This window comes from Pseudomonas sp. Irchel 3E13 (genome assembly GCF_900187455.1).
In the GTDB taxonomy this organism is placed as follows: domain Bacteria; phylum Pseudomonadota; class Gammaproteobacteria; order Pseudomonadales; family Pseudomonadaceae; genus Aquipseudomonas.
Map to the genome: position 1 here is coordinate 1 of NZ_FYDX01000017.1, position 56,169 is coordinate 56,169.

Below are 56,169 nucleotides of genomic sequence, written 5' to 3' on the forward strand. Positions count from 1 at the left end.
GTGATGCTGATAATCTTGCTGACTATCAGTCCAAATTCACAAGCACCCACACGAATTGCTTGATTCAATTGTTAAAGAGCGGTTGGTTAAGAGCTTTTCGTCTCAACCGAGGCGCGCATTCTACGCTTTCCTCTCAGCCTGTCAAGCGTTTATTTTGAAGTTTTTCAGAATTTCTCTTTCAACTTCAAACACTTGACTCGCTGCGATCTCTCGTCAGCGGGAGGCGAATTCTACAGCGTTACAACCTGCTGTCAACTGCCTTTTTTCACCGCTTTCGGTGGAGACCGAAACACTTCCTACGCTACCTGAAACTTCTAACTCATTGAATCTCAAGGAGTTTTCCGTTTCGACTGCGCCGGAAGTGGGGCGAATTATAGACAGATAAAACGGGGCGTCAAGAACTAATTTGAAATTGATCAAAATCAGCTTTTTAGGCCCCGTTTTATTGCTTCTATATATAGAAGCGCTGCCTTAAAGAACCCTGGCCTCGCGCAAACGCAGGATATCGTCCGCCCCCAGCCCCAATACGCTGCTCAGGACCTGCTCGGTATGTTCGCCCAACAGCGGCGGAGCATTGCGGTACTCCACCGGTGTCTCGGACAGTCGAATAGGACTGGCCACCTGCGGAACGCTGCCCCCCAACGAATGAGGGATATCGATGGCCAGACCTCGAGCCTTCACTTGCGGGTCCGCGAACATCTGCGCCAGGTCGTTGATCGGACCACAAGGGACACCTGCCTGCTCCAACTGACTAACCCACTCGGCCGTAGTCTTGAACACCGTGGCCTGGCGAATCAGCGGGATCAGCTCGGCGCGGTTGGCTACCCGCAGCTTGTTGGTAACGAAACGCGGATCGTCCGCCCACTGAGGCTGACCCGCAACCTCAGCGAACTTGCGGAATTGGCCGTCATTACCCACCGTCAGGATGAAGTCTCCATCTGCCGTGGGAAAGTCCTGATAAGGCACGATGTTCGGGTGTGCGTTACCCAGCCGCCGCGGAGGCGTACCCGTGGTGAGGTAGTTCATTGCCTGGTTGGCCAGACAAGCCACCTGCACATCCAGCAACGCCATATCGATGTGCTGCCCGCCGCCATGCTGATCGCGGTGGGCGAGGGCGGCCAGGATGGCGACCGTGGAATACAGCCCGGTGAGGATGTCCGTCAGCGCCACGCCGACCTTCACCGGGCCGGCGCCGTCTTCGCCCTCGGGGCGACCCGTCAGGCTCATCAGCCCGCCGAGCCCCTGAATCATGAAGTCGTAACCGGCGCGCTTGGCATACGGCCCGGTCTGGCCGAAGCCGGTGATCGAGCAATAGATAAGCTGCGGGTTCACCTGACGCAGGCTTTCATGATCCAGCCCATAGGCTTTCAGCCCGCCCACCTTGAAGTTCTCGATGACGATATCGGACTTCGCTGCCAGCTCGCGCACCAGGCGCTGACCCTCTGGCTGGGTGAAGTCGATGGTCACCGAGTGCTTGTTACGGTTGGCGGACAGGTAGTAAGCCGCTTCGCTGGTGTTCTCGCCGTTGACGTCCTTGAGGAAGGGCGGGCCCCAGGCCCGGGTGTCATCGCCCGCACCCGGACGCTCGACCTTTATTACCTCCGCCCCCAGGTCCGCGAGGATCTGGCCGGCCCATGGCCCGGCCAACACCCGGGACAGATCCAGCACCCGCAAATGAGAAAGCGCGCCCATGGGCTGGCTCCTTATTAATAGAAGGCCTGGATACCGGTTTGTGCGCGACCGAGGATCAGCGCGTGCACGTCATGGGTACCCTCGTAGGTGTTGACCACTTCGAGGTTGACCAGGTGACGGGCAACACCGAACTCGTCGGAGATGCCGTTGCCGCCCAGCATGTCCCGCGCCAGACGGGCAATCTCCAGCGCTTTGCCGCAGGAGTTGCGCTTCATGATCGAGGTAATCTCCACCGCAGCGGTACCTTCGTCTTTCATGCGGCCCAGACGCAGGCAGCCTTGCAGGCCCAGCGTGATTTCGGTCTGCATGTCGGCCAGCTTTTTCTGGATCAGTTGATTGGCCGCCAGCGGGCGACCGAACTGCTGACGATCCAGGGTGTATTGACGAGCCGTGTGCCAGCAAGCTTCGGCGGCACCCAGGGCGCCCCAGGAAATGCCGTAACGCGCCGAGTTCAGGCAGGTGAACGGACCTTTCAGGCCGCGCACGTCCGGGAAGATGTTCTCTTCCGGCACGAACACGTTGTCCATGACGATCTCACCGGTGATCGACGCCCGCAGGCCAACCTTGCCGTGAATCGCTGGCGCGCTCAGACCTTGCCAGCCTTTCTCCAGGACGAATCCACGGATATCGCCGGCATCGTCCTTCCCCCAGACCACGAACACGTCGGCGATCGGGCTGTTGGTGATCCACATTTTGCTGCCGCTCAGGCGATAGCCGCCGTCGACTTTCTTCGCCCGGGTAATCATCGAGCCTGGGTCGGAGCCGTGGTTCGGTTCGGTCAGGCCGAAGCAGCCAATCCATTCACCGCTGGCCAGCTTGGGCAGGTATTTCTGTTTCTGTGCTTCAGTACCGAACTCATTGATCGGCACCATCACCAGCGAGGACTGCACGCTCATCATCGAGCGGTAGCCGGAATCGATACGCTCCACTTCACGCGCGATCAGGCCGTAGCACACGTAGTTCAGGCCACTGCCGCCGTACTGCTCGGGGATGGTCGCGCCCAACAGGCCGACTTCGCCCATTTCGCGGAAGATCGCAGGATCGGTCTGTTCATGACGGAAGGCTTCCAGCACGCGTGGCGCCAGCTTGTCCTGGGCGAAGTGGAAAGCGCTTTCACGCACCATGCGCTCTTCTTCGGTGAGCTGCTGATCGAGCAGCAGCGGATCGATCCAGTTGAAGCTTGCTTTGCCGGCCATGAGGGAGTCCTCGAAGTAGGGAAGGGAGATGTTTTTGTCGTGCATTGATCCTAGGCCTGAACGGGCAGGGCGACAAACGAGGATTGCGCATACTCTTGTGATGTTTTCTCACTCCGTGGCAGGCTGAGAGGCCATTTCCACCGCTGATTAGTGAGGTTGACGTATATGCGGCGCAAGATCCCTAGCACTACGGCCCTCGTCTGCTTCGAGGCCGCGGCCCGCCACGAGAGCTTCACCAAGGCGGCGCAGGAACTGTCACTCACCCAAGGCGCCGTCTGCCGACAGATCGGTGGCCTGGAGGAGTTCCTCAATGTCGAACTGTTCCGCCGTTCGCGGCGCGGGGTGAAGCTCACTGAAGCGGGTTTGTCCTACAGCCGGCGAGTGGCGACACAACTGGATGCGGTGGAGCGCGACACCCTATCGGTGATGGGCCAGCAAGGTGCCAACGTGATCGAGCTGGCGGTCGTGCCGACCTTTGGCACGCAATGGTTGTTGCCGCGACTGAAGGACTTCCAGCAGCGCCACCCGGAGGTGACGGTCAACCTCACGAACCGGACGCGGCCCTTCCTGTTTGCCGACACCCATTTCGATGCCGCGATCTACTTTGGCGATGCCGACTGGTCCGGTACGCAATCCCACCGCCTCATGGGAGAAAACCCGGTGCCGGTGTGCAGTCCGTCGCTGCTCGGGCCGCATCCTCACCTGACGCCACAGACCATCGCGCAATTGCCCTTGCTGCAGCAGACCACTCGGCCCTACGCGTGGCGCCAGTGGTTCGACAGCGTGGACATGAATGTCGCCCGGGACATGACAGGCCCCCGCTATGAACTATTCTCGATGCTGGCCCAGGCGGCCATGCATGAGATGGGTGTGGCGCTGATTCCGCCCTTCCTGATCCAGCGCGAACTGGAAGAGGGCCGCCTGGTGATCGCCAACCCGCACGCGCTGTCCAGTATCAAGGCGTATTACCTGATGATCCCGGAAAGGAAGGTGGAATCGGCTTCCTTGCGTGCTTTTCGCGATTGGCTGGTGAGCGAGGCTCAGCGCTACGCCGCGGCCCACAAGGACGAAACAGGATTACTGACCCAGTAGTCAATAAACATGAAGCCCTACAGATGTATGGAAATGTCGCATAGGCGACAACTGTTTCAGTCACGTTCAAAACCCCGTCAAACCCCACTGTTTTCGGGGCTTTCCTGCCATTCAAACGACGTTTTTCGTGGCCCACATGAAAATTGTCAGAAAATTTTTAATTTTTCTTTTAATGTCGCTAAAGCCCGTATTTGACGGGCTGGAGCCGAATCGTTGCGACATACGGTCACAGGGTGACTTGTAGTTTGTTTGTCGTTTCCATTCAGAACCCATTGAAGCGATTAAGGATCGCTTGCAAAATGCCGCGCCCCGCCTCGTTCAGGCGGGATCGTGCTGATCGGCCGCCCAGACGCACCAACCGTAGTGCGCTGGTTCAACTACAAAAGATCACGCAGGAGAATACGACGTGCACATTGGTGTTCCTCTCGAAACGCAGACGGGCGAAACACGGGTCGCTGCCACTCCCGAAACCATCAAGAAACTGGTGGGACAGGGTCATCAGGTCACTGTGCAACGCGGAGCCGGCCTCAACGCCAGCATCCCGGACAGTGCCTATGAGGCTGCCGGCGCCGTCATGGGAAGCGCCGCCGATGCGTTTGGCGCGCAGCTTGTCCTGAAAGTTGTAGCGCCCGACGACAGCGAACTGGGCCAGATCAAGAGCGGTACCGTGCTCGCGGGCATGCTCAACCCGTTCAACAACGAACTCATCGCCAAGATGGCCGAATGCGGCATTACCGCCTTCGCCCTCGAAGCCGCGCCACGCACTTCCCGGGCCCAGAGCCTGGACGTGTTGTCCTCGCAGGCCAACATCGCCGGCTACAAGGCTGTGTTGCTCGCCGCTCACCACTATCCACGCTTCATGCCGATGCTGATGACCGCCGCCGGTACGGTGAAAGCCGCCCGCGTGCTGATTCTCGGTGCCGGTGTGGCCGGCCTGCAGGCCATTGCCACGGCCAAGCGCCTGGGTGCAGTGATCGAAGCCTCGGACGTGCGTCCGGCGGTGAAGGAGCAAATCGAATCGCTCGGTGCGAAGTTCCTCGATGTGCCGTATGAAACCGACGAAGAACGCGAATGCGCCGTAGGCGTCGGCGGCTATGCCCGACCAATGCCAGCCAGCTGGATGCAGCGTCAGGCGCAAGCCGTACACGAACGCGCGAAGCAGGCCGATATCGTCATCACCACCGCGCTGATCCCGGGCCGCAAGGCACCGACGCTGCTCAGCGCCGAGACCGTGGCGCAAATGAAGCCAGGCTCGGTGGTCATCGACCTCGCCGCAGCCCAGGGCGGCAACTGCCCGCTAACCGTTGCCGACCAGGTGGTACAGGTGAACGGCGTCACCATCGTCGGCCCGACCAACCTGCCCGCGCAGGTCGGTGCCGATGCTTCGGCGCTGTACGCCCGTAACCTGCTGGACTTCATGAAGCTGCTGTTCGACAAAGACGGCGCGCTGACGATCAACCTCGAAGACGACATCGTCGCCGCGTGCCTGATGTGCCGCGACGGCCAGGTCATCCGCAAGAACGGATAAGGAGCCAGACAATGGAAGACATGCTGATCTCTCACGGCGTCTATAACCTGATCATCTTCGTGCTGGCGATCTATGTCGGTTACCACGTGGTCTGGAACGTCACGCCCGCGCTGCACACCCCGCTGATGGCCGTCACCAACGCCATCTCCGCCATCGTCATCGTCGGCGCCATGCTCGCCGCCGCCCTGACCGTCACCCCGCTGGGCAAGGTCATGGGCACCCTCGCGGTCGCCCTGGCAGCGGTGAACGTATTCGGTGGATTCCTCGTCACCCGGCGCATGCTGGAGATGTTCAAGAAGAAGGCCGCAAAGGCTGAGGGGCAGAAGTAAAAATGAGCATGAACCTGGTAACTCTTCTCTACCTGGTCGCTTCGGTGTGCTTCATCCAGGCCCTGAAAGGCCTGTCGCACCCGACCACGTCCCGCCGCGGCAACCTGTTCGGCATGCTCGGCATGGCGCTGGCGGTGGTCACCACCGTCGGCCTGATCTACAAGCTTGGCGCCGAGCTGGCCACTGATGGCATCGCCTACGTACTGGTCGGCCTGCTGGTCGGCGGCAGCGCCGGCGCGATCATGGCCAAGCGCGTTGAAATGACCAAGATGCCGGAGCTGGTGGCGTTCATGCACAGCATGATCGGCCTGGCGGCGGTATTCATCGCCATCGCCGCGGTGGTCGAGCCGCAATCGCTGGGCATCGTCAGCAGCATCAGCGACCCGATCCCCGCCGGTAACCGCCTGGAGCTGTTCCTTGGCGCGGCCATCGGTGCGGTCACCTTCTCCGGTTCGGTCATCGCCTTCGGCAAGCTCTCGGGCAAGTACAAGTTCCGCCTGTTCCAGGGCGCACCGGTACAGTTCGCCGGCCAGCACAAGCTCAACCTGGTGCTGGGCCTGGCCACCATCGGCCTGGGCCTGGTGTTCACCTTCACCGGCAACCTCACTGCCTTCGCAGTCATGCTGGCCCTGGCGTTCGTCATGGGCGTGCTGATCATCATCCCGATCGGCGGCGCGGACATGCCGGTGGTGGTGTCGATGCTCAACAGCTATTCGGGCTGGGCGGCCGCCGGTATCGGCTTCTCGCTGAACAACTCGATGCTGATCATCGCAGGCTCCCTGGTGGGTTCGTCCGGTGCGATCCTCTCGTACATCATGTGCAAGGCGATGAACCGTTCCTTCTTTAATGTAATCCTCGGCGGTTTCGGTGGTGCAGCAGATGCCGGCGGCCCGGCGGGCGCGCAAGAGGCCCGTCCGGTGAAGTCCGGCTCGGCCGACGACGCGACCTTCCTGCTGAGCAACGCCGACACCGTGATCATCGTTCCCGGCTACGGCCTGGCGGTGGCCCGTGCCCAGCATGCGCTGAAGGAACTGACCGAGAAGCTGACCCACAACGGCGTGACCGTGAAGTACGCGATCCACCCGGTGGCGGGCCGTATGCCTGGCCATATGAACGTGCTGCTGGCGGAAGCCGAAGTGCCGTATGACCAGGTGTTCGAGATGGAGGACATCAACTCCGAGTTCGGCCAGGCCGACGTGGTGCTGGTGCTCGGCGCCAACGACGTGGTCAACCCGGCGGCGAAGAACGATCCGAAGTCGCCGATCGCCGGCATGCCGATCCTGGAAGCCTTCAAGGCCAAGACCATCATCGTCAACAAACGCTCGATGGCCAGCGGCTATGCCGGCCTGGACAACGAACTGTTCTACCTCGACAAGACCATGATGGTCTTTGGCGACGCCAAGAAGGTCATCGAGGACATGGTCAAAGCGGTGGAATAAGCCCCTCGCGGTACTGTGACAAAAAGCCCCAGCGCGGTAACGCCTGGGGCTTTTTCGTCCCCGGCCCGCCGACGGAAGGCTCTATTTCCGGGCTTCGCCTACGACCTTGGTCGCGCGACGAACATTTGCGAAATCACTAGACTGCGCATCTAGCTTCAGTAGCCCGAGATAACAATCCATGTACCGTGATCGCATTCGCTTGTCCTCGCTGCACAGTAAAGTCATGAGCGCGGAAGACGCCGCCGCCCTGATCCAGGACGGCATGACCGTCGGCATGAGCGGTTTCACCCGTGCCGGTGAAGCCAAGGCCGTTCCCCACGCACTGGCCGAACGGGCCAAGCAGTCACCGCTGAAAATCAGCCTGATGACCGGCGCCAGCCTTGGCAACGACCTGGACAAGCAACTGACCGAAGCCGGTGTGCTCGCTCGCCGCATGCCATTCCAGGTCGACAGCACCCTGCGCAAGGCCATCAACGAAGGCAAGGTGATGTTCATCGACCAGCACCTGTCGGAAACCGTCGAGCAACTGCGCAACGCCCAGCTCAAGCTGCCGGACATCGCCGTCATCGAAGCCGTGGCGATCACCGAGCAAGGCCACATCGTGCCGACCACTTCCGTGGGCAACTCGGCCAGCTTCGCGATCTTCGCCAAGCACGTGATCATCGAGATCAACATGGCGCACAACGCCAACCTCGAAGGCCTGCACGACATCTATATCCCGACCTACCGCCCGACCCGCACGCCAATCCCGCTGGTCAAGGTCGACGACCGCATCGGCAGCACCGCGATCCCGATCGACCCGGCGAAGATTGTCGGCATCGTCATCACCAACCAGTCCGACTCGCCGTCCACCGTGCTGCCGCCGGATGAAGAAACCCAGGGTATCGCCAACCACCTGATCAACTTCCTCAAACAGGAAGTCGATGCTGGCCGCATGACCAACAAGCTCGGCCCGCTGCAGGCCGGTATCGGCAACATCGCCAACGCGGTGATGTGCGGCCTGATCGAATCGCCGTTCGAAGACCTGAACATGTACTCCGAAGTGCTGCAGGACTCGACCTTCGACCTGATCGACGCCGGCAAGCTGAGCTTCGCCTCGGGCAGTTCGATCACCCTGTCGAGCCGCCGCAACGCCGACGTATTCGGCAACCTGGAGCGCTACAAGGACAAGCTGGTACTGCGTCCGCAGGAAATCTCCAACCACCCTGAAGTGGTCCGTCGCCTGGGCATCATCGGCATCAACACCGCGCTGGAGTTCGACCTGTACGGCAACGTCAACTCCACCCACGTCTGCGGCACGCGGATGATGAACGGCATTGGCGGCTCGGGCGACTTCGCCCGCAACGCGCACCTGGCCATCTTCGTCACCAAGTCGATCGCCAAGGGCGGCGCGATTTCCAGCGTCGTTCCGATGGTCAGCCATGTGGACCATACCGAGCATGACGTCGACATCCTGGTGACCGAGCAGGGTCTGGCCGACCTGCGCGGCCTGGCGCCACGCGAACGCGCCCGGGTGATCATCGACAACTGCGTGCACCCGGATTACCGCGAGGCGCTGAACGACTACTTCATCCGCGCCTGCGAGCGTGGCGGTCATACCCCGCACATCTTGCGCGAGGCCTTGGCTTGGCACGAAAACCTGGAAGAAACCGGGCGCATGCTCGCCGGTTGATCCATGACAGTTGGCAGCCGGTGACGTGCAATGCGCACCGGCTGTACAGTTGCCTCATTCAAATTCACAAAAACTGTTCTACTGTACCGGTAATATCCCACATCTTTTCCACCTCACGACCCTCCCCTTGACTATAAATGCACCAAAAGTGCGCAGACCAGTACAGTTGCGCGTATTTTGAGTGCAACAGCACCCTTAAACAGTTAACTGGACCCTCACAATCAAGGTGAACTGTATCTACTGTTATGGACGGCGGAGGAGGATCATTGGCATCAGTTAAACCACTAGCCAATGCCGCCATAAGCGGAAGGAAGACATCATGGAACGTACCCTCAGTTCCGATCTGATTTTCGAAAACAACGCTCAACAATCCCAAGCCGCTCTGCCTCTGCGCCTGCTGGCTAACCTGATGCTGTGGCAGCGCCGCATCTCCAGCCGCCATCAACTGGCCCGTCTGGATGCCCGCCTGCTGGCCGACGCCGGTATCAGCGAAGCACAGCGCTACGAAGAGCTGAGCAAGCCTTTCTGGCGTTAAGCCAGGAGCGCCGGCCAAGGCCGGCACCGAATTCCGAGAAACCCGTCGCAGGTAACTGCTGACGGGTTTTTTCGTTCTGGAAGGTGCGAAATAGAGCGCCCAGCTTCAGAAGCAGTACAATTTCCACAAAGCAAAAAAAGACCATAACAGTTACATCCGACGCCGTTTCGCTTACCCCGTGTTACGCTTGCTTCACGCAGCTTGACTCACCCGTAGCGCAATAAGCTGAGCGCGCGTCTGACATTCAGATGACCAAAGCCCTACTCAGGAGATCGACCATGTTCCGTACCCGCTTGCTGGGCGCCGCCGTCTTGCTGGCCCTGGCCTCGACTGCCCAGGCCACCAGCTTCGTTGTCACCACCGACGCCGTCGTAGGTGCCGTGGCCGCTTCCACCGATGCCACTTCCGATGTGTCCTCCTCGTTCCGTGACGACAAGATCGTCCGCGCCGCGCGTGACGACGCCGCAAGCTTCGTTGCCAGCAACGGCGACATCCGTGGCGCGAAGCTGGAAAGCGCCTTCATCCACATCCGCCAGCAACAGCCAATGCTGCAGGCCAGCGACGCACAACTGGCCCAAGCGATTCTGGCGATCTGATCCGACACGGGTCGTCCGCCCTCGAAACACCAGGCAAAACACCCGGGCCGACCGCTCTGGCCCGGACTTGCGCATTGGGATAGCCTTTGCCGCCTCGACTCCGAAGGCACTGTTTCCCCATGCGTTATTTGCCATTGCTGCTTGTGCTGTTCGGGCCCGGCACCGCCCTGGCCTTCGATATGACCACTGCCACACTCGTCGTCAGCGGCTACGCCACCAGCCAAGTGACCACCGCTCCGTTCGATCGCAAGTGGGTTCTGGCCGCCCGCGATGACGCCGCGGCCTTCATTGCCAGCGACGGCCAGTTGCGCGGCGCGCAGTTGGAGGCGGTCATCCAGCGATTGCGCCATGAAAACCCCGAACTTCATGCTCCCGACCTTGAACTGGCGCAGGCAATTCTCGTCCAATGACCACACCTGTTTTTCCCGGAGATGTTCCATGCGTAATCCGCTGATTGCCGCCACCCTCGGCTTCCTGCTGCTGGCCGACGTAGCCCAGGCACACACCGTGGTCGCCACCAGCAACATCATCGTTCGCGCCTTTGGCCGCTCGATCGATTTCACGTCCGACACCACCACCTCGATCCGCGACTCGAAAGTCGTCCGCGAAGCCCGCGACGATGCCGCCAGCTTCGTCGCCAGCAACGGCGACATCCGTGGCGCGCAACTGGAAGCCGCTTTCGACACCCTGCGCCAACGCGTCCCGGAAGCGCGCCAGGCCAGTGATCAGGTCCTGGCCGAAGCTATCCTGGCCCTGTGAAATCCCTGCGTAACTGGCTGCTGAGCGGTGCACTGGCACTGTTCAGCGTCCCCGCGTTGGCCGACCTGCAACTGGTGTTGCAGGACGACAGCCTGACTTCATCCCAGCGCCAGGCCACCCAGGCGCTGCTGGATGAAGCGATGGAGAAACTTCCGCCCAGCTTCAAGACCCGCCTCGACCGCACCATCACGGTCAGTTGGGACGCGCGCATGCCCGAAGACGCCTACGGCCAGGCCTCGCTGGTGTCCACACTGGCGCTCAATCGCCGCCTGCTGCCCAGCCTCACCGACGGCAGTGCCGTCACACAGAATACCGGTCGCCCCCATGGCACCGTGCGCCAGGAATTGCTGGCCACCGTCCTCCACGAAACCACCCATATCTACGACCGTGCCCGGCTTTGGCCCGACGACGAGCGGCGGCTGATCTTCCAGTGCAAACGCCAGAACGACAGCCAGGGCAAGGTGGGGCTGCGTGATGAATGCCGCGGCCAGCCCGAACGCCGCTTCACCCTCAGCGATGATCCGCGCCTGCTCGACCTTGCCGGCTGGCCGCAATACGTTGGCCGTCGCGGCGAACGCGAGCAGCACAATCGCCAGATCGCCCGCAGCCCGGACAGCTATGAGCTGAGCAGCCCCAAGGAATTCATCGCGGTCAACATGGAGTACTTTCTCCTCGACCCGAGCTATGCCTGCCGCCGCCCGGCCTTGCAGGCTTACCTGAGCAAGCACTTCGGCTGGGCGCCGGCGCATTCGGCCTGCGAGCCGGCACTGCCGTTCCTCAATGCCGGCAACGATTTCGCCAAGCAACCGCTGGGGCAGATCGACCCCGAGCGCGTCTATGCGGTCGATTACCTGCTGGCCGAAGCCAACCAGAACTGGGTCAGCCGCTGGGGCCACAGCATGCTGCGCCTGGTGATCTGCGCCCCTGGCCGGCCACGCGGGCCGGACTGCCGCCTGGACCTGGACCAACACCTGGTGCTGTCGTACCGGGCGTTCGTCAACGATGTGCAACTGTCCAGTTGGGATGGCCTGGTCGGTGCCTACCCGTCGCGACTGTTCGTACTGCCGCTGGGCCAGGTCATCGATGAATACACCAAGACCGAGCTGCGCAGCCTCGCGTCGATCCCGCTGAAGCTGTCCCGCGAGGAGCTCGAGGCCCTGGTGCGTCAGGCACTGGAGATGCACTGGAGCTACGACGGCAACTACTTCTTCCTGTCCAACAACTGCGCGGTGGAAACCCTCAAGTTGCTGCGCAGCGGCACCGCCAACCCGCGCCTGACCAGCCTCGACAACATCATGCCCAACGGCCTGCTGGAAGTGCTCAAGGGCCGCGGTCTGGCCGATACCAGCGTGCTGGACGATCCGCGCGAGGCGCTGCGCCTGGGCTATCGCTTTGATTCCTACCGTGATCGCTACCAGGCGATGTTCCAGATTCTCAAGAAGCAGTTGCCGGTCCCCGCCGACAGCGTCGAAAGTTGGCTGGAACAGAGCGCCGAACAGCGTCGCCCGTGGTTCGACCGCGCCGACCTGCGCACCAGCGCCGCCTTGCTGCTGCTGGAACAGGCCGGACTGCGCCGGCAGTTGCTGCTGGCCCAGGACGAGGTCAAGCAGCGCTACCTGACCGGGCGCGCGCTGGAGGACGGCAGCGTGGCCAAGGCCAACAACACCTTGCAGCAGATCCTTGCCAACAGTGGCTTCCTGAGCAAACCGGCGGAATTGCTGGGGGAGGGCGGCTATGGCCTGCCGCAGCCCGCCGAGCGCCAGCAACTGGAGCAGAGCAGCAGCCAGCGCCAGCAACAGTTGCAGGCGTTGAGCGTGGACCTGGACACGGAAGTGCGCGCCTTGCTCGGGCCGGAGCGCGCGGCGCAGATCAAAGCGGTGGAAGCCAATATCAAACAGCTCGGCGAGCACCTGCGGGCCTTGCACAAGGCCGCGGGCGGGCTAGAACTGCCTTAGGCCTCAGAGTGATTCGTGCCGCTCGCTGGGCAACTGTTCGTCCAGGTGCAGCCAGGGCAAGCGGCTCTCGGTCCAGATATGCCGGTTTGGCGGCACGGATTCCGGATCATCCAGCGTGGTGACGGTGATATCGATGGTTTCCGGGCTCAGGTCGGTGGTCAGGGCCAGATGCGCGCCACAACGGCTGCAGAAATAACGCACGCAACTGGCGGACGAGTCGTAGCGCTGCGGGGTTCCGGTCAACCACTGGAAGCCACCGCAGGGCACGGTGACCCAGGTGACCAGCAAACCGCCGGTGACCCGTCGGCAGATCGAGCAATGACAGTGGGCGACATCGGTGAGCGGGCCTTCGGCCCGGTAGCGCAGGGCGCCGCAGTGGCAGCCGCCCTCGTGGAATTGAGTCATTTGTTCAGCACTCCTTGTTGATGCAGATTCAGCCGTGGTTCTTGGGGCCTCATCGCGAGCGAGCTCGCTCCTACAGGGTAACCATTGCCTGTAGGCGCGAGCTTGCTCGCGAAGGCGGTCCCGAAAAATACCTCTCGTCACCTTTCAACCCTCGAAAGCTGGCTGAAAGCTTAGCCCCTTAGCATCGCCTCACCACCGGCATAGCGACCGGCGCGCCAGGGCATCCGATTTACCGAGCCCGGCCCAATCAACAAGAACAATGGTGATTCTGATGTCCTTCCGTACCTTCCTGCGCCCTGATTTCCCCCCGCTACTCCAGACACAGCGCCTCGACCGCTGATCCGTCCGTCACGTCCCTGTCCCGACGCACTACGCCTGGAGTACCCCCATGCTGACCTTCCTCGGCTTCGCCATGGTCATCACCTTCATGTACCTGATCATGACCAAGCGCCTGTCGGCCTTGATCGCGCTGATCCTGGTACCGATCCTGTTCGCCCTGTTCGGCGGCTTTTCCAGCAAGATCGGCCCGATGATGCTGGAAGGCATCAGCAAGCTCGCCCCAACCGGCGTGATGCTGATGTTCGCCATTCTCTATTTCGCCCTGATGATCGACTCCGGCCTGTTCGACCCGGCCGTGCGCAAGATCCTCAAGCTAGTCAAAGGCGACCCGTTGAAAGTCTCGGTCGGCACTGCGGTGCTGGCCCTGGTCGTCTCGCTCGACGGTGACGGCGCCACCACCTACATGATCTGCTGCGCCGCGATGTTGCCGCTGTACAGCCGCCTGGGCATGAGCCCGCGGATCATGGCCGGCCTGATCATCCTCGCCGGCGGGGTGATGAACATGACCCCGTGGGGCGGCCCGACCGCCCGTGCCGCCAGCGCGCTGCATGTGGACCCGTCGGACATCTTCGTGCCGATGATCCCGGCCATGCTCGCCGGTGTCGTGGCGATCCTGGCCATCGCCTACATGTACGGCAAGCGCGAGCGCGCCCGTCTCGGCGAGTTGCACCTGCCGGGTGACGAGATCGACCACAGCGAAATCACCGTTTCCCAATACCCGGACGCCCGCCGCCCGAAACTGCTGTGGTTCAACGGCGCCCTGACCGCCGCGCTGATGGTCGCGCTGATCGCCGGCCTGCTGCCGCTGCCAGTGCTGTTCATGATCGCCTTCAGTATCGCGATGATCGTCAACTACCCATGCCTGCAACAGCAGAAAGACCGCATCGCCGCCCACGCCGGCAGCGTATTGGCGGTAACCGGGCTGATCTTCGCCGCCGGTATCTTCACCGGCATCCTGTCCGGCACCGGCATGGTCGAGGCCATGTCCAAGAGCCTGCTGGCTGTGATCCCGGACGCGCTGGGCCCGTACCTGGCGGTGATCACCGCGATCGTGAGCATGCCGTTCACCTTCTTCATGTCCAACGACGCCTTCTACTACGGCGTGCTGCCGGTACTCTCGGAAGCCGCCAGCCACTACGGCATTTCGCCAGTGGAAATGGCCCGCGCCTCGATCGTCGGACAGCCGGTTCACCTGCTCAGCCCGCTGGTGCCCTCGACCTACCTGCTGGTCGCCCTGGCCGGCATCGAGTTCGGCGACCACCAGCGCTTTACCCTGAAGTGGGCAGTGCTAGTCTGCCTATGCATAATGCTCGCCGCGCTGCTCATGGGAATTTTCCCGCTGTTCAGTAGCCTCTAGTAAACAGATCCACCCAACCCGTTTGCGCGCCTGATCCGGCGCGCAACGTCATACACCTGAAGGAACAAACATGGAATGGCTGACCAACCCGGAAATCTGGGTTGCCCTTTTCACCCTGACCGCACTCGAAATCGTGCTCGGGATCGACAACATCATCATGATCTCGATCCTGGTCAGCCGCATGCCCAAGCACATGCAGCAGCGCACCCGGATCTTCGGCCTCGCCCTGGCGATGGTCACCCGCATCATGTTGCTGCTGTCGATCACCTGGGTCATGCGCCTCACCGCCGACCTGTTCGAAGTCTTCGGCCAGGGCATTTCCGGCCGTGACCTGATCCTGTTCTTCGGTGGCCTGTTCCTGCTGTGGAAAAGCTCCCAGGAGATCTACCACGGCCTCGAGGGCGAAGACGAAAGCGCCGACGAGACTACGACGAGCGCCGGCGGCAAGTTCCTGTACACCATCATCCAGATCGCCATCATCGACATCGTGTTCTCCCTGGACTCGGTGATCACCGCGGTTGGCATGGTGTCCCACGTGCCGGTCATGGTCGCGGCAATCATCATCGCCGTACTGGTGATGATGCTCTGCGCCAAGACCATCAGCGATTTCATCGACAAGCACCCGTCGCTGAAAATGCTCGCGCTGTCGTTCCTGATGGTGGTCGGTACCGTGCTGATCGCCGAAGCCTTCGACGTGCATGTGCCGAAGGGCTACGTCTACTTCGCCATGGCCTTCTCGCTGGCCGTGGAAGCCGTCAATATCCGCATGCGCACGGCGATGGCGAAGAAACGCAAAGAAGCACAGAGCGAACCGGTGAAACTTCGCAAGGACATCCCGGGTCAGTAATACTGGCCAGTTGCTGAATCAAGGCCCCTTCCGGGGCCTTTTTTCATTGTGGCGGCAACAGCGGCGGTTTCTCGGCTTTATCTGCCAGAACCCGCCAACCCTGCTGGCGCCAAGGCCTCTGGCGAACTAAAGCTTAAGTGAGCACTGGAAAAAACCGCCGTTGCCAACGGCCAGGCTCCGCGCACATTCATTGGCCCCGCTGGGGCAGACACACAGGGGGCCCGTTCATGCTGACCCTGCTCAATCTATTGTCAGCCGTCGCCCTGCTGATCTGGGGCACACACATCGTCCGTACCGGCATCCTGCGGGTCTATGGTTCAAACCTGCGCCGGGTAATCAGCCAGAACATGTCACGCCGGCCACTGGCGTTCATCGCCGGCATTCTGGTCACCGCCATGGTGCAAAGCAGCAACGCCACGGCGATGCTGGTCACTTCGTTCGTCGGCCAGGGCCTGATGGCGCTGACCCCGGCCCTGGCGATCATGCTCGGCGCCGACGTCGGTACCGCGCTGATGGCGCGGGTGCTGACGCTCGACTTGTCATGGCTGTCGCCGCTGCTGATCTTCCTCGGGGTGATTTTCTTCCTGTCACGCAAGCAGACCCGCGCCGGTCAGCTCGGACGCGTGGGCATCGGCCTTGGGCTGATCATCCTGGCGCTGCAATTGATCGTCGAGGCGGCGACGCCCATCACCACCGCGCAAGGAGTGAAAGTCCTGTTCGCCTCGCTGACCGGCGACATCCTCCTCGATGCCCTGATTGGCGCGATGTTCGCCATGATTTCCTACTCCAGCCTCGCCGCCGTGCTGCTGACCGCCACCCTGGCCGGCGCCGGGGTGATCGGCCTGCCGGTCGCCATCGGCCTGGTCATCGGTGCCAACATCGGCAGCGGCCTGCTGGCCTTTATCAGCACCAGCATGCGTAACAGCGCCGGGCGCCAGGTGGCGCTGGGCAGCCTGCTGTACAAGCTGATCGGCCTGCTGGTGACCATTCCGCTACTGACCCCGCTGGTCGCCTGGATGGACAGCCTGACGTTCAGCCCGGCCGAACTGGTGATCGGTTTCCACCTGCTCTACAACAGCCTGCGCTGCCTGACCCTGCTGCCCACGGTCAAGCTGATGGCCAGGGCCTGCAGCTGGCTGCTGCCCGAACGCCCGGAAACCAACGGCCACACCACCCCGCGCCACCTCGACCCGACCGCCCTCGCCACACCGAGCCTGGCCCTGGCCAATGCCGTGCGCGAAACCCTGCGCCTGGGCGATCTGGTGGACACCATGCTCGAAGCCATGAACAGCGTGCTGCGCGGCACCCAGACCGCCGTGACCCAGGAAATCCGCGTCCTGCATGACGATGTCGAGTCGCTGTACAACGCCATCAAGCTGTACCTGGCGCAAATGCCGCGGGAAGACCTCGGCGAACAGGACAGCCAGCGCTGGGCCGAGATCATCGAGCTGGCGATCAACCTGAAGATGGCCAGCGACCTGATCGAACGCATGCTGCGCAAGATCCAGCAGCAAAAGACCTCGCAGCGCCGCGAGTTCTCCGAAGTGGGCCTGGAAGAACTGACCGGCTTGCAGGGCCAGTTGCTGGCCAACCTGCGCCTGGGGCTGTCGGTGTTCCTCAGTGCCGACCCGGAGAGCGCCCGCCAGCTACTGCGGGAAAAACGCCGCTTCCGCGCCCAGGAGCGGCGCCTGGCTCACGCCCACGTCAGCCGCCTGCAACGCAAGGTGGTGCAGAGTATCGAGACCAGCTCGCTGCACCTGGAACTGATCGCCGACATGAAACGACTGAACTCATTGTTCTGCAGCAGTGCCTATGTGGTACTGGGTGGACACGACACCGGCGGCTTGCTGATCGACGCCGTGCCGGACGAGATTCACTCGCCGTGACCCTTTACTGCGTCGACACTCTGCAAGGAAGCCCTGCATGCGTTGCCTGATGTTCGTTTGCCTGTTGCTGGGCGCCATGCCCGGCTTTGCCCTGGACCGCACGCAAGTCGAGGGCTATCTGCTGCCCAATGGCCTGCAAGTGCTGCTCAAACCGGGCTACGAACGGGACCATGTGTCGATCCGCCTGGTGGTCGGTATCGGTTTCGATGACTTTCCCTGCGACCGGCAAGAACTGCCGCACCTGCTCGAACACTTGCTGTTCAGCGGCATTGACGACAGCGGCGAAGGCGGCCTGGAACAACGCATTCAGGCCCTCGGCGGGGAATGGAACGCCTACACCAGCAGCGCCGATACCACCTTCGTCATCGAAGCGCCGGCCCGCAACCAACGCAAAGTGCTCGACCTGCTGCTCGCCTTGCTGCAGCAGACCCAGTTCGATGACGACGCGCTGGCGCAGTCCAAGCGCATCATCGAGCGCGAAGACGGTGGCCACTATTCCCACCTGCAACGCTGGCTCGACCGCCAGGCCATCGGTCACCGCGCCAGCGACCAGTTGGCGGTGGAGCTTGGCCTGAAATGCGCCGAGCGCTCCGATCTGGACGACATGACCCTGGAACAGGTCGACGAGATCCGCCAGCGCTGGTACGCGGCCAACAACATGACCTTGATCATCGTCGGCGGCCTCGACCGTCTGCTGCCGGCTTATCTGGAGCGCTCCTGGGCTGAGCTGGAGCCCGTGGAACCAGCCGAGCGGCGGGCGCTGGATGGCGTCAGCCGGCAGGCCGAGGAAAACCGCACGCTGGTGCGCGGCCTGCTGGGCAACGGCGCGCGGCTGAGTTGGTTGTTCCTGGAGCCGGTGCTGGACAACGAGCACGACCAGACCCTCGATCTGGTCCAGCGCTACCTGGACTGGGCGCTGTACAGCGAACTGCGCCTCAAGCACGGCCTGTCCTACGGACCGTGGAGCCAGCGTGAAACCTTTGGCGACAGCGGCATGCTCAGCTTGAATGCCGACCTGGAGCGCGATCAGGTCGAAGAAGCGGAAGAGGTGATGCAGGACCTGATCAGGCGCCTGCGTGACGAGGGCCTCGACCCGTCTACCTTCGAACGGATCAAGGCGGCGGCCATCGACCGCGAATCCTGGACCACCCAGGGCAACAGCGCGTTGGCGGACTATTACTGGGGCGCTTTGAACACCTATGCCGATGGGCATTTCGTCGACCCGAAACAGCGCCTGCGCGGGGTGAGCCTGGAAGAGGCGAACCAGGCGATGCGGGAATTGTTCAAGACCACCGGGTATGTGCGGGTGGAGAAGCCGTTGCTGGGGTATGACGAACTGTTCTGGTGGGGCGTGTTGGGGTTGGTTGTGGTGGTGGGTGGCGGGGTTGCCTGGTATCGGCGCAGGTCCGCTGGATAGGCGGGCATCCATCGCGAGCAAGCTCGCTCCTACGCGCGTCTTTGTATGCCGCTCTGCCGCCCCAAAATCGACCAAACCGGAGTATTCTTGTAACCGTTTCTTACAGCCCTCTGCGAATGTCCCCATGCCTATCTACGTCCAGCGCCTCATCGAACTGATCAAGCGCTATCCCGGGGTCATCGCACTCGGTGGTTTCCTCTCCGGTATCGGCAGCTTCATCCTGGTCGATCGCCAGGAAAGCCTAGCCAGTTGGGTCGCGATCCTGATGCTGGTGAGCTGGGTCTGGCTGATGCTGGAAAACAGCTTCACCCAGTTGTTCGCCCGCCTGTTCAAGCGCGAAATCCCGCAACCGCTGCTGCGCTACGCGACGCAGATGATCCACCAGGAAAGCCTGTTCTTCGTCCTGCCGTTCTTCTTCGTCACCACCACCTGGAACAGCGGCCAACTGATCTTCACCGGTCTGCTGGGCGCCGCCGGGCTGGTGTCGATCATCGACCCGCTCTACTACCGCTGGGTCGCGCCCCGGCGCTGGCTGTTCCTCGCCCTGCACACCCTGACGCTGTTCGCCGCGATGCTCACGGCGCTGCCGATCATCCTCCACCTGACCACCGCCGAGAGCTTCAAGCTCGCGCTGGGGGTGTCGATGTTGCTGTCCTTCCCGAGCCTGGCCAGCAGCTTCCCGATCAACAATGCGCGCCGGGCGATCGCGTTGGTGCTGGTGACCCTCTCGATCGGCGGTGCCGGCTGGTTGCTGCGTTCCTGGGTGCCGCCGGCGACCCTGTGGATGACCGAAGTGGCGATCAGCAGCCAACTGCAGAACCGCACCCCCGGCGACAGCCTCAAACAGGTCAGCGCCAGCCAGATCCGCAGCGCCGGACTTTACGCCTACACCGCGATCAAGGCCCCGCGCGGGCTGAACGAGCGCATCTATCACGTCTGGCAATTCAACGGCAAAGAGGTTGATCGCATCGCCCTCGACATCAATGGCGGGCGCAAGGAAGGCTACCGCGCCTGGACCCACAAACAGGTGTTCCCGGCCAACCCGGTGGGGCGCTGGCAGGTCCGGGTGCTGACCGAAGACGGCCAGGTGATCGGCGTGTTGCGCTTCCGCGTGGTTGATGATGGTCAAGCATCCGCCACACAGTGACGCTATGCTCAGGGCTTTGTAGGAAAAGTGCCTGCGCGACGATCAGGCTGCGTTCAAGCGCCCATGGACCTCCGGAGCCTATGACCCGTATTACCAGCCCCGCCAGCGCCATTCTCGACACGAGCCAAAGCCCGCCGCGCCTGCGGCTTAGCGGTGACTGGACGCTGGCCAACTACGCCAGCCTCAAGCAGAACACCGCGGCCCTCAGCGGCCAGTACGACAGCAACACCCCCGTGGACCTGGACCAACTCGGCAAGCTCGACACCGCCGGCGCCTCGCTGCTGGTGGAATTGCTCGGGCCCGAGCGCCTGGCGCAACTGGAAAGCGAAAGCCCGCTGCCGCCCGCCAGCCGCCACCTGCTGCACAGCGTGCAGGCTTCATTGACCGAGTTCTGCATCCCGCCGCGCGTTACCCAGCTTCCGGTAATGACCCAACTGATGGCGCGCATCGGCGCGGCGGTGGATACCCTCTGGCAGGACAGCCGCCAGCTACTCGGTTTCATCGGCCTGATCATCACCACCCTGGCCCGGCGCGCACTGCAACCCAAACGCTGGCGCATCACCTCGGTGGTCGCCCATATCGAACAGACCGGCCTCGACGCCGCGCCCATCGTCGCCCTGCTGACGTTCCTGGTGGGCGCGGTGGTGGCCTTCCTCGGCGCCACGGTGCTGGCCAGCTTCGGCGCCAGCATCTTCACCGTCGACCTGGTCGCCTTCTCCTTCCTGCGCGAATTCGGCGTGCTGCTGACCGCCATCCTCATGGCCGGCCGCACCGCCAGCGCCTTCACCGCGCAGATCGGCTCGATGAAGGCCAACGAGGAGGTCGACGCAATTCGCACCCTCGGCCTGGACCCGGTGGAGCTGCTGGTGATCCCGCGCGTGCTGGCGCTGCTCATCTCCCTGCCGCTGCTGACGTTCCTGGCGATGCTCTGCGGCATCGTTGGCGGTGGGGTGGTCTGCGCGCTGTCGCTGGACATCTCGCCGGCGATGTTCCTTTCGCTGCTGGAAGACGACATCGGTGTGCAGCACTTCCTGGTGGGGATGGCCAAGGCGCCGTTCTTCGCCTTCCTGATCGCCGCGATCGGTTGCCTGGAAGGCTTCAAGGTCAGCGGCAGCGCCGAGTCTGTGGGCGCCCACACCACCTCGGCGGTGGTCCAGTCGATCTTCGTGGTGATCGTCCTCGACGCCGTGGCCGCGCTGTTCTTCATGGAGATGGGCTGGTGAGCCGGCCCGACGCCCGCGAGGCGGTGATCGAAGTCCGTGGCCTGTGCAACCGCTTTGGCAGCCAGAGCGTGCACGAGCAACTCGACCTGGACCTGTACCGCGGTGAAATCCTCTCGGTGGTCGGCGGCTCCGGCAGCGGCAAGTCGGTGCTGCTGCGCAGCATCATCGGCTTGCGCCGGCCCAACGAAGGCACGGTGCGGGTGTTCGGCCAGGACTTGTCCAACGCCAACGCGAACGAGCGCTCGCTGATCGAACGGCGCTTCGGCGTGCTGTTCCAGAAGGGCGCGCTGTTCTCCTCGCTGACCATCACCGAAAACGTCGCCCTGCCGCTGATCGAACACGCCGGCCTGAGCCGCGACGACGCCGAGCACCTGGCCGGGGTCAAGCTGGCCCTGGCCGGCCTGCCGCAATCGGCGGCGGACAAGTTTCCCGCCTCGCTGTCCGGCGGCATGATCAAACGCGCCGCTCTGGCTCGCGCGCTGGCGCTGGACCCGGACATCCTGTTCCTCGACGAACCCACCGCCGGCCTCGACCCCATCGGCGCGGCGGCCTTCGACCAATTGATCCTGACCCTGCGCGATGCCCTCGGCCTGAGCGTGTTTCTCATCACCCACGACCTGGACACGCTCTACACCATCAGCGACCGGGTCGCGGTACTGGCACAGAAGAAGGTGCTGGTGGCCGCGCCCATCGACGAAGTGGCCCAGACTGACGACCCGTGGATCCACGAGTATTTCCATGGCCCGCGTGGCCGGGCGGCGTATCAGGCCGCCACAGCGCTGAAGGAGAAATGAAATGGAAACCCGCGCGCACCATGTGCTGATCGGTATGGTCACCGTCCTGGTGGTGGCCGGCGCCATGCTGTTCGGCCTGTGGCTGGCCAAGTCCAGCGTCGACAGCACCTTCAAGGACTACGAGGTGGTGTTCAACGAGCCGGTCACCGGCCTGTCCAAGGGCAGCGCCGTGCAATACAGCGGGATCAAGGTGGGCGATGTCACCAGCCTGCACCTGGACCCCGCCGATCCGCGCCGGGTACTGGCGCGCATCCGCCTGAACGCCGAAACCCCGGTGAAACAGGACACCCAGGCCAAGCTGACCCTGACCGGTGTCACCGGCACCTCGCTGATCCAGCTCAGCGGTGGTACTCCGGAAAGTCCGCCGCTGGTGGGCAAGGGCAGCAAACTGCCGGTGATTATCGCCTCGCCGTCGCCGATCGCCCGCCTGCTGACCAACAGCAGCGACCTGGTGACCAACATCAACCTGCTGCTGCACAACGCCAACCGCCTGTTCTCCGAAGAAAACGCCACGCGCCTGGGCTCGACCCTGGAACACCTGGAGCAAACCACCGGCGCCATCGCCGCGCAGCGCGAGGACATCAGCCATGCCATCCGCGAACTGGCGACCATCGGCCAGCAGGCCGGCGCCACGCTGGAGCAAACCAGCGAGCTGATGCGCAACGCCAACAAGCTGCTTGGCAGCCAGGGCCCGCAGATCGTCAACAGCGCCGACCAGGCGATGCGTTCGCTGGCGCAGAGCACCGCGACGCTCAATGCGCTGCTGGAAAGCAATCGCGACGCCATCGACAGCGGTGCCCAAGGCTTCCGCGAGCTGTCGCCGGCGATCCGCGAACTGCGTGACACCCTCAACTCGCTCAAGGGGATTTCCCGTCGCCTTGAAGCCAACCCCAGCGGCTACCTGCTCGGCCGTGATCAAAACAAGGAGTTCGAGCCATGAGCCTCGCCAGCCGCCTGACCCTGGCCCTGCTGATCAGCCTGAGCAGCGCCTGCTCGATCCTGCCCCAGGCCGAGAACGCCGAGGTTTATCGCCTGCCGGCGGCGGTGGCCGCGTCGTCGACCAGCGCGCCGGTGAGCTGGTCGTTGCGGGTGAACAAGCCGCTGGCCAGCGACATCTTCAATGTCCCGCGCATCGCCGTGGTGCCGCAGGGCGACCAGATCAGCAGCTATAAGGGCGCGCGCTGGACCGACCCGGCCCCGACCCTGCTGCGCAATCGCATCCTCGATGCCTTCCAGCGCGATGGCCGGGTGCCGCGTTTGAGCGCCGACGACAGCAACCTGCAAGCCGACTACGAGCTGGTCGGCGAGCTACAGGCATTCCAGAGTGAATACAGCGCCCAGGGCATCAGCGTGGTGATCCGCCTGGATGCGCGGCTGGTGGAGGGGCGCACCCAGCGCATCCTCGCCAGCCGTCATTTCGAAGTCCGCCAGCCACAGGCCGACAAGGAAATCCCGGCGGTGGTCAGTGGCCTGGGCCAGGTCACTGACCGGTTGATGGCGCAGTTGCTCGACTGGACCGTAGCCGAGGGCAACCGCTATCAGGCGAAGAACCAGTAGCAGACCGCAATGGCCGACAGCACGCCGGCCAGTTCAGCCAACAGCGCACAGCCCACCGCGTGGCGGGTGCGCTGGATACCGACGGCGCCGAAGTACACCGCCAGCACGTAGAAGGTGGTTTCGGTGCTGCCCTGCACCGTTGCCGCTACCAGCGCCGGGAAGCTGTCCACGCCGTGGGTCTGCATGGTTTCGATGAGCATGGCCCGCGCCGCGCTGCCGGAGAACGGTTTGACCAGTGCGGTGGGCAGGGCATCGACGAAACGGGTGTCCCAGCCCAGCCATTCGACCGTATGGCGAATCCCGTCCAGACCAAATTCCAGCGCGCCGGACGCCCGTAGCACGCCAACCGCGCACAGCATCGCCACCAGATACGGCAGGAGGTTCTTGGCGACGTCGAAGCCTTCTTTCGCGCCTTCGACGAAGGTTTCGTACACCTTCACCTTCTTCAGCGCGCCAACCAGCAGGAACAGCATGATCAGGCCGAACAGGGTCAGGTTGCCGAGGATCGACGACAGGTTGGCCAGCGCGGTGGCGGACAGCCCGGCCAGCAGTGCCATGAACGCGCCCAGCAGCAAGGCGCCGGGCACCAGATAGGCGAGCACCACCGGATCCCACAGGCGCAGGCGCTGCATCACCGCCACCGAGAGCAGGCCGACCAGGGTCGAGCCGGTGGTGGCGATGAGGATCGGCAGGAACACCAGCGTCGGGTCCATCGCGCCTTGCTGGGCGCGGTACATGAAGATGGTCACCGGCAACAGGGTCAGCGACGAGGCGTTGAGCACCAGGAACAGGATCTGCGCGTTACTGGCGGTGGTCGGGCTGGGGTTCAGCTCCTGCAGGGCGCGCATGGCCTTGAGGCCGATGGGCGTGGCGGCGTTGTCCAGGCCCAGGCCGTTGGCGGCGAAGTTGAGCGTGATCAGGCCCAACGCCGGATGGCCGGGCGGGACTTCCGGCATGAGCCGGCGGAACAGCGGGCCAAGCACCTTGGCCAGCCACTCGACGATCCCGGCTTGCTCGGCGATCTTCAGAAAGCCCAGCCAAAGGGTGAGGGTGCCGAACAGCAGGACCATGACCTCGACCGACAGCTTGGCCATGGCGAAAATGCTTTCGACCATCGCCGCGAAGACCCCGGCGTTGCCGCCCACCAGCCATTGCACCAGGGCCGAAATGGCCGCCACCACGAAAAAACCAAGCCAAAGGCCGTTGAGCATCCGTTAACTCCCCCAAAGATGGGCTGAATGATAGCGGCCGGCAGAACCAGTGTCCTCTGTTGCGACCCCTTCAGGGCCTTATCGCGAGCAAGCTCGCTCCTACCGATACGCTGCCTCGCGATAAGGCCCCTACAAACTCACAGAAAACAAAAAGCCCCGACGAATCGGGGCTTTCTCATTCAGCAAGACAACGACTCAGGATTTGACGGCCTTGCCAGCCACCGCCACTTCCTTGCTGCGCCAGTGCGGCAGCGAATCCCAGTACTTCTTGCCCTTGGCATCGTCGTACATGCCTTCCCAACGGGAGATGACCAGGACCGCCAGAGCGTTGCCGATCACGTTCAGGGCGGTACGCGCCATGTCCATGATGCGGTCGACACCGGCGATGAACGCCAGGCCTTCCAGCGGAATGCCAACGCTGCCCAGGGTGGCCAGCAGGACCACGAAGGAAACGCCCGGCACGCCAGCGATGCCCTTGGAGGTGACCATCAGGGTCAGCACCAGCAGCAACTGCTGGCTGATGGACAGGTCGATGCCGTAGAGCTGGGCGATAAAGATCGCCGCGATGCTCTGGTACAGGGTCGAACCGTCGAGGTTGAACGAGTAACCGGTCGGCACCACGAAGCTGCAGATGGCCTTCGGCGCGCCGTAGGCTTCCATCTTCTCGATCACTCGCGGCAACACGGTTTCCGAGCTGGCGGTGGAGTAGGCCAGGACCAGTTCGTCCTTGAAGATGCGCATCAGCTTGATGATGGAGAAGCCGAACAGGCGCGCCACCAGGCCCAGCACCATGAAGGCGAAGAAGGCGATGGCGAAGTACACCAGCAGCACCAGCTTGGCCAGCGGCAGCAGCGAGGCGAAGCCGAAGTTGGCGACGGTCACGGCGATCAGGGCGAACACACCGATCGGGGCGTAGTTCATGATCATGTGGGTGACCTTGAACATGGCTTCGGAAACGCCCTGGAAGGTCTTCACCAGCGGGTCGCGGATTTCCGCGTTGAGGCTGGACAGGCCCAGGCCGAACAGTACCGAGAAGAAGATGATCGGCAGCATTTCACCGCGCATCAGCGCCGCGAAGATGTTCGATGGAATCAGGTTGAGGATGGTCTCGATGAACGCGTGTTCATGCTGCACCTCGGCCGCGGTGGCCTGGTACTTGGAGATGTCCACGGTGCCCAGGGTGCTCATGTCGATGCCGGCGCCCGGGTGGAACAGGTTGGCCAGGACCAGGCCGACGACGATGGCGATGGTGGTCACCACCTCGAAGTAAATGATGGTCTTGAGGCCGATACTGCCAAGTTTCTTCGCATCGCCAACCCCGGCGATACCCACGATCAGCGACGAAATCACGATCGGGATGACGATCATCTTGATCAGGCGAATGAAGATGTCACCGGCTGGCTGCAGCACATTGCTGATCCACCATGCCTTTTCTGCACTGAAATGATTCAGCAGTGCTCCGATGGCGATACCCAGTACCAGACCGATGAGGATCTGCCAGGCGAGGCTCAGTTTTGCCTTCTTCATGTCATTACCTTTTTGTTCAAGTGGACACGGGCATTGCGCTGTAACCAGCATTCCAGAGCTATTAAAAGGGGTCTGGAAGACTTCTTCGGTAACAGTCAAAGGCACCGCAGAAGGTCATCGCGAGCGAGCGGTAATGAGCGCTGGCAGGCGAAAAAAGGCGCAACTATTCAGGCGTGGAGGGGCCTAGTCTAATGCCGGAAACGAGTACCCCATGCCGAATCGGCATGATCTTTTCGGCAAAAAACGGTCGTCAAGGAGGGTTGCGAGGAGGGTGTTCGGGATTCCGAATACGATCAATCCGCCATATTGCGGCAGATTCGGAGGGTAATCGGCAGGTGCGGAAGGCAGGTGTTCGACAATCCGAATGGATGAAAACACATCGGCGCATGTAGGAAAAAGCCGAAAATATTTTTGCCGGACAGACGAGCGGGTGGCGGATTTGCCATCTGTCGGGAAGAAAGGGCTGCCGGAATGAATACGGCCGGGAGAGCCCGTCGAAGGTATCCCGGATTACGGGACACCCTGACAGACCACTCCCGGCGTTGCTTCCTGACCCGGCCCTCGACGGAGGCACTCCTTGTACCCCTAGGCCCCTCCGATCTTGTAGCAATCAGAGCAGCCCGGCCCCTTGGTCATGCGCCTGCCCTCCTCGAGTGGGCGCAACATAGAAGCTTGAACGGTGAAAAGGTTCAGCTTCTGTCTCTGTCCCGAAGCACCCGGCGGGGCTTCAGTACCAGTTCGGATCACGCTTGAGTTGTTCCCTGAGCATGGCCTGCATGCCCGGGTCGGGGTCACCCAGCCAGCGATAATCGGCGTGGCGGGTCGGTGACTTGTCACCGGGCAGACCCTCAGGCACCTCAACCAGCATTCCGTAGGCTTTTTCCTTATCCCAACGGAAGGCCACGATCAGACGCTTGTTCAGGCATTTGCCTTCGCTTTCGCACAACGGTCCGACCAGATACTTGTCGCCGTCTTCCTCGACCGCTGACATCTGCTGCTCGGAAACGCCGCTGAGGTTGAGCACCCACTCGGGCAACCGCTCCTCTTTTTTGACCATGTCCTGCCAGGTTTCCCGATACTCGGGGTCCGCACCGAGAATGTCGGTGGCCCGGACCTGGCCGTCATTGGCCGCCATTGCCGCCGTGCAGCCGCCCAGCAACAGGGCGGCGGCCAGGGCGTTGCGTATCACGCCTTTCATTGGTTCAACCTCGACCGCGACGTCCGAAGAAGAAGGAAGCCACGAACAGCACCAGGAAGATAATGAAGAGGATCTTCGCGATACCGGTAGCGGCGCCGGCGATACCACCGAAGCCCAGCACGGCAGCGACAATGGCGATAATCAGGAAGGTAATGGCCCAACTCAACATGGTGATTCTCCTTCTGTTATGGAAAGGGTCCTTGGCCGTTCGCCGTTAAAACACCCAGCGTTCTTGTGGAACATGGGCAGCGGCGGTGGCGGCTGGCAGCGCTTTGGAGCGCATCAGCGGAGCGGTTTGCAGGGGCACGGCACGGCTTTCATGCAGGCGCTCGACCTGGATTGCGAGCTGGCTGTCGACCTGTTTGACCTGCCAGGCGTGATACACCTGGCCGGCAATCAGTGTCAGCAGCAGCGCCAGCGAGAGAAACAAAAGCTGGCGCAGATGTAATGGCGATATAAGCACCAGGGCGGCGGGTGTGCGGTTCATGCCGGGCTCCTCTTGCTGCATCTTGTTATGACCTGGAAGGGTCATTGCAGCCTGCATGCCAGCCCGCATCTAATAATATTTTCTATATAAATCAATAATTTACGTATGTGGCAGATACCGTTGGGAAAGCATCCTGCACGATGCCCCCTGACGGCGTCGTGCTTTTTGCATGGTCAGAGACTATTTTTCCGTAGGAATTTTCCCAAATTTAGGTCGGCAAGCAGGGAGCTAGCATGCAAGGAAAGGAATGAATCAGAATTGACCATGCAACTTGCCCGATTTTTCCGACACTAACCAAGATAATTCCTAAGGAGCGCATGGAAAATGGAGTCAGCCCCAGATCCTCAAGGCCGCATTCTGCTGGTGGACGATGAGTCCGCCATCTTGCGTACCTTCCGTTATTGCCTGGAGGACGAGGGCTATACCGTCGCCACCGCCAACAGCGCTGCGCAGGCCGAAACCCTGCTGCAGCGTCAGGTGTTCGACCTGTGCTTCCTCGACCTGCGCCTGGGCGAGGACAACGGCCTCGACGTCCTCGCACAGATGCGTATTCAGGCCCCGTGGATGCGCGTGGTGATCGTCACCGCCCATTCGGCGGTGGATACCGCCGTGGATGCTATCCAGGCCGGCGCCGCCGATTACCTGGTCAAGCCTTGCAGCCCCGACCAGTTGCGCCTGGCCACCGCCAAGCAACTGGAAGTGCGCCAGCTTTCGGCGCGCCTCGAAGCCCTCGAAGGCGAAATCCGCAAGCCCAAGGACGGCCTGGACTCCCACAGCCCGGCCATGATGGTGGTGCTGGAAACCGCCCGGCAGGTGGCGACCACCGACGCCAACATTCTGATCCTCGGCGAGTCCGGCACCGGTAAGGGCGAACTGGCCCGGGCCATCCATGGCTGGAGCAAGCGCGCGCGCAAGGCCTGCGTCACCATCAACTGCCCGTCCCTGACCGCCGAACTGATGGAAAGCGAACTGTTCGGCCATAGCCGCGGCGCCTTCACCGGCGCCAGCGAAAGCACCCTGGGCCGGGTCAACCAGGCCGACGGCGGCACGCTGTTCCTCGACGAAATCGGCGACTTCCCCCTGGCCCTGCAACCCAAGCTGCTGCGGTTCATCCAGGACAAGGAATACGAGCGGGTCGGCGACCCCGTCACGCGCCGCGCCGATGTGCGCATCCTCGCCGCGACCAACCTCAACCTTGAGGACATGGTCCGCGAAGGCCGTTTCCGCGAAGACCTGCTCTATCGCCTCAACGTCATCACCCTGCACCTGCCGCCGTTGCGCGAGCGCAGCGAGGACGTCCTGACCCTGGCCGATCGTTTCCTCGCCCGCTTCGTCAAGGAATACTCGCGGCCGGCGCGGGCCTTCAGCGAAGAAGCCCGGGCCGCGCTGCTCAACTACCGCTGGCCGGGCAACATCCGCGAGCTGCGTAACGTGATCGAGCGCGCGAGCATCATCTGCCCGCAGGAGAAAGTCGAAATCGTCCACCTCGGCATGGCCGAGCAACCCGCCAGCAATGCACCGCGCATCGGTGCCGCGCTCAGCCTGGACGAACTGGAACGCGCGCATATCGGCGCGGTACTGGCCACCAGCGACACCCTCGACCAAGCCGCCAAGACCCTGGGGATCGACGCTTCGACGCTGTACCGCAAGCGCAAGCAGTACAACTTATGAAATGGGCGATGAAGTTGCGGACAAGGCTGTTTCTCAGCATTTCGGCGCTGATCACCGTGGCCCTGCTCGGCCTGCTGCTGAGCCTGGTCAGCGTTCAGCAGATGGCCAGTTCGCAGGAAGCGATGATCCGCAACAACACCTATGTCCTCGACATGGGCCTGAAGATGCGCCAGAACCTCAGCGAGCAACTGACGCAGATTCTCGACGAGAACAGCGATGCGTCGGTCCTTAGCCAGTTGCAGAGCGAGTTCCAGCGGTTGCTGGACGAGGGCCTGAGTCATGAGCAGCAGGCCGACGGCTTCGATGACTTCACCCGCGCCAACAGTGAGTTTCAGCACTTCCTCCGCGAACTGCGGGCTACCTCGGCGCCGGCGCGCAACCTGAGCGTCGATCAGCCACTGGGGCAAGCCTTCAGCGCGCTGCGCAGCAGCCTGATCGAATCCCACAAACAGGCCGTCGAGCAGATTCGCGGAGCGGAGAAAGTCTCGCGGGAAAAAGCCGTGCTGATGTCCGGGGTGCTGGGCTTCGTTGGCCTCGCCGTGCTGGGCCTAGGCTTTCTCACCGCGCACGGCATCGCCCGTCGCTTCGGCCAGCCGATCGAGGCGCTGGCTACCGCAGCCGACCAAGTCGGGCGCGGTGATTTCGAGGTGACCCTGCCGGTAACCTCGGCACTGGAAATCAACCAACTGGCCCGGCGCTTCGGCCTGATGGCCGAGGCGTTGCGCCAGCATCAGGCGACCAATGTCGATGAACTGGTCGCCGGCCAGCAACGCTTGCAAGCCGTGCTCGACAGCATCGACGACGGCCTGCTGATCATCGACCGCCAGGGTCGCCTGGAACACCTCAACCCGGTGGCCCAGCGCCAATTGGGCTGGGACGACTCCCGCGCCGGCAGTCGCCTTGGCGAAGCCATGCAGCGCCCCGAGCTGGACCAGCAACTGCATCTGGTCCTGCGCGGCGGCAATCTGGAGCGGGTGCCGGAAGACCTGCACCTGGAGATCGAAAAGGAAAACCGCGTGCTGACCTACAGCCTGACGCCGGTCTGCCGCCCGGACGGGCAGATCCTCGGTGCGGTGATGGTGCTTCACGATGTGACGGAGCAGCGCGCGTTCGAGCGGGTCCGCAGCGAGTTCGTGCTGCGCGCCTCCCACGAACTGCGCACGCCGGTGACCGGCATGCATATGGCGTTCGGCCTGTTGCGTGAGCGGGTCAAGTTTCCCGAGCAGTCCCGCGAGAGCGACCTGTTCGACACCATTGGCGAGGAAATGCAGCGCCTGACCCAACTGATCAACGACCTGCTGAATTTCTCGCGCTATCAAAGCGGCCAGCAGAAGCTGGAGCGCAGCCTCTGCCCCCTTGATGAATTGCTGGAGCGGGCGCGAGCGCGTTACGCCAGTGCGGCGGCGGCCAAGCATATCGACCTGCAACTGGAGCTGGGCAACCCGCTGCCACGGATCCAGGCCGACGTCGCCCAGCTCGACCGGGTGCTGGACAACCTGCTGGACAACGCCATTCGCCACACCCCGTCGGGCGGGCGCATCCGCCTGCAGGCGAGGCGACATGGCGAGCGGGTAATCATCAGCGTCGAAGACAACGGCGAAGGCATTGCCTACAGCCAGCAGGGCAGGATCTTCGAGCCTTTCGTCCAGGTCGGACGCAAGAAAGGCGGCGCCGGCCTCGGCCTGGCGCTGTGCAAGGAGATCGTCCAGTTGCATGGCGGGCGCATGGGGGTTTATTCGCGGCCCGAGCAAGGCACACAGTTCTACATGGCGCTGCCGGTCTGAGGCGTTTCAGGCTTCGTCGTCGATGCGCCGTGGGCCCAGGCGCCGACCGCGGGTAATCAGCTCTACGAACTGGCGGGCGCTCAGCGGATGGGCGAACAGCCAGCCCTGGCCATAATTCACGCCCTCGCTGTTGAGCAGCAGCGCCTGGTCTTCGTATTCGATGCCCTCGGCGATCACCCGCAGTTGCAGGGCATGGGCCATGCGGATGATGTGCGGGGCGACGCCACTGCTGGCGGCATCATGGCCCAGGGCATCGATGAACGCCTTGTCGATCTTCAGGCAATCCACCGGCAGGGTCTGCAAATAGGCGAGGCTGCAATAGCCGGTGCCGAAGTCGTCGATCAGCACTTGATGGCCCACCGCCCGCAGCGCCTGAAGGTTGTCCCGGGCCACCACCACATCGATCAGCCCACGCTCGGTCACCTCGAACGCAATCTGGCTCGCCGCCACATGGTGCGTGGCCAACAGCCGCGCCGCCACCCGGCCGATGCGCGGCACCATCACGTCGCAGGCGGCAAGGTTGACCGAGATGTACAGCTTCGGATTGGCGCGCAAGAGCTGGGCCAACTGGTCGAACACCCGTTGCAGGACAAAGTCGGTGATCTGGCGAATCTGGCCGGTGTTCTCGGCCAGCGGGATGAACAGGTCGGGGCTGGTCAGCGAGCCGTCCGGACGGCGCCAGCGCACCAGCGCCTCGGCGCCCACGCAGTTGCGGCTGGTGAGTTCGAAGATTGGCTGGTAGAGCACCTGCAATTCACCCCGGCGCAAAGCGCCTTGCAGTTCCGAGCTCATGGAGCGGCTCTGCCGCACCAGTTGCAGCACCGCCCAGCCAATGCACCAGGCCAGCAACAGGCTGCCGGGGAACAGCAGCCAGAGCACGCCGTTTATCTTCAAGGGCAGGCTGGCGCGTGGGGCAATCAACACCAGTTGGTAATCCGGCGACTTGGTCGGCATGCGGTAAACCAGACGGTCCGGCAGTTCCACCAGCGCTTTCGTGGAAACCGGCGGCCAGACGTCGCCGGGTGGCGGCCATGCCTGAACCGGGCCCAACACCGGCACGGCGCGGGCGCCGCGGTCGAGCACCACCAAGAGGCTGCCGCCGGCGGGCAGGTCGACCACATCAGTGAGGTGGCCGCGCGACGTGGACACGCGAAACGGCCCGCGCCCCAGCACCAGCGCGGCGCGGTTGTCATCGGGCTCGGTGCTGGTGTTGAGCCAGTAACTGTAGGTGGGGCCCTGAATGTCCGGGGGCGGCAGGGATTCGAAGGTGCGATCGCCAAGACGGTTGGAGCAGGTTTGCTGGCCGTCCACATAGGCGGCCTCGAAGACGAAGCGATTATTGAACGCCACCTGCTGCAAGGCCGCGAGCATAGTGGCGTCGCAACCGCGAGCCGGCTGCGCCTGGAGTTCATCGACGCCTTCGCGCAATTGCCCGAAGATCTGCTCCAGCCGGTCGAGGAAGCGCTCGCCGCGGGCATTCATCTGCTCGCTTTCGTTGACCTGCAACTGATGCATCGCCACGCCGAGGCTGGCCAGCAGCAACAAGATCGCACTCGCCGAGGCCGCAAGCGTGGCCAGTAGCCAGGGACGATAGAGCAGGCCGCGCAACATCAGGAGGGCAGATGACATCAAAAATATCCCGTCGAGTACCAAGAGGTATAGCAACAGGAGGACGACTCAGCCTGCCCGTTGGGCGGCGGCCTTCAGGCCCCATCAGCGGGCGTTGTTGAGCACCTGCAGGATCGCCGCCGTCTGCGCGTCGGGCTGGCCGTCGAAACGCTGCGCACGGAAGCGCATCTGGAAGGCGGCAAGGACATGACGGGTGGCGACATCCAGCTCGCCGCTCTGCTCGATCGCATAACCGAAGCGGGCGAGTTGCTGCTGATACCAGGTCACGCTGGGCGGATTGACCGCGAAGCGCGCTTGCACCTGCGCCACCGCCCGCGCGTCGGGCCAGATGCCCAGACCGGCATCAGCCAGGCGTTTCCAGGGAAACAGCGGGCCGGGATCAAGCTTGCGCAGCGGGGCAATATCGCTGTGGCCAATGATGTGCCGCGGCTGGATGTTGTTGCGTTGGACGATGTCCTTGAGCAAGACGATCAGCGACTGGATCTGCGCCTCGCTGTACGGGTGCCAGACCCGCCCGGTTGACGTGTCGGTAAAACCGGGATTGACGATTTCGATACCGATGGAGGTGGAATTGAGCCAGGTGCGGCCTTCCCACTGGCTGTCACCGGCATGCCAGGCCCGGCGGCTTTCATCGACCAGTTGGTAGATGGTGGCGTCGCGATCATCGCCGATCAGGTAGTGGCTGCTAACTTCGCCATGGGTCAGCAGTGCCAGCGAGCGTTCGAGAGAGGCATTGGTGTAATGCAGCACGACGAACTGGATGCGGCTGTCCTGGTTGGCCGAGACATGGCTGCGATCGATGCGCAGTTGCGGGCCGCTGCTGCAACCTGCCAGCACGGCCAGCAGGAGGAGGGAGAAAAACGCTTTCATGAAAAGAGGGCGACGCCTGGGAAGTCTGTAATGCAATAGCATAACGTACCTCACTGAAGGCCGCTCACCCCTGTTCGACGCGGTTGCGACCCTGGTGTTTGGCCCGGTAGAGCGCTTCGTCGGCCCGCTTGAGCACCGCGTCGCTGCGTTCACCGGAGCGGAATGCGGTGATGCCCACCGACAGGGTGATGGTGACCCGCTCGCCCTTGAAGTGGAACGGGCAGGCTTCCACCGCCGCGCGCAGGCTCTCCGCCAACTGTAGACCACCGGCGATGCCGGTCTGCGGAACCAGCAGGACGAACTCCTCGCCGCCGAAGCGGGCGATGAAGTCGCGAGTGCGCAGGCGCTTGCGCAGTTCATTGGCGACGATCTTCAACACCTTGTCGCCCGCCAGGTGGCCGTAGTTGTCGTTGATGCGCTTGAAATGGTCGAGGTCGAGGATGGCCATCAGCAGGTGACCGCCTTTTTCCTGCCAGTCGGCGACTTCCAGGTCCAGCCGCTCGGACCACGCCGCACGGTTCGGCAAGCCGGTCAGCGGATCGATCAAGGCTTTCTGCCGCTGCTCTTCGAGGTGCTCGCGGTAGCCCTGGGCTTCCTGCTCCATGTGCGCGACACGCTCGGCCAGGCCCTTGAGGCGGGTGGACATTTCCTGCTCGCGCTTGTCGCGCTCGCTCTGGTGCTCGTCCATGGTGCCGAGCAGGCCTTCCAGGCGGTTTTCCAGAATGTGCTTGAGGCTGTCGACGTCTGCCGCACCCTGCACGCTGGTTTGCAGGCCGTCGACCTGTTCGCGCAACTGGCTGTTCAGGTCGCGTTCGGCGGTCTGGTTGTCGGCGTGCCCTTCGCTGGCTTCCTGCAGATGGCTCTGGAATGACTCCAGGCGCTCGTTGAGCTGTTGCAGGTACGCCTCGAATTCGTGCTGGCCACTGTCGGTGATGGCCAGCATCAAGACGGCCAGGTCGTCCAGCACCGGCAGCAGTTCGTACCAGTTCAGCCCGTGTTCGAGACGATCACGCACGGACTGCGCCTGCGGCTGGTGGCGTTCGGGCAGCGTCAGGTCGTCGAGCAGGCCAAGCAGGGTTTCTTCGATGTGCGTGGCGACCGAACTGTAGGTCGGCTCGGTGCCATCGGGGAGCGAATACAAAAGCTCTTCCGGGGTCAGCTCCTGAGCGGGCTCTTCGGTCGTTTCCGGGGTTTCGTCCGTGGGACGTTCCGCTTCCGGGCTTTCGACGGGCTCTGCAGGTGCTTGCGGCTGATCCTCGGCCGGGGCGGCGGCGGCCGCAGTGACCTCGACAGGCTCGACTACGGCGACAGGCTCGGCGGGCGTCTCGATCTCGGCAGTTGGCGGCGGCGCTTCGACAGGCGCAGGTTGCGGCGCGGGTGTCGGGGCGCGGTGCTCCGTCACCTCAGCGGCAACCGGAAGCGGCCGCAGCTCATCAACATCCGCCAACGGCGCGTCTTCGACCTTCCGCGCCGGCGGTGGCGCAGCTTCGACAGGGCGCTCATCGGCGACGGCCGGGGCGACATCCGCTTCGGCCTCGGCATCGCGGCCACCGAACAGGCGCTGCAACAAGCCCGGCTGCTTGTGCTCCTCGGGATTGTTCAGCAATTCCAGCGCCTGGCCTTGCAGCTTGCTCAGTTCGCCGAGGAGCAACGGAACCTCGCGCGACTGGCTGGCGCGGGCTTCCACCTGCTTGGCGAACTTCTTCAGCGGACGGCGGACATCACTGGGCAGTTCCAGCGCCTGCAACTGGTTGACCAGCGCGGTGAGCGCAGTGCTGACCTGGGAAACCCGGGTGGCACGGCGTTGCTCGGACTCGAGCACGGCCTTTTCCAGGCGCGGGATCAAGCCGGCGAGGGCGGCGTCCATGTTGTCGGTGCGGATGACGTCGCGCATTTCCTTCATGCACTCGTCCACCACGCGGTCGCTGCCTTCAGCGGCGAGGGTGCTGCGCACGAGGCCACGGCGCAGCAAGTCGAGGCGGGCATCCCAACGGCGCTCCAGCTTCTCCTGCTGCTCGATACTCTTGAGGTACTTCTCTTTCCAGCGCTGGGCTTCGTCGGTCATGCCTGGGTCCGCAAAGGAGGGGACTAACGCAAAACCGGAAGCGTATCCACAGTCAGTGCATCAGGCAAACGAATCTCAACGGCCACCGGCAAATGATCGGAAATTGGCTGGGAAAGGACTTCGACCCGTTCCAGGGTCAGGGTCGGACTGAGCAGGATATGGTCCAGGCAGCGCTGCGGGCGCCAACTGGGGAAGGTCGCCTCGACCTGCGGGGCGATCAACCCAAGGTCACGCAGCGGCGAGTGTTGCAGCAGGTCAGTGGCGTGGGTGTTCATGTCGCCCATCAACACCTGATGGCGATAACCACTGATCAGTTCACGGATATAGGCCAGTTGCCGCGCCCGGGTCTTGGAACCGAGGGCCAGGTGCATCATCACCACGACCAACGCGTCTTCGCCTTCGCCAAAGCGCACCAGGATCGCGCCGCGCCCTGCCGGGCCGGGCAGCGGGTGATCTTCCAGCAACTGCGGCTTCAGCCGGCTGAGTACGCCATTGCTGTGTTGGGCGAAACGCCCTAGGTTGCGGTTGAGCTGCTGGTACCAGTAGGGAAAGGCACCAAGGTGGGCGAGGTGTTCGACCTGATTGACGTAGCCCGAGCGCAGGCTGCCACCATCGGCTTCCTGCAGGGCCACCAGGTCGAAGTCGCTGAGCAGGTCGCCGATCTTCTGCAGGTTTCCGGCACGCCCGGTGTGCGGCAGCAGGTGTTGCCAGCCGCGGGTCAGGTAGTGCCGGTAGCGCTCGGTGCTGATACCGACCTGGATGTTGAAGCTGAGCAGGCGCAGACGACCGTCTTCCGGAAGGCTGTTCTCCACCAGATGATTTTCGTTGACCCGTGGATCACACAGGCCGGCAATCCGCTCGCTTCTCCAACGTCTCATGGTGATCGCCGCTTACTTGGCGGCACGCTCCTTGGCGATCAGTTGATCGGCAACGTTCAGCACGCCTTCCGGGCCGCCAGCAGTGCCCAGGTCGAAGCGGTATTTGCCGTTGACCACCAGGCTCGGAACACCGGTGATTTCATACTTCTTCGCCAGTTCCTTGGCCTGGTTGATCTGGCCTTTGATCGCGAAGGAGTTGAAGGTCGCCAGGAACTTGTCCTTGTCCACGCCTTGGGTTGCCAGGAAGTCAGCCATTTCGTCCGGCTTGGTCAGGTGTTTCTTCTGGTTCTGGATGGCATCGAAGACGGCGGCATGAACCTTGTGTTCCACGCCCATGGCTTCAAGAGTCAGGAACATCTGGCCGTGAGCATCCCACGGACCGCCGAACATGGCGGGAATGCGCTTGAAGTTGACGTCGGCGGGAAGTTTTTCGGACCACGGATTGATGGTCGGCTCGAATGCGTAGCAGTGCGGGCAGCCATACCAGAACAGCTCAACGACCTCGATCTTGCCCGGCTGGGACACCGGCACCGGGTTGCTCAGCTCGATATATTGCTTGCCCGCCTCGATTGGCTCGGCAGCCTGTGCAGTCATACCGAAAGCGCTGGCAGCCACCAACGCGGCGCTGAGAATCAGTTTACGCATGCTTTACTCCTGAGCAGTCATGGGTCGCCCTGAAACGACCTATCTTCTGACAGGCCAAGGCGGGTGCGAGTTCGTAAGTGTAACGGCAGTAGAACGAAAAAAGGGCGGCCGAAGCCGCCCTTTTCATGTTCGTGACGCACCATTAACCCAGCGTTAAGGTGCGTCCCCGGATCAGTGCAGACCCTGGATGTAGCTGGACAGCGCTTCGATGTCCTTGTTGCTCAGCTTGGCGGCGATCGAGCGCATGGCCATGGCGTCGCCGTCGTTGGTGCGCTCGCCTTCGCGGAACGCGGTCAACTGCTTGGCCACATAGCTGGCGTGCTGGCCGCCCAAATGCGGGAAGCCGGCGGCTGCGATACCCGCGCCATTTGGCGAGTGGCAACCGGTGCAGGCCGGCAGGCCCTTGCTCAGGTCACCGCCGCGGAACAGTTCTTCGCCACGCTTGACCAGTTTCGGATCGGCGGCACCCACGCTGCCTTTCTGGCTGGAGAAATAGGCGGCGATGTCGGCCAGGTCCTGATCGGAGAAGGCGGTGAGCATGCCGGTCATTTCCAGCACCGTGCGCTTGCCCGCCTTGATGTCGTTGAGTTGCTTCAGCAGGTATTTGTCACCCTGGCCTGCGAGCTTCGGAAAGTTCGGTGCCAGGCTGTTGCCGTCCGGATTGTGACAAGCGCCACAAACAGCGGTTTTGCTCTGACCGGCAGCGGCATCGCCAACGATAGTGCCTGCGGCATTGGCGCCGCCTGTAACGCCCAAGGTCAACAGCAGACTCACGAGTAGTTTGTTCATCAGCTAATCCAACTACGGCTAAGGGTGAAAGAGTTATGTATCGGGCCTACTGGCTCATCCATCGGATGATTGCCTGGTAGTCCTCGGCACTGCAGTCCATGCACAATCCACGCGGCGGCATAGCCTTGAAACCCTGGGTTACATGCCCGACCAACATCTCCATACCCTGCGCCAGTCTTGGCTCCCAAGCCGCACTGTCACCCGCTTTCGGTGCCTGTGGCAGCTGCCCGGCGTGACAAGCCGCACACGTGCGGTTGTACAACGCCTCGGGATCCTGTGTAGCCTGAGCGCTGAAAAACGGTATCAAGACACCGAATGCAAGCAGCCATTTCGTCATGCGAACGACCTTTCAGGGTTGGGGGTTGCACTGCGTTCTGTCGCGCAATCTGTAATTCTAGGCCCCCGTGCACATCGTCCTACGCTGGGATAATGCGCACACAAAATCTAGGGCATTATATACTCCCGTTACCGAAACGGAAACGACACCGCTTGCCGAGCCAGCCTCTGGCAACACCCAAACCGGACATCCCATGCAAGTCAAAAACCCCATCCTCGGACTTTGCCAAACGGCGAAATTCGCCATCAGCGCGGCAAAAGTCGATCAATGCCCGCCCGATGCAGGTTACGAAGTCGCCTTCGCCGGGCGTTCCAACGCCGGCAAATCCAGCGCCCTCAACACCCTGACCCACGCCAGCCTGGCCCGCACCTCGAAAACACCGGGGCGTACCCAGTTGTTGAACTTCTTCAGTCTGGACGACGATCGGCGTCTGGTCGACCTGCCGGGCTACGGATATGCAAAGGTCCCGATCCCGCTCAAGCAGCACTGGCAGCGCCACCTGGAAGCCTACCTGGGCAGCCGCGAGGCCCTGAAGGGCCTGATCCTGATGATGGATGTGCGTCACCCGATGACGGACTTCGACCGGATGATGCTCGACTGGTCGATCGCCAGCGGCATGCCGATGCACATCCTGCTGACCAAGGCCGACAAACTGACCTTTGGCGCAGCCAAGAACACCCTGCTCAAGGTGCAGTCGGAAATTCGCAAGGGTTGGGGCGAAAGCGTCACGATCCAGCTGTTTTCGGCACCGAAACGCCAAGGCCTGGAAGAGGCCTACGCGGTGCTGGCACGCTGGATGGAATTGGCTGACAAGCCCGCAGAATAAGGCTTCGGTGGCTTTTGCCCGGCAAACGCCGGGCAAAAAAAACCCCGGACTTCGTATGGGGAGGGGGAAGTTCGGGGTTCAAGTTCCGAACCGCTAGGGCGGGGTCCGGATATCTGCCAACACTTAACACAACATAGGAGCATTGAAGGGCTTCACCAGCCATTCAGTACCTCTGAGTAGCGATTCACCGGTTTAGTTCCTGAGCCGTGAAAACTATTTGCGATAAGTAGGAAAATTCTTAAGACCAACCCCGCCAGCGAGACAAATGCCGCGACCTTATGCCGCAGCATTTCCCTGCATTTTCAATGCGCTTCGTCCCAATTCGCGCCAATTCCGACGTCAACCAGCAGCGGAACATCCAGTTGCGCAGCGCCGCTCATGTGCGGGCGAATTTCTTCACGAACCTGCTCCACCAGGTCTTCGCGCACCTCCAGCACCAGTTCGTCGTGTACCTGGAGGATCACCCGGGCATCCAGCCCCGAGTTTTGCAGCCAGTTATCCACCGCCACCATGGCGCGCTTGATGATGTCGGCGGCCGTGCCCTGCATCGGCGCGTTGATCGCGGTGCGCTCAGCGCCGGCACGTTCCTGCGGACGGCTCGAATTGATGGTCGGCAAGTACAGCCGGCGATCGAACAGGGTTTCCACGTAGCCCTGATCCGCGGCCTGCTTGCGGGTGCTCTCCATGTATTCGCGAACGCCGGGATAGCGGGCGAAATAGGCATCGATGTAGGCCTTGGCCTGCTTGGTTTCGACGCCGATGTCCTTGCCCAGCTTCTTCGCGCCCATGCCGTAGATCAGACCGAAATTGATCGCCTTGGCGCTGCGCCGTTGGTCGGAAGTCACCGCCTCCAGCGGCACGTTGAACACTTCCGCGGCGGTGGCGGTGTGCACGTCCAGGCCGTTGCGGAAGGCGTTCATCAAGCCCTCGTCGCGGGACAGGTGCGCCATGATGCGCAATTCGATCTGCGAGTAGTCCGCCGCCAGCAACTTGTAGCCCTTGGGCGCGACGAACGCCTGGCGAATACGCCGGCCTTCGGCGGTGCGCACCGGGATGTTCTGCAGGTTCGGGTCACTCGACGACAGCCGACCAGTGGCAGCCACCGCCTGCCCGTAGGAGGTATGGATGCGACCGGTGCGCGGGTTGATCTGCTCCGGCAGGCGGTCGGTATAGGTGCTCTTGAGCTTGCTCAGCGAGCGGTACTGCATCAGCACCTTCGGCAGCGGATAGCCTTCCTCGGCCAGTTCGTCCAGAACCTCTTCGGCGGTGGACGGCTGGCCCTTCGCGGTCTTTTTCAGCACCGGCAGGCCGAACTTGTCGTAGAGGATCGCGCCAAGCTGACGCGGCGAACCGAGGTTGAACTCCTCGCCAGCCAGTTCGATGGCTTCGCGTTCCAGCGCGGCCATCTTGTCGCCCAGTTCCTGGCTCTGGATTTTCAGCAGGTCTGCATCCACCAGCGCACCCTGGCGCTCGATCCGCGCCAGTACCGGCACCAGCGGCATCTCGATGTCGGTCAGCACGCTGGCCAGGCTCGGGATGGCCTGCAGTTGCGGGAACAGCGCCTGGTGCAGGCGCAAGGTCACGTCGGCGTCTTCGGCGGCGTAAGGCCCTGCCTTCTCCAGCGGGATCTGGTCGAAGGTCAGTTGCTTGGCGCCTTTGCCGGCGATGTCCTGGAAGGTGATGGTGGTGTGTTCCAGGTACTTCTTCGCCAGGCTGTCCATGTCGTGACGGATGGCCGTGGAATTGAGCACGTAGGATTCGAGCATGGTGTCGAACGCCACGCCGCGCACTTCGATGCCATTGGCCTGATCACCCTCGATGGCGCAGTTGGCGAGGATGTTCATGTCGAACTTGGCGTGCTGGCCGACCTTGAGCTTGGCCGGGTCTTCCAGCAACGGCTTGAGCGCACGCAACACCTGACTGCGGTCCAGTTGCACTGGCGCGTCGGGGTAGCTGTGGGTCAGGGGGATGTACGCCGCTTCATGCGCCTTCACCGCGAACGAGACGCCGACCAGTTGCGCCTGGTGGGCGTCGATCCCGGTGGTTTCCGTATCGAAGGCGAACAGCGGGGCATCCTTGAGTTTCTGCAGCCAGACGTCGAAACGCGCCTGGTCGAGGATGGTTTCGTACTCTGGAGCGGCCGGCGCTACGACCTCGGCAGCGACCGCCGCCTCGGGCGTGACAGCCGCCGCCGTCAGGTTCAGCGCAGCCGCTGGCGCTGGTTGCGCTGCACGGCGGACTTCCCGGTCGAGGTCGTCGATCCAACCCTTGAACTCCAGCAGGGTGTAAAGCTCCCGCAGTTTCTCGCGGTCTGGCTCGCGCAGGTGCAGGTCGTCCAGGCCCACGTCCAGCTCGACATCGCACTTGATGGTCGCCAGTTGATAGGAGAGGAAGGCCATCTCCTTGTGCTCCAGCAGCTTGGCCGGGAGGGTCTTGGCGCCGCGGATCGGCAGGGACGGGACCTGATCAAGGTTTTCATAAAGCTCTTTCAGGCCGCCGTTCACGCCGACCAGCAGGCCGACGGCGGTCTTCTCGCCGACGCCCTTGACCCCGGGAATGTTGTCGGCGGTATCGCCCATCAGCGCCAGCAGGTCGATGATCTGCTCCGGCGCGACACCGAATTTCCCTTTTACGCCTTCGATGTCGAGCACGGTTCCGGTCATGGTGTTGACCAGCGTAATGTGCTCGTCGACCAGTTGGGCCATGTCCTTGTCACCGGTGGAAACCACCACCGGACGGGACGCCGCCGCACTGCTGCGGGCCAGGGTGCCGATCACGTCGTCAGCCTCGACCCCTTCCACGCACAGCAGTGGGAAACCCAGGGCGCGGACCGCGGCGTGGAGGGGCTCGATCTGCACGCGCATGTCGTCGGGCATGCTTGGGCGATTGGCCTTGTAGTCGGCGAACAGCTCGTCGCGGAAGGTCCCGCCCTTGGCGTCGAACACCACCGCGAACGGGCTTTCGGGGTATTGCTTGCGCAGGCTCCTGAGCATGTTCAACACCCCCTTGACCGCGCCGGACGGCATGCCTTTCGAGGTGGTCAGCGGCGGCAGCGCATGGAAGGCGCGGTAGAGGTAAGAAGAACCGTCCACCAGGACGAGGGGGGTTTGGCTCATGAGCGGAATCAACCTTTTCGACGGGCCCGGCGCTAGAATGTCCGGAACATTGACGACAAAGGGACAAGGTTATCATGGGTACATTAAATCGCCTGTTGTTGCTCGGCCTGCTCGCTACCGCTCCTGTCGCGGCCATTGCAGCAGACGACGCGCCCTCCGCCGACCCGGACGTAACCATTCGCCAGGAAGGTGACAAAACCATTCAGGAGTACCGTCAGAACGGGTTCCTGTACGCAATCAAGGTCACACCGAAAGGGGGCAAGCCCTACTTTCTGGTGCGCGCGGACGGCACCGATGCCAACTTCATCCGCTCCGACCAACCCGACATGCTGATTCCGGCCTGGAAGATCTTCGAGTGGTAACGCGGACCTTTAACATCCACCCGGCACGTCGATACGACGTGCCCGTATGAGCAGTTTTTGACCATGTCTGTCTTCACCCCCCTGACCCGGCCCGAGCTGGAAACCTTTCTGGCCCCTTACGGACTGGGTCGCCTGCGGGACTTCCAGGGCATTGCCGCCGGCACCGAGAACAGCAACTTCTTCATCAGCCTCGAACAGGGTGAGTTCGTGCTGACGCTGGTCGAACGCGGGCCGATCCAGGACCTGCCGTTCTTCATCGAACTGCTCGACGTGCTGCACGAAGCCGACCTGCCGGTGCCTTACGCGCTGCGCACCACCGACGGCGCCGCCCTGCGCGAACTGGCCGGCAAGCCGGCGCTGCTGCAACCCCGCCTGGCCGGCAAGCACATCAAGGTCACCAACAACCAGCATTGCATCCAGGTCGCCGCGTTCGTCGCGCATGTTCACCTGGCAACCCGCGGCAAAGTGCTGGAGCGCAAGACCGACCGCGGCCTGGACTGGATGCTGGAAACCGGCAACGAACTGATGGGCCGCCTGACCCCGGAACAGCAGGCGCTGCTACAGGCCAGCCTGGACGAAATCGTCGCCCACCAGCCACAGATCATGGCGCTGCCACGGGCCAACCTGCACGCCGACCTGTTCCGCGACAACGCGCTGTTCGAAGGCACGCACCTGACCGGCGTGATCGACTTCTACAACGCCTGCTCCGGGCCGATGCTCTACGACCTGGCGATCGCCCTGAACGACTGGTGCTGCGACGAAGCCGGCGAAATCGACCCGGCCCGCGCCCGCGCCTTCCTCGGCGCCTACGCGGCGCTGCGCCCGTTCACCGCAGCCGAAGCCCAGCTCTGGCCGGTGATGTTGCGGGTGGCGTGCGTGCGGTTCTGGCTGTCGCGGCTGATTGCCGCCGAGTCCTTTGCGGGGATGGATGTGTTGATCCATGACCCGGCGGAGTTCGAGGTGCGCCTGAAGGCGCGGCAGGATGTGGAGCTGGCGTTGCCGTTTGCGCTTTGAGCCTCTAAAAGCATCGCTGCGGTTCGGGGCGCCGAACCGCAGCGATTGCAGCCGCTACAGACTTTCCAGACACCCCGCCAACCCATTCCCCAGGTTGTCCAGCAACTGCTCATACCCCTGAGCAGTCACTGGCAGCGTGCCGCCCAGTGCATCCAGTTCCGCCAGTTTCACCGGCAACCCCGCCGTCAGGGTCTCGGCCAGACGCGGCCGCAGCGGCGGTTCGCTGAACACGCAGGTCTTGCCTGCTTCCTGAAGGCGCTTGCGCATCGCCGCGACATGCTGGGCGCCCGGCTGGACTTCCGCCGCCACGCTGAACACGCCCGCGTGCTTCAGGCCATACGCCGACTCGAAGTAATCGAACGCCTCATGGAAGACGAAGAACGGCTTGCCCGCCACGCCCGCAACACGGTCTTTCAAGCGCTGGTCCAGCGCGTCGAGGCGCTGTTCGAAGGCGTTCAGGTTGCTCTGGTAACGCGCGGCGTTGGCCGGATCCGCAGCACTCAGGTCGGCACTCATGCGCCCGGCGATCACCCGCGCGTTGACCGTCGACAGCCACAAATGCGCATCAAGGCTGCCGGGGCGGTGGTCGTGATCGTGCTCGTCGGCATCGTCGCCGTGTTCTTCGTGCTCGTCATGTGACTGGCTGTCCTCGCCAAAATGGCGCAGGTGCATGCCCGGCAGGCTCTGCACCGGGACGGTCGGCTTGCTGCGGCCATTCAGCACCCGCGGCAGGAAACCTTCCATGTCCGGGCCGATCCAGTACAGCAGGTCGACCTCGGCCACCCGCCGCACATCCGACGGGCGCAGCGCGTAATGATGCGGCGACGCCCCTGGCGGCAGCAGCACTTCAGGCTTGCCGACACCGTCCTGGACCGCCGCGGCGATCAGTTGCAGAGGCTGGATGCTGGTCAGTACGCGTACCTCGGCGTGCGCCGGGAGGACGACCAGGGTTGAGACAAAAGCGACAAAAAGGGCAAAAAATCGGGACACGATGACCACTCAATGAGGCAAAGACAGGTAACATAATAACGTCTCTCCTCAAAACCGTCGCCGCCCATGCCCAATACTCCGCTGGCCAACCGCCCACACGACCATTCCCATTGCGTCCACACCGCCCTGGCCGAAGCCGATGCGCTGTGCGCGCGCCAAGGGGTGCGCCTGACCGCCCTGCGCCGTCGCGTGCTGGAGCTGGTCTGGCAAAGCCACAAGCCGCTGGGCGCCTACGACATCCTCGGCGTGCTCAGCGAGCAGGACGGCCGCCGCGCCGCGCCACCGACCGTCTATCGGGCGCTGGATTTCCTGCTGGAAAACAGCCTGGTCCACCGCATCGCCTCGCTCAACGCCTTCATCGGCTGCAACCACCCCGAGCACGCCCACCAGGGCCAGTTCCTGATCTGCCGCGAGTGCCACGTGGCGATCGAGCTGGAACAGGCCGCGATCAGCGATGCGATCATCGACAGCGCCAAGGATGTCGGCTTCAGCGTGGAAGCGCAGACCGTCGAAGTGGTCGGCCTCTGCGGCAACTGCCGGAGCGCCTGATGAGCAACGCCTTGATCCGCCTGCAGCAGGTGGGCGTCTCGTTTGCCGGGCAGACCATCCTCGACAGCATCGACCTGACCGTCGAGCCCGGCCAGATCGTCACCCTGATCGGCCCCAACGGCGCCGGCAAGACCACGCTGGTGCGCGCCGTGCTCGGCCTGCTCAAGCCCGGCAGCGGCAGCGTCTGGCGCAAGCCGAAGCTGCGTATCGGCTATATGCCGCAGAAACTCCAGGTGGACGCCACGCTACCGCTGTCGGTGCTGCGCTTCCTGCGTCTGGTGCCGGGTGTGGACCGCGCCGCCGCGATGAGCGCGCTGGAAGAAGTGGGCGCCGAACAGGTCATCGATAGCCCGATCCAGACCATCTCCGGCGGTGAAATGCAGCGCGTGCTGCTGGCCCGGGCGCTGCTGCGCGAACCCGAGCTGCTGGTGCTCGACGAGCCAGTGCAAGGCGTCGATGTCGCCGGCCAGGCCGAGCTGTACAGCCTGATCACCCGCCTGCGCGACCGCCATGGTTGCGGCGTGCTGATGGTGTCCCACGACCTGCACCTGGTGATGAGCACCACCGACCAGGTGGTCTGCCTCAACCGCCACGTCTGCTGTTCCGGGCATCCGGAGCAGGTCAGCGGCGACCCGGCGTTCGTCGAGCTGTTCGGCAAGAACGCGCCAAGCCTGGCCATCTATCACCACCATCACGACCACAGCCACGACCTGCATGGCTCGGTCGTCGCGCCCGCCAAGGGCGGACATGTTCACGGAGACAACTGCAAGCATGGCTGATTTCCTGCTTTACGCCCTGCTCGCGGGCCTGGCCCTGGCGCTGGTCGCCGGCCCACTTGGGTCGTTCGTGGTCTGGCGGCGCATGGCCTATTTCGGCGACACCCTGTCCCACGCCGCGCTGCTCGGCGTAGCCCTCGGCTTCATGCTCGACATCAGTCCGGCCCTGGCCGTCACCGTCGGCTGCCTGCTGCTGGCGCTGCTGCTGGTGACACTGCAACAACGCCAGCCACTCGCCTCGGACACGCTGCTGGGGATCCTCGCGCCCAGCACGCTGTCGCTGGGCCTGGTGGTGCTGAGCTTCATGCACGACGTGCGCATCGACCTGATGGCCTACCTGTTCGGCGACCTGCTGGCGATCAGCCCCGGCGACCTGGCCTGGATCCTCGGCGGCAGCGCCGCAGTGCTGCTGTTGATGGTCGTGTTGTGGCGGCCGCTGCTGGCGGTCACCGTGCACGAGGAACTGGCCCGGGTCGAAGGCCTGCCGGTCACCGGCCTGCGCCTGGCGCTGATGCTGCTGATCGCCGTGGTGATCGCCGTGGCGATGAAGATCGTCGGCGTGTTGCTGATCACCTCACTGCTGATCATTCCCGCCGCCGCGGCCCAGCGCCACGCCCGCTCGCCAGAGCAGATGGCCCTGGGCGCCAGCCTGCTGGGCGTGCTTGCGGTGTGCGGCGGACTGGCCATGTCGTGGTTCAAAGACACCCCGGCCGGCCCGTCGATCGTGGTCTGTGCCGCGGTGCTATTCTTGCTGAGCCTGGCCATTCCCAAGCGTTGACCGGCGTCCGGACGCCACCTGCGCGGCGGGCGTCCGGCAGCACGATTTACCCGCCAGCCTTCGAAGGAATGATGTTCGACGCCATGGACTGGGTGTAGACTTGCTCGTTTTTTGCGCAAATAGAGAGTCGTAGGAATGAAGCCGTTCGCGTCCCGTTATCTGCTCCTTGCCGCGTTTTCCCTGATCCTGACCGCTTGCGCCAGCAAGCCGGTCGAAAGCACCGTCGTGCCGGCCGCGCCGGATGCCTGGCAACAACTGCAACAAAGCATCGCCAGCAACGAACTGGCCACCGCCGAGGACCAGTTGGCAACCCTGCAAACCGAATCGCCCAACGACAGCCGCGTCGAGCAATACCAGCGGCAACTGGCCGAGGCCTACCTGCAACGCAGCCAGATCGTCCTGCAGAAAGGTGATGTGAATGCCGCCGCAACCGCTTTGGCGCGCGCTCGCGCACTGATGCCCAAAGCCCCGGCGCTGACTGGCGGCGTCAACGGCGCCATCGCCCAGGCACGCAAGGCCGAGCTGGACAAGGCCGAAGCCGCACTCAAGGCCGCCGAGGCCAAGCCCAAGGCCAAGCTGATCGACCCCACCGCGCCGAGCACGGTGATCGCCCTGGATATCCGCGAGATCGGCAAACTGCGTCGCCAGCTCGATGACATTGCCACCGACGTGGTCAATTATCAGTGCGACGTGCTTTTCCAGGTGCCGCGTACGGCCGATTACCCGTGGCTTTCGGGTTTACTGGCCAAGCGGGTGAACAAGCGCGATCCGGATTTCGAGTTGCAGGTGCGCAATGAAATCCACCGCAATCAGCCGGCGCAGGTGGTTCTGACTCCTCGTCGCAGCGAGTGATTTAAAGATCCCTCTTCGAATCTGGGGCCCTTTCGCGAGCAAGCTCGCTCCTACAGTTGGATCTGCAGAAGCGAGCTTGCCGGGCGCCGAACCGTCGCGAAGGGCTTAGGCCGGAATTGCCTTGGCCGCCGCCTCTCGCTCCCACACCCGATGCTTGCCGATCGCGGCAATGAACGCCTTGACCGTTTTGCCATCGCTGCCCGCAAGCAAACCGCTGTCGGCCTTGAGGTTGAGGCTGTCGAACCAGCCTTTCGCGGCCGCATCGCCCGCGACGGGTTTGAGGTGCTTGTAGGCTTCAAGAATGAAGTGCACCGCCACACCGTCGCCTTTCAGCGCATCCAGCACCGACTTGCCACTGGCGATCCATACCGCGTCGAAAATCACGGACGGCATGCCCTCCATCGACGCGTCCACCGCCAGCGGTTTGCCCGCGGAGGTCTTGACCGGCGCCGAGGTCGGGCCCAGCACCTTGATTTGCAGGCTTTCCGCTTCCAGCGCCTTGACCAGTTTGTCGGTTTCGGCGGCGTCGACACCGTCAGCCACCAGCAGCGCCACCTTGCGGCCCTTGATGCCTTCGCCCGGATGATTCATCTGGCTCAGCGCCGGCGAGGCCTTGAGCGATGAGTCAGGCGTATCCACGGTTCCGGCGGTCGGGGCCGGCAGGCCGAGGTTAGCGGCGACCTTCGCCGCCAGGTCCAGGTCGATATTGGCGAGGATTTCATTCACCTCGCGCACGCGGATGTGCTCGCGCTCGACCTTGCCCAACTCGAAGCTGTAGGCCGCGACGATATGCGCCTGCTCGTTCGGGCTCATGCTGTGGAAAAACAGCCGGGCCTGGGAGAAGTGATCGCCAAACGACTCGCTGCGCTGCCGGATTTTGTGCGCCTCGATGCGCTCCGGGTACGACTCGAAGCCGCCGTCACGCGGGCCTGGCGGGGTTTCCTTCGGCCAGCCGCCGTCGATGGAGTTGGGCTCGTAGGACGTACGCCCCTTGTCGATGGTGACGCGGTGCAGGGCGTCGCGCTGGCCATTGTGGTTCGGCGCCAGCGGGCGGTTGATCGGGATTTCGTGGAAGTTCGGCCCGCCCAGGCGGCTGATCTGGGTGTCGGTGTAGGAGAACAGCCGGCCCTGCAGCAGCGGGTCGTTACTGAAATCGATGCCCGGCACGATATGCCCAGGACAGAACGCCACCTGCTCGGTCTCGGCGAAGAAGTTGTCCGGGTTGCGGTTGAGCACCAGCCGGCCCAGCGGGGTTACCGGCACCAGTTCCTCGGGGATGATCTTGGTCGGGTCGAGCAGGTCGAATTCGAACTTGTGTTCGTCGGCCTCCGGCACGATCTGCACACCAAACTCCCATTCCGGGTAATTGCCGGTTTCGATCGCTTCCCAGAGGTCGCGGCGATGGTAGTCGGTGTCTTTGCCGGCGAGTTTCTGCGCTTCGTCCCAAAGCAGCGACAGCACGCCCTGCTTCGGCTTCCAGTGGAATTTGACGAAACTGGCCACACCCTCGGCGTTGACCAGGCGGAACGTGTGCACGCCGAAGCCTTCCATGGTTCGCAGGCTTTTCGGAATGGCCCGGTCAGACATGGCCCAAATCACCATGTGCGCCGACTCCGGCACCAGCGAGACGAAGTCCCAGAAGGTGTCGTGGGCCGAGCCGCCCGTGGGGATCTCGTTGTGCGGTTCAGGCTTCACGGCGTGGACGAAGTCGGGAAACTTGATCGCGTCCTGGATGAAGAACACCGGCATGTTGTTGCCAACCAGGTCGAAATTGCCCTCATCGGTGTAGAACTTCACGGCAAAACCGCGCACATCGCGCACGGTGTCGCCCGAGCCGCGAGGGCCCTGGACGGTGGAGAAACGGACGAACACCGGGGTGATCTTTTCCGGGTCTTGAAGAAAACCGGCCTTGGTCAGCGCGGCATGGTTCTCGTAGGACTGGAAAAAGCCATGGGCGCCGACACCCCGGGCATGGACGATGCGTTCCGGAATGCGTTCGTGGTCAAAATGCGTGATTTTCTCGCGCATGATGAAGTCTTCCAGCAGCGACGGCCCGCGGTCGCCTGCCTTGAGGCTGTTCTGGTTGTCGGCGACTTTCACGCCCTGGTTGGTGCGCAAGGCCTGGCCCGTGGCGTCGCTGCGCACCGTCTCGAGGCTCTGCAGCTTGGCGTTTGTGTTGGCCCGGTCGGGGGTGTCGACACCGGCGAGCTGGCTTTCCCGCGGCGGGTTCTTCTTGCTGGGCATGATCTGCTTTCCTCATCAGTCGTCAGGCGCCCTTCGCGGGCTTGTTCTGTTAGTGACTGGGGCGGCAAGCCAGGCGTTCCATCGGATGTGGCGACCACTGATCGCGTTATTCCCGCGACGTTGGTCCAATACGAAATAAATGCTAAGAACCTCTATACGAACAGGCTAAAATGCGCGACCGGCTAACCGCTGACCCCCTTTCCATGCGCCCCACAAGGTTCGCTACGTGATCGAGTTTCAACAAGTCCACAAGACCTACCGCGTCGCCGGTAGGGACATTCCCGCGCTGCACCCCACCAGCCTGAGCATCGACAACGGCCAGGTGTTCGGCCTGATCGGCCATTCCGGTGCCGGCAAAAGTACGCTGCTGCGCCTGATCAACCGTCTGGAAGCCCCGAGCGGCGGCAAGATCATCGTCGATGGCGAGGACGTGACCGCGTTCGACGCCAACGCCCTGCGCCGCTTCCGCCAGCAGGTCGGGATGATCTTCCAGCACTTCAACCTGCTCGCCTCCAAGACCGTGGCCGACAACGTCGCCCTGCCACTGACCCTGGCCGGCGAGCTGTCGCGCAAGGACATCGACGCGCGGGTCAGCGAGCTGCTGGCGCGGGTCGGGTTGTCCGAGCATGCGAAGAAATATCCGGCACAGTTGTCGGGCGGACAGAAGCAGCGCGTCGGCATCGCCCGCGCCCTGTCGACCCAGCCGAAGATCCTGCTGTGCGACGAAGCCACCAGCGCCCTCGACCCGCAGACCACCGCCTCGGTGCTGCAACTGCTGGCCGAGATCAACCGCGAGCTGAAACTGACCATCGTGCTGATCACCCATGAAATGGACGTGATCCGCCGTGTCTGCGACCAGGTTGCAGTGATGGACGCCGGCCGGATCGTCGAACAGGGCACGGTGACCGAGGTGTTCCTGCACCCGAAGCACCCGACCACCAAGCGCTTCGTCCAGGAAGACGAGCAAGTCGACGAAGCCGAACAGCGCGACGACTTCGCCCACGTACCGGGCCGCATCGTGCGCCTGACCTTCCAGGGCGACGCCACCTACGCGCCGCTGCTGGGCACCGTGGCCCGCGAGACGGGCGTGGACTACAGCATCCTTGCCGGGCGCATCGACCGCATCAAGGACACTCCGTATGGGCAACTGACCCTGGCCGTCACCGGCGGCGACATGGAAGCGGCGTTCGCCCGCTTCACCGCGGCTGACGTTCACATGGAGGTACTGCGCTGATGGACGCCCTGAGTTTCTTCGCCAACGTCGACTGGTCCGAGATCTGGCTGGCCACCGGCGACACCATGATCATGCTGTTCGGCTCGCTGCTGTTCACCGTGCTGCTGGGCTTGCCACTGGGCGTGCTGCTGTTCCTCTGCGGGCCGCGGCAGATGTTCGAACAGAAGGGCGTGTATGCGCTGCTGTCGTTGGTCGTCAACATCCTGCGCTCGCTGCCGTTCATCATCCTGCTGATCGTGATGATTCCGGTGACGGTGTTGATCACCGGCACCTCGCTGGGCGTGGCCGGGGCCATCCCGCCGCTGGTGGTCGGTGCCACGCCGTTCTTCGCGCGCCTGGTGGAAACCGCGCTGCGCGAGGTTGACCGCGGCATCATCGAGGCGACCCAGTCGATGGGCGCCACCACCCGCCAGATCATCGTCAATGCCCTGCTGCCGGAAGCGCGGCCGGGTATCTTCGCCGCCATCACCGTGACCGCCATCACCCTGGTGTCCTACACCGCGATGGCGGGTGTGGTCGGTGCCGGCGGTCTGGGTGACCTGGCCATCCGCTTTGGCTACCAGCGTTTCCAGACCGACGTGATGATCGTCACCGTGGTCCTGCTGCTGATCCTGGTTCAAGTTCTGCAGAGCGTCGGCGACAAACTGGTTGTGCATTTTTCCCGTAAGTAATGGGTCGGCGCTGCCGACACGCCGGGGGTCGTGATGGCCCCCTCAAGGAGTGATGGAATGAAGAAACTGCTTGCTGCTGTCGCCGCCTTCGCGGCCATCTCCGCCAATGCCGCGGAAACCCTGAGCGTCGCGGCGACCGCCGTGCCGCACGCCGAAATCCTCGAATTCGTGAAGCCGACCCTGGCCAAAGAAGGCGTGGACCTGAAAGTGAAGGTGTTCACTGACTACATCCAGCCGAACGTGCAGGTGGCCGAAAAGCGCCTGGACGCCAACTTCTTCCAGCACCAGCCGTACCTGGATGAGTTCAACAAGGGCAAGGGCACCAATCTGGTGAGCATTGCCGGCGTGCACCTGGAGCCACTGGGCGCCTACTCGAGCAAGTTCAAGAAGCTGGACGAAATCCCGTCGGGCGCCAACGTGGTCATCCCGAACGACGCCACCAACGGCGGCCGCGCGCTGCTGCTGCTGCAGAAGGCTGGCCTGATCAAGCTGAAAGACGCGGCCAACATCCTGTCCACGCCGAAAGACATCGCCGAAAACCCGAAAGACCTGAAGATCCGCGAACTGGAAGCCGCCACCCTGCCGCGCGTGCTGACCCAGGTCGACCTGGCGCTGATCAACACCAACTACGCGCTGGAAGCCAAGCTGAACCCGGAGAAAGACGCGCTGATCATCGAAGGCAGCGACTCGCCTTACGTGAACATCCTGGTTGCCCGTCCGGACAACAAAGACTCCGACGCGCTGAAGAAACTGGTCGGTGCGCTGCACTCGCCTGAGGTGAAGCAGTTCATCCTCGAGAAGTACAAGGGCGCGGTTATTCCGGCGTTCTGATCTATCTGCATCGCGAGCGAGCTCGCTCCTACAGGTTCTCTGTAGGCGCGAGCTTGTCAGGGCACCGAACCGTCGCGATGGCCCGCCTCAATCCCGCTTCACCAACCCCGGCAATTGCGCTACCAGCTTCTGGTTGTTGAACGGCGCCCGTATAAAGCCCCGCTGCGCGCCATCCGGTCCGATCACCGCGAGGTTGCCGCTGTGATCCACGGTGTACCCCTCCTTGCTGGTATCCGCCGGAATGAACGGGATGCTCAAGGCATTTGCAAGTTTCTGCGTCGCTTCCAGCGAGCCGGTCAGGCCGCGGAAATCCTTGTCGAAATAACCCAGGTATTGCTTGAGCTGCGCCGGCGTATCGCGGTTCGGGTCGACGCTGACCAGCACCACCTGCATCCGCTCCACCGCCTCTTTCGGCAGTTCACTCTTCACCTGCCGCAATTGCGCCAGGGTCGTCGGGCAGATGTCCGGGCAGAAGGTGTAGCCGAAGAACACCAGCGACCACTTGCCCTTCAACTGGTCCACGCGCACCGGCTGGCCGTTTTCGTCGCTCATTTCAAGCTCCGGCACCGCGCGGCTCTGCGGCAGCAGGATGATGCCGGCGTCGATCAGCTCGGCCGGGTTGCCCTGGCTGCGACCGTTGAGCACTTTGTTGATGGTAAGCCCGAGAATCAATGCGACCAGGGCGACGAGGATAAAGACGGTTTTCTGGGTTCGAGTCATAGATTCAGTAGTAGGTAGTGGTCTACGAGCAGCGCGATAAACAGCAGGAACAAGTACCAGACAGAGTACTTGAAGGTCTTGATCGCAGCGTGCGGCCGAACGCCACGGTACAACACCCAGGCCCACTGCAGGAAGCGCGCCCCCAGCAGCACGGCGCAGGCCAGGTAAAGCGGCCCACTCATATGGATGGCATACGGCAGCAGGCTCACCGCCAGCAATACGCAGGTGTAAAGCAGGATGTGCACCTTGGTGTAGTGCTCGCCGTGGGTCACCGGCAACATCGGGATGTCGGCCTTGGCGTATTCGGCCTTGCGGTGGATGGCCAGGGCCCAAAAGTGCGGCGGGGTCCAGGCGAAGATGATCAGCACCAGCAGCAGCGGCTCGGCGCTCAGATGCCCGCTTACCGCCACCCAGCCCAACAGCGGCGGGGCCGCGCCGGCCAGTCCGCCGATCACGATGTTCTGCGGTGTCGCGCGCTTGAGAAAGCCGGTGTAGATCACCGCGTAACCCAGCAACGAGGCCAGGGTCAGCCAGGCCGTGAGGGCGTTGGTGAAGGTCAGCAGCAGGGTCAGGCCGACCAGCGCCAGCAGCAGCGCGAACAGCATCGCCGGCAGCGGCGCGACCCGGCCTTCGGCCAGCGGTCGTTTGTGGGTGCGGGCCATCAGCGCGTCGATCCGCCGGTCCACCACGTGGTTCACCGCCGCCGCCGCGCCGGCGCAACAGCCGATGCCCAGGTTGCCGAACAGCAGCACGGTCCAGGGCACCCCGGCGCGCGTCGCGAGGAACATGCCCACCAGCGAGGTGATGAGCATCAGCACCACCACCTTGGGTTTGGTCAGTTCCAGATAGTCACGCCAGCCGGCCTGGCTCTGGCTTTCGGTCAGAAGCGCTGCCATGGATTGTCTCCCAGATAATGAAGGTCACCCGCAAGCCTGAGCGGGGTAAGCCGCCAGCCCGGGCTGACGCGGCGCGCCCGTGGCTGCATGGCCAGGCGGGTGCGGTAATTGACCAGCACCATGGTCAGCAGCAACCCGGCGCCGCCGGCGTTGTGCGCGACCGCCACGGCCAGCGGCAGGTGGAACACCACGTTGCTGATGCCCAGGCCGATTTGCACGAACAGCGCCGCCAGCACCAGCTTGGCCAGGCGCCGCAAGCCGACGCGGTGCAGTTGCCAGGCCAGCGCCAACGCCACGCAAGTGACCAGCATCGCGCCGAGCCGGTGGGTGATGTGAATGGCGGTGCGGGCCTCGCTGTCGAGCTGGCCGCCCAGGTAGTTGGGGCCGATGTGCTGGGTGAGGTGGAAGCCGTTGGCGAAGTCCGCCTCCGGCCACCATTGCCCGTGGCACGTTGGCAGGTCGATGCAGGCCACCGCCGCGTAGTTGGCGCTGACCCAGCCACCCAGGGCAATCTGCCCGATCACCAGCAACAGCGCCGCGGCGGCCAGTCGGCGCACTCGTCGCGGCAAGCCGGGCAGCGGCATATAGGCGCGGGACAGGCGCAAGCTGAGCAGGAACAGCAGGCTCAAGGTGGCAAAGCCGCCAAGCAGGTGCGCCGTCACCACCTGCGGCCAGAGTTGCAGGGTCACGGTCCACATGCCGAACGCCGCCTGCACCAGCACCACCCCGAGCACGATCAGTGGCAGGCGATAGGGCTGGCCGTCATGCCCATGGCGGCGCAGCGCCTGCACCGCGAGCATGGCGATCACCAGGGCCAGGGTGCCGGCGAAATAGCGGTGGACCATCTCGTTGCGGCCCTTGTGCGCTTCCACCGGCGAGTCGGGGAAGTTCAGCTCGGCGTGGGCCAGTTGCGCTTCGGTCTTGGGCACGCTGATGAAGCCGTAGCAGCCCGGCCAGTCCGGGCAGCCGAGGCCGGCGTGGGTGAGGCGGGTGTAGGCGCCGAGCAGCACCACCAGCAGCGCCAGCCCGGTGGCGAACACAGCGAGACGATATCCAGGTCGGGTCATGACGTGCTCCTAACCGATGTTGGACAGTTTGAGCAGGTGGCGCAGGTCGTTGAGCACATCCTTGCCCTTGACCCGTGCGTCGTAGCGCAACACCAGGTTGCCGTGAGGATCGACGATCCACAGTTGCGCCTCGTCGCGGTTGGGAATGGTCGCGCCATAGCGCGTCGGGTCCAGTGCGTAGCGCTGCAATTGCGGGTATTCGCGCTCGACCCGCGCCAGGTACTCGCCGCTCAGCGGTTCCGTGCTGGCCAGGGCGTGGCTGGCGCGGCCGGCGTCGCGGGCCAGGCCGATGTTGATCTGGCGGGCCAGGTAGACCAGTTGCTGGCAGTCCACCGCGCACTCCTTCGGCGTGGTGACCAGCAACTGCCAGCGCTGGTCGTCGGACTG

The 56,169-nt window shown here is 63.3% G+C and carries 53 protein-coding genes (1 of these 53 only partly in view); 31 read left to right on the forward strand and 22 right to left on the reverse strand.

The genetic code is table 11. The annotated features are described in order from the left end of the window. Positions 1-471: 471 nt before the first annotated feature. A complete protein-coding gene (locus tag CKW37_RS25705) occupies positions 472-1,692 on the reverse strand; it encodes a CaiB/BaiF CoA-transferase family protein (protein ID WP_095159012.1) in 1,221 nt (406 codons plus the stop codon). A 14-nt stretch (positions 1,693-1,706) separates the two neighbouring features. Further along, positions 1,707-2,888 carry an acyl-CoA dehydrogenase gene (locus CKW37_RS25710; protein ID WP_095159134.1) on the reverse strand — a complete coding sequence of 394 codons (1,182 nt, stop codon included), beginning with the start codon at positions 2,886-2,888 and terminating at the stop codon, positions 1,707-1,709. A gap of 165 nt (positions 2,889-3,053) precedes the next feature. On the opposite strand from CKW37_RS25710, the gene CKW37_RS25715 reads away from it, so the two are divergent. From CKW37_RS25715 to CKW37_RS25760, 10 genes are all read left to right on the forward strand, one after another. Next, a complete protein-coding gene (locus CKW37_RS25715; RefSeq protein WP_095159013.1) occupies positions 3,054-3,980 on the forward strand; it encodes a LysR family transcriptional regulator in 927 nt (308 codons plus the stop codon). Between the two features lie 406 nt (positions 3,981-4,386). Next, positions 4,387-5,508 carry a Re/Si-specific NAD(P)(+) transhydrogenase subunit alpha gene (locus CKW37_RS25720; protein WP_095159014.1) on the forward strand — a complete coding sequence of 374 codons (1,122 nt, stop codon included), beginning with the start codon at positions 4,387-4,389 and terminating at the stop codon, positions 5,506-5,508. An 11-nt stretch (positions 5,509-5,519) separates the two neighbouring features. Then, positions 5,520-5,837 carry an NAD(P) transhydrogenase subunit alpha gene (locus CKW37_RS25725; protein WP_009403440.1) on the forward strand — a complete coding sequence of 106 codons (318 nt, stop codon included), beginning with the start codon at positions 5,520-5,522 and terminating at the stop codon, positions 5,835-5,837. A gap of 2 nt (positions 5,838-5,839) precedes the next feature. After that, positions 5,840-7,276: an NAD(P)(+) transhydrogenase (Re/Si-specific) subunit beta gene (locus CKW37_RS25730; protein WP_095159015.1), complete on the forward strand. Its 1,437-nt coding sequence runs from the start codon at positions 5,840-5,842 to the stop codon at positions 7,274-7,276. Between the two features lie 178 nt (positions 7,277-7,454). Further along, a complete protein-coding gene (locus tag CKW37_RS25735; RefSeq protein WP_095159016.1) occupies positions 7,455-8,948 on the forward strand; it encodes an acetyl-CoA hydrolase/transferase family protein in 1,494 nt (497 codons plus the stop codon). Between the two features lie 319 nt (positions 8,949-9,267). Further along, on the forward strand, positions 9,268-9,483 hold the full coding sequence (locus tag CKW37_RS25740) for a DUF1127 domain-containing protein (RefSeq protein ID WP_095159017.1): 216 nt from the start codon (positions 9,268-9,270) through the stop codon (positions 9,481-9,483). A gap of 278 nt (positions 9,484-9,761) precedes the next feature. Next, a complete protein-coding gene (locus tag CKW37_RS25745) occupies positions 9,762-10,079 on the forward strand; it encodes a DUF2388 domain-containing protein (protein WP_095159018.1) in 318 nt (105 codons plus the stop codon). A gap of 119 nt (positions 10,080-10,198) precedes the next feature. Continuing rightward, on the forward strand, positions 10,199-10,489 hold the full coding sequence (locus CKW37_RS25750; RefSeq protein ID WP_095159019.1) for a DUF2388 domain-containing protein: 291 nt from the start codon (positions 10,199-10,201) through the stop codon (positions 10,487-10,489). 28 nt (positions 10,490-10,517) lie between these two features. Next, complete coding sequence (locus tag CKW37_RS25755) at positions 10,518-10,838, forward strand: DUF2388 domain-containing protein (protein ID WP_095159020.1); 321 nt, start codon at positions 10,518-10,520, stop codon at positions 10,836-10,838. After that, complete coding sequence (locus tag CKW37_RS25760; protein ID WP_095159021.1) at positions 10,835-12,793, forward strand: DUF4105 domain-containing protein; 1,959 nt, start codon at positions 10,835-10,837, stop codon at positions 12,791-12,793. The genes CKW37_RS25755 and CKW37_RS25760 overlap by 4 nt, the downstream gene beginning before the upstream one ends. Positions 12,794-12,796: 3 nt before the next feature. Here CKW37_RS25760 and CKW37_RS25765 read toward each other — a convergent pair whose 3' ends face one another. Next, positions 12,797-13,198: a GFA family protein gene (locus CKW37_RS25765; RefSeq protein ID WP_095159022.1), complete on the reverse strand. Its 402-nt coding sequence runs from the start codon at positions 13,196-13,198 to the stop codon at positions 12,797-12,799. 388 nt (positions 13,199-13,586) lie between these two features. Here CKW37_RS25765 and CKW37_RS25770 point away from each other — a divergent pair, with 388 nt between their 5' ends. The 9 genes from CKW37_RS25770 to CKW37_RS25810 all read left to right on the forward strand — a co-directional run bounded on the left by CKW37_RS25770 (position 13,587) and on the right by CKW37_RS25810 (position 23,765). Further along, positions 13,587-14,894: a CitMHS family transporter gene (locus CKW37_RS25770; RefSeq protein ID WP_095159023.1), complete on the forward strand. Its 1,308-nt coding sequence runs from the start codon at positions 13,587-13,589 to the stop codon at positions 14,892-14,894. Positions 14,895-14,964: 70 nt separating this feature from the next. Next, positions 14,965-15,741, forward strand: a complete 777-nt coding sequence (locus CKW37_RS25775) for a TerC family protein (protein WP_095159024.1) — start codon at positions 14,965-14,967, stop codon at positions 15,739-15,741. 227 nt (positions 15,742-15,968) lie between these two features. Then, positions 15,969-17,627: a Na/Pi cotransporter family protein gene (locus CKW37_RS25780; protein ID WP_095159025.1), complete on the forward strand. Its 1,659-nt coding sequence runs from the start codon at positions 15,969-15,971 to the stop codon at positions 17,625-17,627. Positions 17,628-17,664: 37 nt separating this feature from the next. Beyond that, positions 17,665-19,044 carry a pitrilysin family protein gene (locus CKW37_RS25785; RefSeq protein ID WP_095159026.1) on the forward strand — a complete coding sequence of 460 codons (1,380 nt, stop codon included), beginning with the start codon at positions 17,665-17,667 and terminating at the stop codon, positions 19,042-19,044. Positions 19,045-19,168: 124 nt separating this feature from the next. Next, a complete protein-coding gene (locus CKW37_RS25790) occupies positions 19,169-20,191 on the forward strand; it encodes a DUF5924 family protein (protein ID WP_095159027.1) in 1,023 nt (340 codons plus the stop codon). 80 nt (positions 20,192-20,271) lie between these two features. Then, the gene (locus tag CKW37_RS25795; RefSeq protein ID WP_095159028.1) at positions 20,272-21,414 is read left to right on the forward strand and encodes an ABC transporter permease; all 1,143 of its coding nucleotides are present in this window, start codon (positions 20,272-20,274) and stop codon (positions 21,412-21,414) included. After that, positions 21,411-22,208, forward strand: coding sequence for an ABC transporter ATP-binding protein (locus CKW37_RS25800; protein ID WP_095159029.1), 798 nt, complete (start codon positions 21,411-21,413; stop codon positions 22,206-22,208). Before CKW37_RS25795 ends, CKW37_RS25800 begins: the two co-directional genes overlap by 4 nt. Before the next feature lies 1 nt (position 22,209). After that, the gene (locus CKW37_RS25805; protein ID WP_095159030.1) at positions 22,210-23,148 is read left to right on the forward strand and encodes an MlaD family protein; all 939 of its coding nucleotides are present in this window, start codon (positions 22,210-22,212) and stop codon (positions 23,146-23,148) included. Further along, entirely contained in the window at positions 23,145-23,765 is a 621-nt protein-coding gene (locus CKW37_RS25810; protein WP_095159031.1) for an ABC-type transport auxiliary lipoprotein family protein, read from the forward strand. The genes CKW37_RS25805 and CKW37_RS25810 overlap by 4 nt, the downstream gene beginning before the upstream one ends. Here the strand turns inward: CKW37_RS25810 and CKW37_RS25815 are convergent. From CKW37_RS25815 to CKW37_RS25835, 5 genes are all read right to left on the reverse strand, one after another. Then, a complete protein-coding gene (locus tag CKW37_RS25815; RefSeq protein ID WP_095159032.1) occupies positions 23,747-24,976 on the reverse strand; it encodes a nucleoside recognition domain-containing protein in 1,230 nt (409 codons plus the stop codon). The genes CKW37_RS25810 and CKW37_RS25815 overlap by 19 nt on opposite strands. A 195-nt stretch (positions 24,977-25,171) precedes the next feature. Further along, positions 25,172-26,503, reverse strand: a complete 1,332-nt coding sequence (gene gltP / locus CKW37_RS25820; RefSeq protein ID WP_095159033.1) for a glutamate/aspartate:proton symporter GltP — start codon at positions 26,501-26,503, stop codon at positions 25,172-25,174. 727 nt (positions 26,504-27,230) lie between these two features. After that, complete coding sequence (locus CKW37_RS25825) at positions 27,231-27,701, reverse strand: inhibitor of vertebrate lysozyme family protein (RefSeq protein ID WP_095159034.1); 471 nt, start codon at positions 27,699-27,701, stop codon at positions 27,231-27,233. Positions 27,702-27,705: 4 nt separating this feature from the next. Then, positions 27,706-27,870, reverse strand: a complete 165-nt coding sequence (locus CKW37_RS25830; protein WP_042127667.1) for a DUF1328 domain-containing protein — start codon at positions 27,868-27,870, stop codon at positions 27,706-27,708. 45 nt (positions 27,871-27,915) lie between these two features. Continuing rightward, positions 27,916-28,188, reverse strand: coding sequence for a hypothetical protein (locus CKW37_RS25835; protein ID WP_095159035.1), 273 nt, complete (start codon positions 28,186-28,188; stop codon positions 27,916-27,918). Positions 28,189-28,512: 324 nt separating this feature from the next. Between CKW37_RS25835 and algB the strand changes: the two genes are divergently transcribed. Next, positions 28,513-29,859 (forward strand): sigma-54-dependent response regulator transcription factor AlgB, encoded by a 1,347-nt coding sequence (gene algB, locus CKW37_RS25840; protein ID WP_095159036.1) that lies wholly within the window; start codon positions 28,513-28,515, stop codon positions 29,857-29,859. Then, positions 29,856-31,643 carry an ATP-binding protein gene (locus CKW37_RS25845; protein ID WP_095159037.1) on the forward strand — a complete coding sequence of 596 codons (1,788 nt, stop codon included), beginning with the start codon at positions 29,856-29,858 and terminating at the stop codon, positions 31,641-31,643. The genes algB and CKW37_RS25845 overlap by 4 nt, the downstream gene beginning before the upstream one ends. Before the next feature lie 6 nt (positions 31,644-31,649). Here CKW37_RS25845 and CKW37_RS25850 read toward each other — a convergent pair whose 3' ends face one another. The 7 genes from CKW37_RS25850 to CKW37_RS25880 all read right to left on the reverse strand — a co-directional run bounded on the left by CKW37_RS25850 (position 31,650) and on the right by CKW37_RS25880 (position 38,856). Further along, entirely contained in the window at positions 31,650-33,272 is a 1,623-nt protein-coding gene (locus CKW37_RS25850; RefSeq protein ID WP_095159038.1) for an EAL domain-containing protein, read from the reverse strand. An 84-nt stretch (positions 33,273-33,356) separates the two neighbouring features. Next, a complete protein-coding gene (locus tag CKW37_RS25855; protein ID WP_095159039.1) occupies positions 33,357-34,142 on the reverse strand; it encodes an N-acetylmuramoyl-L-alanine amidase in 786 nt (261 codons plus the stop codon). A gap of 64 nt (positions 34,143-34,206) precedes the next feature. Continuing rightward, positions 34,207-36,207, reverse strand: coding sequence for a GGDEF domain-containing protein (locus CKW37_RS25860; RefSeq protein ID WP_095159040.1), 2,001 nt, complete (start codon positions 36,205-36,207; stop codon positions 34,207-34,209). A gap of 23 nt (positions 36,208-36,230) precedes the next feature. Further along, positions 36,231-37,085: an endonuclease/exonuclease/phosphatase family protein gene (locus CKW37_RS25865; RefSeq protein WP_095159041.1), complete on the reverse strand. Its 855-nt coding sequence runs from the start codon at positions 37,083-37,085 to the stop codon at positions 36,231-36,233. A gap of 12 nt (positions 37,086-37,097) precedes the next feature. Continuing rightward, positions 37,098-37,730 carry a thiol:disulfide interchange protein DsbA gene (gene dsbA, locus CKW37_RS25870; protein WP_095159042.1) on the reverse strand — a complete coding sequence of 211 codons (633 nt, stop codon included), beginning with the start codon at positions 37,728-37,730 and terminating at the stop codon, positions 37,098-37,100. Between the two features lie 171 nt (positions 37,731-37,901). Further along, positions 37,902-38,519, reverse strand: a complete 618-nt coding sequence (locus tag CKW37_RS25875) for a cytochrome c (RefSeq protein WP_095159043.1) — start codon at positions 38,517-38,519, stop codon at positions 37,902-37,904. Positions 38,520-38,565: 46 nt separating this feature from the next. Then, complete coding sequence (locus CKW37_RS25880) at positions 38,566-38,856, reverse strand: cytochrome c5 family protein (protein ID WP_095159044.1); 291 nt, start codon at positions 38,854-38,856, stop codon at positions 38,566-38,568. A gap of 193 nt (positions 38,857-39,049) precedes the next feature. On the opposite strand from CKW37_RS25880, the gene yihA reads away from it, so the two are divergent. Next, the gene (gene yihA, locus CKW37_RS25885) at positions 39,050-39,682 is read left to right on the forward strand and encodes a ribosome biogenesis GTP-binding protein YihA/YsxC (protein WP_095159045.1); all 633 of its coding nucleotides are present in this window, start codon (positions 39,050-39,052) and stop codon (positions 39,680-39,682) included. A gap of 302 nt (positions 39,683-39,984) precedes the next feature. On the opposite strand, the gene polA is transcribed toward yihA, so the two are convergent. After that, positions 39,985-42,798 (reverse strand): DNA polymerase I, encoded by a 2,814-nt coding sequence (gene polA / locus CKW37_RS25890; protein ID WP_095159046.1) that lies wholly within the window; start codon positions 42,796-42,798, stop codon positions 39,985-39,987. A 74-nt stretch (positions 42,799-42,872) separates the two neighbouring features. On the opposite strand from polA, the gene CKW37_RS25895 reads away from it, so the two are divergent. Together CKW37_RS25895 and CKW37_RS25900 are read left to right on the forward strand one after the other, a co-directional pair. Continuing rightward, positions 42,873-43,160 carry a DUF2782 domain-containing protein gene (locus CKW37_RS25895; RefSeq protein WP_095159047.1) on the forward strand — a complete coding sequence of 96 codons (288 nt, stop codon included), beginning with the start codon at positions 42,873-42,875 and terminating at the stop codon, positions 43,158-43,160. 63 nt (positions 43,161-43,223) lie between these two features. Next, on the forward strand, positions 43,224-44,174 hold the full coding sequence (locus CKW37_RS25900; protein WP_095159048.1) for a homoserine kinase: 951 nt from the start codon (positions 43,224-43,226) through the stop codon (positions 44,172-44,174). Positions 44,175-44,228: 54 nt separating this feature from the next. On the opposite strand, the gene CKW37_RS25905 is transcribed toward CKW37_RS25900, so the two are convergent. Beyond that, positions 44,229-45,164: a zinc ABC transporter substrate-binding protein gene (locus tag CKW37_RS25905; protein WP_095159049.1), complete on the reverse strand. Its 936-nt coding sequence runs from the start codon at positions 45,162-45,164 to the stop codon at positions 44,229-44,231. A 66-nt stretch (positions 45,165-45,230) separates the two neighbouring features. Here CKW37_RS25905 and zur point away from each other — a divergent pair, with 66 nt between their 5' ends. The 4 genes from zur (at position 45,231) to CKW37_RS25925 (ending at position 48,119) form a co-directional block, all read left to right on the forward strand. Continuing rightward, on the forward strand, positions 45,231-45,713 hold the full coding sequence (gene zur, locus CKW37_RS25910) for a zinc uptake transcriptional repressor Zur (RefSeq protein ID WP_095159050.1): 483 nt from the start codon (positions 45,231-45,233) through the stop codon (positions 45,711-45,713). Then, a complete protein-coding gene (gene znuC, locus CKW37_RS25915) occupies positions 45,713-46,492 on the forward strand; it encodes a zinc ABC transporter ATP-binding protein ZnuC (protein ID WP_095159051.1) in 780 nt (259 codons plus the stop codon). The genes zur and znuC overlap by 1 nt, the downstream gene beginning before the upstream one ends. Next, on the forward strand, positions 46,485-47,267 hold the full coding sequence (znuB, locus tag CKW37_RS25920; RefSeq protein WP_095159052.1) for a zinc ABC transporter permease subunit ZnuB: 783 nt from the start codon (positions 46,485-46,487) through the stop codon (positions 47,265-47,267). Before znuC ends, znuB begins: the two co-directional genes overlap by 8 nt. Before the next feature lie 135 nt (positions 47,268-47,402). Next, the gene (locus tag CKW37_RS25925) at positions 47,403-48,119 is read left to right on the forward strand and encodes a PA5502 family lipoprotein (protein WP_095159053.1); all 717 of its coding nucleotides are present in this window, start codon (positions 47,403-47,405) and stop codon (positions 48,117-48,119) included. 105 nt (positions 48,120-48,224) lie between these two features. Here CKW37_RS25925 and katE read toward each other — a convergent pair whose 3' ends face one another. Continuing rightward, a complete protein-coding gene (katE, locus tag CKW37_RS25930) occupies positions 48,225-50,363 on the reverse strand; it encodes a catalase HPII (RefSeq protein ID WP_095159054.1) in 2,139 nt (712 codons plus the stop codon). 226 nt (positions 50,364-50,589) lie between these two features. Between katE and CKW37_RS25935 the strand changes: the two genes are divergently transcribed. From CKW37_RS25935 to CKW37_RS25945, 3 genes are read left to right on the forward strand one after another with little or no spacing between them, the layout of a single operon-like run. Continuing rightward, on the forward strand, positions 50,590-51,597 hold the full coding sequence (locus tag CKW37_RS25935) for a methionine ABC transporter ATP-binding protein (protein ID WP_095159055.1): 1,008 nt from the start codon (positions 50,590-50,592) through the stop codon (positions 51,595-51,597). Next, positions 51,597-52,268, forward strand: coding sequence for a methionine ABC transporter permease (locus CKW37_RS25940; protein WP_095159056.1), 672 nt, complete (start codon positions 51,597-51,599; stop codon positions 52,266-52,268). Before CKW37_RS25935 ends, CKW37_RS25940 begins: the two co-directional genes overlap by 1 nt. 57 nt (positions 52,269-52,325) lie before the next feature. Further along, positions 52,326-53,099: a MetQ/NlpA family ABC transporter substrate-binding protein gene (locus CKW37_RS25945; protein ID WP_095159057.1), complete on the forward strand. Its 774-nt coding sequence runs from the start codon at positions 52,326-52,328 to the stop codon at positions 53,097-53,099. Positions 53,100-53,186: 87 nt separating this feature from the next. Here the strand turns inward: CKW37_RS25945 and CKW37_RS25950 are convergent, their stop codons facing one another. The 4 genes in view from CKW37_RS25950 to CKW37_RS25965 are tightly spaced (at most 9 nt apart) and all read right to left on the reverse strand, a layout consistent with a single transcriptional unit that may run on beyond the window. Continuing rightward, a complete protein-coding gene (locus tag CKW37_RS25950; protein WP_095159058.1) occupies positions 53,187-53,819 on the reverse strand; it encodes an SCO family protein in 633 nt (210 codons plus the stop codon). Beyond that, positions 53,816-54,715 (reverse strand): heme o synthase, encoded by a 900-nt coding sequence (cyoE, locus tag CKW37_RS25955; RefSeq protein WP_095159059.1) that lies wholly within the window; start codon positions 54,713-54,715, stop codon positions 53,816-53,818. Before cyoE ends, CKW37_RS25950 begins: the two co-directional genes overlap by 4 nt. After that, positions 54,700-55,782 carry a heme A synthase gene (locus CKW37_RS25960; protein ID WP_095159060.1) on the reverse strand — a complete coding sequence of 361 codons (1,083 nt, stop codon included), beginning with the start codon at positions 55,780-55,782 and terminating at the stop codon, positions 54,700-54,702. The genes cyoE and CKW37_RS25960 overlap by 16 nt, the downstream gene beginning before the upstream one ends. Before the next feature lie 9 nt (positions 55,783-55,791). Then, positions 55,792-56,169, reverse strand: the 3' portion of a protein-coding gene (locus tag CKW37_RS25965; protein WP_177454483.1) for a hypothetical protein. Its footprint extends 216 nt past the window's final position; the window shows 378 of its 594 coding nt (coding positions 217-594); its start codon lies off the right edge, out of view; its stop codon occupies positions 55,792-55,794.

What these genes read in the sequence shown, in the direction of transcription:
- CKW37_RS25845 (WP_095159037.1), top strand. Translation starts at nt 29,856, where the DNA reads ATGAAATGGGCGATGAAGTTGCGGACAAGGCTGTTTCTCAGCATTTCG.
- CKW37_RS25770 (WP_095159023.1), top strand. Translation starts at nt 13,587, where the DNA reads ATGCTGACCTTCCTCGGCTTCGCCATGGTCATCACCTTCATGTACCTG.
- CKW37_RS25860 (WP_095159040.1), bottom strand. Translation starts at nt 36,207, where the DNA reads ATGACCGACGAAGCCCAGCGCTGGAAAGAGAAGTACCTCAAGAGTATC.
- CKW37_RS25815 (WP_095159032.1), bottom strand. Translation starts at nt 24,976, where the DNA reads ATGCTCAACGGCCTTTGGCTTGGTTTTTTCGTGGTGGCGGCCATTTCG.
- znuC (WP_095159051.1), top strand. Translation starts at nt 45,713, where the DNA reads ATGAGCAACGCCTTGATCCGCCTGCAGCAGGTGGGCGTCTCGTTTGCC.
- CKW37_RS25715 (WP_095159013.1), top strand. Translation starts at nt 3,054, where the DNA reads ATGCGGCGCAAGATCCCTAGCACTACGGCCCTCGTCTGCTTCGAGGCC.
- CKW37_RS25865 (WP_095159041.1), bottom strand. Translation starts at nt 37,085, where the DNA reads ATGAGACGTTGGAGAAGCGAGCGGATTGCCGGCCTGTGTGATCCACGG.
- cyoE (WP_095159059.1), bottom strand. Translation starts at nt 54,715, where the DNA reads ATGGCAGCGCTTCTGACCGAAAGCCAGAGCCAGGCCGGCTGGCGTGAC.
- dsbA (WP_095159042.1), bottom strand. Translation starts at nt 37,730, where the DNA reads ATGCGTAAACTGATTCTCAGCGCCGCGTTGGTGGCTGCCAGCGCTTTC.
- CKW37_RS25835 (WP_095159035.1), bottom strand. Translation starts at nt 28,188, where the DNA reads ATGAACCGCACACCCGCCGCCCTGGTGCTTATATCGCCATTACATCTG.
- CKW37_RS25875 (WP_095159043.1), bottom strand. Translation starts at nt 38,519, where the DNA reads ATGAACAAACTACTCGTGAGTCTGCTGTTGACCTTGGGCGTTACAGGC.
- CKW37_RS25790 (WP_095159027.1), top strand. Translation starts at nt 19,169, where the DNA reads ATGCCTATCTACGTCCAGCGCCTCATCGAACTGATCAAGCGCTATCCC.
- CKW37_RS25755 (WP_095159020.1), top strand. Translation starts at nt 10,518, where the DNA reads ATGCGTAATCCGCTGATTGCCGCCACCCTCGGCTTCCTGCTGCTGGCC.
- CKW37_RS25710 (WP_095159134.1), bottom strand. Translation starts at nt 2,888, where the DNA reads ATGGCCGGCAAAGCAAGCTTCAACTGGATCGATCCGCTGCTGCTCGAT.
- CKW37_RS25880 (WP_095159044.1), bottom strand. Translation starts at nt 38,856, where the DNA reads ATGACGAAATGGCTGCTTGCATTCGGTGTCTTGATACCGTTTTTCAGC.
- CKW37_RS25705 (WP_095159012.1), bottom strand. Translation starts at nt 1,692, where the DNA reads ATGGGCGCGCTTTCTCATTTGCGGGTGCTGGATCTGTCCCGGGTGTTG.
- CKW37_RS25850 (WP_095159038.1), bottom strand. Translation starts at nt 33,272, where the DNA reads ATGTCATCTGCCCTCCTGATGTTGCGCGGCCTGCTCTATCGTCCCTGG.
- CKW37_RS25735 (WP_095159016.1), top strand. Translation starts at nt 7,455, where the DNA reads ATGTACCGTGATCGCATTCGCTTGTCCTCGCTGCACAGTAAAGTCATG.
- CKW37_RS25805 (WP_095159030.1), top strand. Translation starts at nt 22,210, where the DNA reads ATGGAAACCCGCGCGCACCATGTGCTGATCGGTATGGTCACCGTCCTG.
- CKW37_RS25945 (WP_095159057.1), top strand. Translation starts at nt 52,326, where the DNA reads ATGAAGAAACTGCTTGCTGCTGTCGCCGCCTTCGCGGCCATCTCCGCC.
- CKW37_RS25750 (WP_095159019.1), top strand. Translation starts at nt 10,199, where the DNA reads ATGCGTTATTTGCCATTGCTGCTTGTGCTGTTCGGGCCCGGCACCGCC.
- CKW37_RS25795 (WP_095159028.1), top strand. Translation starts at nt 20,272, where the DNA reads ATGACCCGTATTACCAGCCCCGCCAGCGCCATTCTCGACACGAGCCAA.
- polA (WP_095159046.1), bottom strand. Translation starts at nt 42,798, where the DNA reads ATGAGCCAAACCCCCCTCGTCCTGGTGGACGGTTCTTCTTACCTCTAC.
- zur (WP_095159050.1), top strand. Translation starts at nt 45,231, where the DNA reads ATGCCCAATACTCCGCTGGCCAACCGCCCACACGACCATTCCCATTGC.
- CKW37_RS25960 (WP_095159060.1), bottom strand. Translation starts at nt 55,782, where the DNA reads ATGACCCGACCTGGATATCGTCTCGCTGTGTTCGCCACCGGGCTGGCG.
- CKW37_RS25725 (WP_009403440.1), top strand. Translation starts at nt 5,520, where the DNA reads ATGGAAGACATGCTGATCTCTCACGGCGTCTATAACCTGATCATCTTC.
- CKW37_RS25730 (WP_095159015.1), top strand. Translation starts at nt 5,840, where the DNA reads ATGAGCATGAACCTGGTAACTCTTCTCTACCTGGTCGCTTCGGTGTGC.
- yihA (WP_095159045.1), top strand. Translation starts at nt 39,050, where the DNA reads ATGCAAGTCAAAAACCCCATCCTCGGACTTTGCCAAACGGCGAAATTC.
- katE (WP_095159054.1), bottom strand. Translation starts at nt 50,363, where the DNA reads ATGCCCAGCAAGAAGAACCCGCCGCGGGAAAGCCAGCTCGCCGGTGTC.
- CKW37_RS25825 (WP_095159034.1), bottom strand. Translation starts at nt 27,701, where the DNA reads ATGAAAGGCGTGATACGCAACGCCCTGGCCGCCGCCCTGTTGCTGGGC.
- CKW37_RS25740 (WP_095159017.1), top strand. Translation starts at nt 9,268, where the DNA reads ATGGAACGTACCCTCAGTTCCGATCTGATTTTCGAAAACAACGCTCAA.
- CKW37_RS25745 (WP_095159018.1), top strand. Translation starts at nt 9,762, where the DNA reads ATGTTCCGTACCCGCTTGCTGGGCGCCGCCGTCTTGCTGGCCCTGGCC.
- CKW37_RS25765 (WP_095159022.1), bottom strand. Translation starts at nt 13,198, where the DNA reads ATGACTCAATTCCACGAGGGCGGCTGCCACTGCGGCGCCCTGCGCTAC.
- znuB (WP_095159052.1), top strand. Translation starts at nt 46,485, where the DNA reads ATGGCTGATTTCCTGCTTTACGCCCTGCTCGCGGGCCTGGCCCTGGCG.
- CKW37_RS25925 (WP_095159053.1), top strand. Translation starts at nt 47,403, where the DNA reads ATGAAGCCGTTCGCGTCCCGTTATCTGCTCCTTGCCGCGTTTTCCCTG.
- CKW37_RS25895 (WP_095159047.1), top strand. Translation starts at nt 42,873, where the DNA reads ATGGGTACATTAAATCGCCTGTTGTTGCTCGGCCTGCTCGCTACCGCT.
- CKW37_RS25940 (WP_095159056.1), top strand. Translation starts at nt 51,597, where the DNA reads ATGGACGCCCTGAGTTTCTTCGCCAACGTCGACTGGTCCGAGATCTGG.
- CKW37_RS25775 (WP_095159024.1), top strand. Translation starts at nt 14,965, where the DNA reads ATGGAATGGCTGACCAACCCGGAAATCTGGGTTGCCCTTTTCACCCTG.
- CKW37_RS25830 (WP_042127667.1), bottom strand. Translation starts at nt 27,870, where the DNA reads ATGTTGAGTTGGGCCATTACCTTCCTGATTATCGCCATTGTCGCTGCC.
- CKW37_RS25950 (WP_095159058.1), bottom strand. Translation starts at nt 53,819, where the DNA reads ATGACTCGAACCCAGAAAACCGTCTTTATCCTCGTCGCCCTGGTCGCA.
- algB (WP_095159036.1), top strand. Translation starts at nt 28,513, where the DNA reads ATGGAGTCAGCCCCAGATCCTCAAGGCCGCATTCTGCTGGTGGACGAT.
- CKW37_RS25810 (WP_095159031.1), top strand. Translation starts at nt 23,145, where the DNA reads ATGAGCCTCGCCAGCCGCCTGACCCTGGCCCTGCTGATCAGCCTGAGC.
- gltP (WP_095159033.1), bottom strand. Translation starts at nt 26,503, where the DNA reads ATGAAGAAGGCAAAACTGAGCCTCGCCTGGCAGATCCTCATCGGTCTG.
- CKW37_RS25855 (WP_095159039.1), bottom strand. Translation starts at nt 34,142, where the DNA reads ATGAAAGCGTTTTTCTCCCTCCTCCTGCTGGCCGTGCTGGCAGGTTGC.
- CKW37_RS25785 (WP_095159026.1), top strand. Translation starts at nt 17,665, where the DNA reads ATGCGTTGCCTGATGTTCGTTTGCCTGTTGCTGGGCGCCATGCCCGGC.
- CKW37_RS25900 (WP_095159048.1), top strand. Translation starts at nt 43,224, where the DNA reads ATGTCTGTCTTCACCCCCCTGACCCGGCCCGAGCTGGAAACCTTTCTG.
- CKW37_RS25780 (WP_095159025.1), top strand. Translation starts at nt 15,969, where the DNA reads ATGCTGACCCTGCTCAATCTATTGTCAGCCGTCGCCCTGCTGATCTGG.